The 57,101-nt window shown below is 68.3% G+C and carries 49 protein-coding genes and 7 pseudogenes (2 of these 56 only partly in view); 22 read left to right on the forward strand and 34 right to left on the reverse strand.

Features of this window, described 5'->3' with window-relative positions; genetic code table 11:
* On the forward strand, positions 1-334 hold the final stretch of the coding sequence (locus tag M6B22_RS18770; RefSeq protein WP_269443100.1) for a L,D-transpeptidase. It extends 1,013 nt beyond the left edge of the window; 334 of the gene's 1,347 nt are visible here — the last part of the coding sequence; its start codon lies off the left edge, out of view; it ends in the stop codon at positions 332-334.
* 115 nt (positions 335-449) lie between these two features.
* Complete coding sequence (gene glnA / locus M6B22_RS18775) at positions 450-1,808, forward strand: type I glutamate--ammonia ligase (RefSeq protein ID WP_269443101.1); 1,359 nt, start codon at positions 450-452, stop codon at positions 1,806-1,808.
* Between the two features lie 6 nt (positions 1,809-1,814).
* Here glnA (M6B22_RS18775) and M6B22_RS18780 read toward each other — a convergent pair whose 3' ends face one another.
* Genes M6B22_RS18780 through M6B22_RS18790 form a run of 3 tightly spaced genes read right to left on the reverse strand, consistent with a single transcriptional unit; the run spans position 1,815 to position 5,775 of the window.
* On the reverse strand, positions 1,815-4,427 hold the full coding sequence (locus M6B22_RS18780) for an FtsX-like permease family protein (protein ID WP_269443102.1): 2,613 nt from the start codon (positions 4,425-4,427) through the stop codon (positions 1,815-1,817).
* A complete protein-coding gene (locus M6B22_RS18785; RefSeq protein WP_269443103.1) occupies positions 4,424-5,089 on the reverse strand; it encodes an ABC transporter ATP-binding protein in 666 nt (221 codons plus the stop codon). Before M6B22_RS18785 ends, M6B22_RS18780 begins: the two co-directional genes overlap by 4 nt.
* Entirely contained in the window at positions 5,083-5,775 is a 693-nt protein-coding gene (locus M6B22_RS18790; RefSeq protein WP_269443104.1) for an ABC transporter ATP-binding protein, read from the reverse strand. Before M6B22_RS18790 ends, M6B22_RS18785 begins: the two co-directional genes overlap by 7 nt.
* A 79-nt stretch (positions 5,776-5,854) precedes the next feature.
* Here M6B22_RS18790 and M6B22_RS18795 point away from each other — a divergent pair, with 79 nt between their 5' ends.
* Complete coding sequence (locus M6B22_RS18795) at positions 5,855-6,721, forward strand: type 1 glutamine amidotransferase (protein WP_269443105.1); 867 nt, start codon at positions 5,855-5,857, stop codon at positions 6,719-6,721.
* A complete protein-coding gene (locus tag M6B22_RS18800) occupies positions 6,714-9,707 on the forward strand; it encodes a bifunctional [glutamine synthetase] adenylyltransferase/[glutamine synthetase]-adenylyl-L-tyrosine phosphorylase (RefSeq protein WP_269443106.1) in 2,994 nt (997 codons plus the stop codon). The genes M6B22_RS18795 and M6B22_RS18800 overlap by 8 nt, the downstream gene beginning before the upstream one ends.
* Positions 9,708-9,750: 43 nt before the next feature.
* Here the strand turns inward: M6B22_RS18800 and M6B22_RS18805 are convergent, their stop codons facing one another.
* The 7 genes from M6B22_RS18805 to M6B22_RS18835 form a co-directional block, all read right to left on the reverse strand.
* Positions 9,751-10,092, reverse strand: coding sequence for a hypothetical protein (locus tag M6B22_RS18805; RefSeq protein WP_269443107.1), 342 nt, complete (start codon positions 10,090-10,092; stop codon positions 9,751-9,753).
* Between the two features lie 24 nt (positions 10,093-10,116).
* A complete protein-coding gene (locus M6B22_RS18810) occupies positions 10,117-10,992 on the reverse strand; it encodes a phosphatase PAP2 family protein (RefSeq protein ID WP_269443108.1) in 876 nt (291 codons plus the stop codon).
* 54 nt (positions 10,993-11,046) lie between these two features.
* Positions 11,047-12,054 (reverse strand): glycerate kinase, encoded by a 1,008-nt coding sequence (locus M6B22_RS18815; protein WP_269443109.1) that lies wholly within the window; start codon positions 12,052-12,054, stop codon positions 11,047-11,049.
* A gap of 67 nt (positions 12,055-12,121) precedes the next feature.
* Complete coding sequence (gene phoA, locus M6B22_RS18820) at positions 12,122-13,498, reverse strand: alkaline phosphatase (RefSeq protein ID WP_269443110.1); 1,377 nt, start codon at positions 13,496-13,498, stop codon at positions 12,122-12,124.
* A gap of 225 nt (positions 13,499-13,723) precedes the next feature.
* A complete protein-coding gene (locus tag M6B22_RS18825; RefSeq protein ID WP_269443111.1) occupies positions 13,724-14,284 on the reverse strand; it encodes a Rossmann-fold NAD(P)-binding domain-containing protein in 561 nt (186 codons plus the stop codon).
* 17 nt (positions 14,285-14,301) lie between these two features.
* Positions 14,302-14,550, reverse strand: a complete 249-nt coding sequence (locus M6B22_RS18830; protein ID WP_269443112.1) for an SDR family NAD(P)-dependent oxidoreductase — start codon at positions 14,548-14,550, stop codon at positions 14,302-14,304.
* Positions 14,547-15,410, reverse strand: coding sequence for an SDR family NAD(P)-dependent oxidoreductase (locus M6B22_RS18835; RefSeq protein WP_269443113.1), 864 nt, complete (start codon positions 15,408-15,410; stop codon positions 14,547-14,549). Before M6B22_RS18835 ends, M6B22_RS18830 begins: the two co-directional genes overlap by 4 nt.
* A 119-nt stretch (positions 15,411-15,529) precedes the next feature.
* Here M6B22_RS18835 and M6B22_RS18840 point away from each other — a divergent pair, with 119 nt between their 5' ends.
* A complete protein-coding gene (locus tag M6B22_RS18840; protein WP_269443114.1) occupies positions 15,530-16,129 on the forward strand; it encodes a PadR family transcriptional regulator in 600 nt (199 codons plus the stop codon).
* A 1,241-nt stretch (positions 16,130-17,370) separates the two neighbouring features.
* Here M6B22_RS18840 and M6B22_RS18845 read toward each other — a convergent pair.
* From M6B22_RS18845 to M6B22_RS18875, 7 genes and pseudogenes are all read right to left on the reverse strand, one after another.
* A complete protein-coding gene (locus tag M6B22_RS18845; protein WP_331459746.1) occupies positions 17,371-17,601 on the reverse strand; it encodes an integrase core domain-containing protein in 231 nt (76 codons plus the stop codon).
* A gap of 194 nt (positions 17,602-17,795) precedes the next feature.
* Positions 17,796-18,839 (reverse strand): tyrosine-type recombinase/integrase, encoded by a 1,044-nt coding sequence (locus M6B22_RS18850; protein ID WP_269442920.1) that lies wholly within the window; start codon positions 18,837-18,839, stop codon positions 17,796-17,798.
* Positions 18,826-19,812 carry a tyrosine-type recombinase/integrase gene (locus tag M6B22_RS18855; RefSeq protein WP_269442921.1) on the reverse strand — a complete coding sequence of 329 codons (987 nt, stop codon included), beginning with the start codon at positions 19,810-19,812 and terminating at the stop codon, positions 18,826-18,828. Before M6B22_RS18855 ends, M6B22_RS18850 begins: the two co-directional genes overlap by 14 nt.
* Positions 19,809-21,014: a tyrosine-type recombinase/integrase gene (locus tag M6B22_RS18860; RefSeq protein ID WP_269442922.1), complete on the reverse strand. Its 1,206-nt coding sequence runs from the start codon at positions 21,012-21,014 to the stop codon at positions 19,809-19,811. Before M6B22_RS18860 ends, M6B22_RS18855 begins: the two co-directional genes overlap by 4 nt.
* Before the next feature lie 81 nt (positions 21,015-21,095).
* On the reverse strand, positions 21,096-21,755 hold the full coding sequence (locus tag M6B22_RS18865; protein WP_269443115.1) for a DDE-type integrase/transposase/recombinase: 660 nt from the start codon (positions 21,753-21,755) through the stop codon (positions 21,096-21,098).
* Positions 21,752-22,042, reverse strand: a complete 291-nt coding sequence (locus M6B22_RS18870; RefSeq protein WP_269443116.1) for a transposase — start codon at positions 22,040-22,042, stop codon at positions 21,752-21,754. The genes M6B22_RS18865 and M6B22_RS18870 overlap by 4 nt, the downstream gene beginning before the upstream one ends.
* 310 nt (positions 22,043-22,352) lie before the next feature.
* Positions 22,353-23,169: pseudogene (locus M6B22_RS18875) on the reverse strand (IS1634 family transposase); the annotation flags it as partial.
* A 70-nt stretch (positions 23,170-23,239) separates the two neighbouring features.
* On the opposite strand from M6B22_RS18875, the pseudogene M6B22_RS18880 reads away from it, so the two are divergent.
* Positions 23,240-24,509, forward strand: a pseudogene (locus tag M6B22_RS18880) (IS30 family transposase).
* 6 nt (positions 24,510-24,515) lie between these two features.
* Here M6B22_RS18880 and M6B22_RS22285 read toward each other — a convergent pair.
* The 5 genes and pseudogenes from M6B22_RS22285 to M6B22_RS18900 all read right to left on the reverse strand — a co-directional run.
* Positions 24,516-25,297 (reverse strand): annotated as a pseudogene (locus M6B22_RS22285) (IS1634 family transposase); the annotation flags it as partial.
* Between the two features lie 472 nt (positions 25,298-25,769).
* Positions 25,770-26,375: a hypothetical protein gene (locus M6B22_RS18885; protein WP_269443117.1), complete on the reverse strand. Its 606-nt coding sequence runs from the start codon at positions 26,373-26,375 to the stop codon at positions 25,770-25,772.
* 16 nt (positions 26,376-26,391) lie between these two features.
* The gene (locus M6B22_RS18890; RefSeq protein WP_269443118.1) at positions 26,392-27,036 is read right to left on the reverse strand and encodes a hypothetical protein; all 645 of its coding nucleotides are present in this window, start codon (positions 27,034-27,036) and stop codon (positions 26,392-26,394) included.
* 1,031 nt (positions 27,037-28,067) lie between these two features.
* The gene (locus tag M6B22_RS18895) at positions 28,068-28,742 is read right to left on the reverse strand and encodes a hypothetical protein (RefSeq protein ID WP_269443119.1); all 675 of its coding nucleotides are present in this window, start codon (positions 28,740-28,742) and stop codon (positions 28,068-28,070) included.
* Positions 28,743-28,757: 15 nt separating this feature from the next.
* A complete protein-coding gene (locus M6B22_RS18900) occupies positions 28,758-29,336 on the reverse strand; it encodes a hypothetical protein (protein ID WP_269443120.1) in 579 nt (192 codons plus the stop codon).
* Positions 29,337-29,928: 592 nt separating this feature from the next.
* Between M6B22_RS18900 and M6B22_RS22290 the strand changes: the two are divergent.
* Positions 29,929-30,063: pseudogene (locus tag M6B22_RS22290) on the forward strand (tyrosine-type recombinase/integrase); the annotation flags it as partial.
* 141 nt (positions 30,064-30,204) lie between these two features.
* On the opposite strand, the pseudogene M6B22_RS18910 reads toward M6B22_RS22290, so the two are convergent.
* Both M6B22_RS18910 and M6B22_RS18915 read right to left on the reverse strand, forming a co-directional pair.
* Positions 30,205-30,776, reverse strand: a pseudogene (locus M6B22_RS18910) (recombinase family protein); the annotation flags it as partial.
* A 139-nt stretch (positions 30,777-30,915) separates the two neighbouring features.
* Positions 30,916-31,506, reverse strand: a complete 591-nt coding sequence (locus M6B22_RS18915) for a DUF2510 domain-containing protein (protein ID WP_269443123.1) — start codon at positions 31,504-31,506, stop codon at positions 30,916-30,918.
* Between the two features lie 202 nt (positions 31,507-31,708).
* Between M6B22_RS18915 and M6B22_RS18920 the strand changes: the two genes are divergently transcribed.
* The gene (locus M6B22_RS18920) at positions 31,709-31,927 is read left to right on the forward strand and encodes a hypothetical protein (protein ID WP_269443124.1); all 219 of its coding nucleotides are present in this window, start codon (positions 31,709-31,711) and stop codon (positions 31,925-31,927) included.
* A 206-nt stretch (positions 31,928-32,133) separates the two neighbouring features.
* Here the strand turns inward: M6B22_RS18920 and M6B22_RS18925 are convergent, their stop codons facing one another.
* Positions 32,134-32,691 carry a Mu transposase domain-containing protein gene (locus tag M6B22_RS18925; protein ID WP_269443125.1) on the reverse strand — a complete coding sequence of 186 codons (558 nt, stop codon included), beginning with the start codon at positions 32,689-32,691 and terminating at the stop codon, positions 32,134-32,136.
* A 202-nt stretch (positions 32,692-32,893) separates the two neighbouring features.
* On the opposite strand from M6B22_RS18925, the gene mobF reads away from it, so the two are divergent.
* The 3 genes from mobF (at position 32,894) to M6B22_RS18940 (ending at position 37,844) form a co-directional block, all read left to right on the forward strand.
* Positions 32,894-36,541, forward strand: a complete 3,648-nt coding sequence (gene mobF / locus M6B22_RS18930; protein ID WP_269443126.1) for a MobF family relaxase — start codon at positions 32,894-32,896, stop codon at positions 36,539-36,541.
* Positions 36,542-36,963: 422 nt separating this feature from the next.
* Positions 36,964-37,200, forward strand: a complete 237-nt coding sequence (locus M6B22_RS18935) for a helix-turn-helix transcriptional regulator (protein ID WP_269443127.1) — start codon at positions 36,964-36,966, stop codon at positions 37,198-37,200.
* Between the two features lie 68 nt (positions 37,201-37,268).
* Complete coding sequence (locus tag M6B22_RS18940) at positions 37,269-37,844, forward strand: type IV toxin-antitoxin system AbiEi family antitoxin domain-containing protein (RefSeq protein ID WP_269443128.1); 576 nt, start codon at positions 37,269-37,271, stop codon at positions 37,842-37,844.
* 504 nt (positions 37,845-38,348) lie between these two features.
* Here M6B22_RS18940 and M6B22_RS18945 read toward each other — a convergent pair.
* A complete protein-coding gene (locus M6B22_RS18945; protein ID WP_407935646.1) occupies positions 38,349-39,710 on the reverse strand; it encodes an IS256 family transposase in 1,362 nt (453 codons plus the stop codon).
* A gap of 311 nt (positions 39,711-40,021) precedes the next feature.
* On the opposite strand from M6B22_RS18945, the gene M6B22_RS18950 reads away from it, so the two are divergent.
* The 8 genes and pseudogenes from M6B22_RS18950 (at position 40,022) to M6B22_RS18985 (ending at position 46,338) form a co-directional block, all read left to right on the forward strand.
* Complete coding sequence (locus tag M6B22_RS18950; protein WP_269443129.1) at positions 40,022-40,588, forward strand: hypothetical protein; 567 nt, start codon at positions 40,022-40,024, stop codon at positions 40,586-40,588.
* Positions 40,589-40,807: 219 nt separating this feature from the next.
* Positions 40,808-41,302 (forward strand): SigE family RNA polymerase sigma factor, encoded by a 495-nt coding sequence (locus M6B22_RS18955; RefSeq protein ID WP_407935550.1) that lies wholly within the window; start codon positions 40,808-40,810, stop codon positions 41,300-41,302.
* Between the two features lie 21 nt (positions 41,303-41,323).
* Complete coding sequence (locus tag M6B22_RS18960; RefSeq protein ID WP_269443131.1) at positions 41,324-42,412, forward strand: hypothetical protein; 1,089 nt, start codon at positions 41,324-41,326, stop codon at positions 42,410-42,412.
* 319 nt (positions 42,413-42,731) lie between these two features.
* A complete protein-coding gene (locus tag M6B22_RS18965) occupies positions 42,732-42,986 on the forward strand; it encodes a hypothetical protein (RefSeq protein ID WP_269443132.1) in 255 nt (84 codons plus the stop codon).
* A gap of 158 nt (positions 42,987-43,144) precedes the next feature.
* Positions 43,145-44,455, forward strand: a complete 1,311-nt coding sequence (locus M6B22_RS18970; RefSeq protein ID WP_407935551.1) for an IS256 family transposase — start codon at positions 43,145-43,147, stop codon at positions 44,453-44,455.
* Positions 44,456-44,507: 52 nt separating this feature from the next.
* Positions 44,508-44,904 (forward strand): annotated as a pseudogene (locus M6B22_RS22295) (L-rhamnose isomerase); the annotation flags it as partial.
* 13 nt (positions 44,905-44,917) lie between these two features.
* Positions 44,918-45,046 carry a hypothetical protein gene (locus M6B22_RS18980; protein ID WP_269443134.1) on the forward strand — a complete coding sequence of 43 codons (129 nt, stop codon included), beginning with the start codon at positions 44,918-44,920 and terminating at the stop codon, positions 45,044-45,046.
* Between the two features lie 113 nt (positions 45,047-45,159).
* Positions 45,160-46,338, forward strand: coding sequence for a site-specific integrase (locus tag M6B22_RS18985; RefSeq protein WP_269443135.1), 1,179 nt, complete (start codon positions 45,160-45,162; stop codon positions 46,336-46,338).
* Positions 46,339-46,382: 44 nt separating this feature from the next.
* On the opposite strand, the gene glnA (M6B22_RS18990) is transcribed toward M6B22_RS18985, so the two are convergent.
* The 3 genes from glnA (M6B22_RS18990) to M6B22_RS19000 all read right to left on the reverse strand — a co-directional run bounded on the left by glnA (M6B22_RS18990) (position 46,383) and on the right by M6B22_RS19000 (position 49,121).
* Entirely contained in the window at positions 46,383-47,807 is a 1,425-nt protein-coding gene (gene glnA, locus M6B22_RS18990) for a type I glutamate--ammonia ligase (RefSeq protein WP_269443136.1), read from the reverse strand.
* A gap of 103 nt (positions 47,808-47,910) precedes the next feature.
* On the reverse strand, positions 47,911-48,369 hold the full coding sequence (locus tag M6B22_RS18995) for an RDD family protein (RefSeq protein ID WP_269443137.1): 459 nt from the start codon (positions 48,367-48,369) through the stop codon (positions 47,911-47,913).
* Positions 48,369-49,121 carry a DUF4191 domain-containing protein gene (locus M6B22_RS19000; RefSeq protein WP_269443138.1) on the reverse strand — a complete coding sequence of 251 codons (753 nt, stop codon included), beginning with the start codon at positions 49,119-49,121 and terminating at the stop codon, positions 48,369-48,371. The genes M6B22_RS18995 and M6B22_RS19000 overlap by 1 nt, the downstream gene beginning before the upstream one ends.
* A gap of 152 nt (positions 49,122-49,273) precedes the next feature.
* Here M6B22_RS19000 and M6B22_RS19005 point away from each other — a divergent pair, with 152 nt between their 5' ends.
* Together M6B22_RS19005 and M6B22_RS19010 are read left to right on the forward strand one after the other, a co-directional pair.
* On the forward strand, positions 49,274-50,038 hold the full coding sequence (locus tag M6B22_RS19005; protein ID WP_269443139.1) for a C40 family peptidase: 765 nt from the start codon (positions 49,274-49,276) through the stop codon (positions 50,036-50,038).
* 54 nt (positions 50,039-50,092) lie between these two features.
* A pseudogene (locus tag M6B22_RS19010) lies at positions 50,093-51,107 on the forward strand (IS5 family transposase).
* A gap of 193 nt (positions 51,108-51,300) precedes the next feature.
* On the opposite strand, the gene M6B22_RS19015 reads toward M6B22_RS19010, so the two are convergent.
* From M6B22_RS19015 to lipB, 4 genes are read right to left on the reverse strand one after another with little or no spacing between them, the layout of a single operon-like run.
* Positions 51,301-52,515 (reverse strand): IS4 family transposase, encoded by a 1,215-nt coding sequence (locus M6B22_RS19015; protein ID WP_269441633.1) that lies wholly within the window; start codon positions 52,513-52,515, stop codon positions 51,301-51,303.
* A 58-nt stretch (positions 52,516-52,573) separates the two neighbouring features.
* The gene (gene lipA / locus M6B22_RS19020; protein ID WP_269443140.1) at positions 52,574-53,515 is read right to left on the reverse strand and encodes a lipoyl synthase; all 942 of its coding nucleotides are present in this window, start codon (positions 53,513-53,515) and stop codon (positions 52,574-52,576) included.
* A gap of 32 nt (positions 53,516-53,547) precedes the next feature.
* On the reverse strand, positions 53,548-53,889 hold the full coding sequence (locus M6B22_RS19025; protein WP_269443141.1) for a hypothetical protein: 342 nt from the start codon (positions 53,887-53,889) through the stop codon (positions 53,548-53,550).
* Positions 53,890-53,896: 7 nt separating this feature from the next.
* The gene (gene lipB / locus M6B22_RS19030) at positions 53,897-54,544 is read right to left on the reverse strand and encodes a lipoyl(octanoyl) transferase LipB (RefSeq protein WP_269443142.1); all 648 of its coding nucleotides are present in this window, start codon (positions 54,542-54,544) and stop codon (positions 53,897-53,899) included.
* A gap of 87 nt (positions 54,545-54,631) precedes the next feature.
* On the opposite strand from lipB, the gene M6B22_RS19035 reads away from it, so the two are divergent.
* Positions 54,632-56,848 (forward strand): MMPL family transporter, encoded by a 2,217-nt coding sequence (locus tag M6B22_RS19035; protein WP_269443143.1) that lies wholly within the window; start codon positions 54,632-54,634, stop codon positions 56,846-56,848.
* Positions 56,849-56,855: 7 nt separating this feature from the next.
* Here the strand turns inward: M6B22_RS19035 and M6B22_RS19040 are convergent, their stop codons facing one another.
* Positions 56,856-57,101: the 3' end of a Type 1 glutamine amidotransferase-like domain-containing protein gene (locus M6B22_RS19040; protein WP_269443144.1), read on the reverse strand. The gene runs 483 nt beyond the window's last position; only the last 246 of its 729 coding nucleotides appear in the window; its start codon lies beyond the right edge, outside the window; it ends in the stop codon at positions 56,856-56,858.

Here is a 57,101-nt window from a genome sequence, read left to right on the forward strand (position 1 = left end):
GAACCCGGCCACCATGTCGTCGGACAGCTACGGGCTGCCGGCGAACTCACCGTACGGCTACGCGCCGGAGAAGGTGCCGTTCGCGACCAAGATCAGCACCGACGGGATCTACCTGCACGAACTGGACAGCACGGTGGGGTATCAGGGGCACCAGAACGTCTCGCACGGCTGCCTGAACCTCAACTACAGCAACGCGAAGTGGTACTACAACACCTCCCGCGTCGGCGACCTGGTCAAGGTGGTGAACTCCGGCGGGCCGGCCATCAAGCTGTGGCAGGGCGGCGACTGGAGCGTGCCGTGGAGCAGCTGGCTCAAGGGCAGCGCGCTGCACTGAGCTCACCGGCAGCGCGCTGCACTGAGCTCACCGGCAGCGCGCTGCACTGAGTTCACCGGCAGCGCGGTCCGGTCTGTAACCTGCCGGTAACCGGACGAGAGCAGACTGGAGCGTCGTGGACCGTCAACAGGAGTTCGTGCTGCGCGCCCTCGAGGAGCGCCAGATCCGGTTCGTCCGGCTCTGGTTCACCGACGTGCTCGGAACGCTGAAGTCGGTGGCCGTGGCACCGGCCGAGCTGGACGGCGCGTTCGAGGAGGGCATCGGCTTCGACGGCTCGGCGATCGAGGGCTTCGCCCGCGCCAGCGAGAGCGACATGATCGCCCGTCCCGACCCGGCCACGTTCCAGATCCTGCCCGAACCGGACGGTTCGCCGGCCGACTCGGCGCGGATGTTCTGCGACATCCAGATGCCCGACGGCTCGCCGTCGTGGGCCGACCCGCGGTACGTGCTGCGGCGCCAACTGTCCAAGGCGGCCGAACTGGGCTTCACCTTCTACACGCACCCGGAGATCGAGTTCTTCCTGCTGAAGAACCGGCCCAGCGACGGCTCGGAGCCGCTGCCGATCGACAACGGCGGCTACTTCGACATGACCGCGCACGACACCGCCCACGACTTCCGCCGCGCAGCAGTCAGCGCGCTGGAGGGGTTGGGGATCTCGGTGGAGTTCAGCCACCACGAGGTCGCCCCCGGCCAGCAGGAGATCGACCTGCGCTACGCCGACGCGCTGTCGATGGCGGACAACATCATGACCTTCCGGCATGTGATCAAGGAGGTGGCGATCGCGCACGGTGCGCACGCCACCTTCATGCCCAAGCCGTTCCGGCTTCAGCCCGGCAGCGGTATGCACACCCACCTGTCGCTGTTCGAGGGCGACCGCAACGCCTTCCACGACGCCTCCGACGAGCTGTACCTGTCCAAGACCGCCAGGTCGTTCATCGCCGGCCTGCTCACCCATGCCCGCGAGATCACCGCCGTCACCAACCAGTGGGTCAACTCGTACAAGCGGCTCTGGGGCTTCGGCGGCCCGGGGCAGCTGGTCGAAGCGCCGACCTACGTGTGCTGGGGCCACGCCAACCGCTCGGCGCTGGTGCGAGTGCCCATGTACAAGCCGGGCAAGGCGAACTCGACCCGGGTCGAGCTGCGTTCGCTCGACTCGGCCTGCAACCCGTACCTCGCCTTCGCGCTGCTGCTCGCGGCGGGGATGAAGGGCATCGAGGCGGGTTACGAGCTACCGCCCGGGGCCGAGGACGACGTGTGGGCGCTGTCGGACACCGAACGCCGCGCGCTCGGCTACGACGAGTTGCCGCACAACCTCGCCGACGCGCTGCGGGCGATGGACTCCTCCGAGCTGGTCGCCGAGGCGCTGGGCGAGCACGTCTTCGACTTCTTCCTGCGCAACAAGCGCGAGGAGTGGACCGAGTACCGCGCCGAGGTCAGCCCGTTCGAGCTGCGCCGCTACCTGCCGACCCTCTGATTCGGGTTATTCCAGGCGGAGGATCTCGGCGGGCTTGGCGCGCTCGGCCAGCGCGTGCGTCGCCAACGACGCGGCCAGCACCACCGCGGCGGTGACCAGCGCCGTCAGAGCGAGGGTGGCGGCGGGCAGCACGAACGACATCGGCGGGGGAAGCGCCGGGTACACGTCCAGAGCCCGATAGATCACCCCGAACGCGGCGGCGCCCACGCCCGAACCGGCCAGCCAGCCGAAGCCGACCACCAGCACCAGCTCGAGCACGAGCGAGCGCACATGGGTCAGCTTCGACATGCCCATCCGGCGACTCAGCACGTACGAGACGGTGCGCCGGCGGGTTCGGGCGGCGAGGGCGAAGATGAGTCCGGCGATCGCGACAACCCCGATCAGCACCGCGAGCGCACGCAGGTAACCGAAGATCCAGGTCACCGGAAGCAGCCCGGTGGTCCCGATGACCACGTCCGAGGTGAGCTCGGTCAGCACGCTGAAGCCCTCCTGCTGCATCAGCGCGTACGCCGAGCCCAACTCCTTGTCCGACGTCCACCACTGGTTGAGCCGGTCGGCGTCCGGGTCGACGGACACCAGGGCGCTGGTCGGGACGACGATCATCGGCCGCGAGCCGTTGCGCAGCCCCGGGAACACCGCCGAGCGCGCCACGACGTCGAGCGGGATCGTGGTGCGGCGGATCGACACATTGCTCGCGTCCGTGCCGGCCGGGGCGTTCACCAGGATCGCGGGCACGTCGGCGCCGGCCGGCACCCCGTGCAGCTTGGCCACTGCCGCGCGCTGGCCGGAGTCGAGGAACGCGAAGTCGGCGAACGTCTTGGGGTCGATGCCCAGCACATACGCCTCGTGATTTCCGGGCAGGCGTGGCTCGGCCTGGAACACGGCCACCAGCGTGCCGCGTCCGCCGGTGGCGGGGTTGCTGTCGTGGACGCCGTAGACGGACAGCACGTGCTCGGCCCCGAGGTTGGTGCGGTACTTGGCGTCGACCTCGTGGCTGACCCCGTTGGTGACCGTGCTGCCGTAGGTGAGCAGGCAACACGGGAGCGCGGTGCCGACGATCAGGCCGACCACGACGGCGCGCGAGCCGGCCAGCCGGCGCAGCGCGAAGTAGCCGGCGACGCCGCGGCGGTGGGCGATGCGGCCGATCTTGGGCAAGAGCCAGGCGATGAGCCGGCCCGCCAACAGCAGCACCGCGGTGGAGCCCAGGATCGGGAACACGAACGCGAGGGGGCTGACCCGCACGATCGTGTGGTCGACGGTGACGCCCGAACCCGAGCGGATCAGGATGCCCATCCAGGCGGCGACCGCGAGCAGGCCCAGTTCCCATGGCACGAACCGCGGCCAACTGCGCGCCGAACCGATCGCCCTCTCGCGGCCGGACAGGCCGCCGATGACGCCGATCAGGGCCAGCCCGCCGACCAGCACCCCGACCGCGACGAGGAATCCGAGCAGCGGGGTGCCTGGCTCGAACACGGCCGCGGGGCCCACGGCACGAACCAGTCCCAGTGCCGCGAAGTAGCCGCCGGTGGTGCCGATCAGGGCGGGCAGCAGCGTCTCGAGCACCGCCTTGAAACCGAGCGCCACTGGGCCGACCCCGTGCGCCACCAGCAGCCGCACCTCGCGGGAGCGGTGCGTCGCCCAGAACACGCCCGCGCCGCCGATCAGCATCAGCGCGACCACGATGCCGGCGATGTCGATGGGCAGCACCGAGCCGCTGACGCCGTTGCGCGCGTGGTGCGCGATCTCGGTCTTGATCGGCAACTTGCTGCCGGCGTCGACAACGGCCCCGTACTGCGCCCCGATGAGGCCGGCGGCCTGCTGTGCCTCGGCTTGCGCCTTGTCATAGCCGCTGAGCGGAGTCACGGTCGTGGACAGGGGCGCGTACCACGACAGCAGCACCGGGCCGTCGCTCGCCGACGCCACGGTCGCTTCGTCGGCCAGCAGCATCGGCGCCTGCCGGTAGTTGATCGGTGTCGCCGCGATCGCCTGGTCCGACGCGGCTGTCGGCACGATCTGCGCCTTCCAGGTGCAGAAGAAGCGCGGCAGGTTGGCGAGCTTGAACGGGCTGGGTGCGAGGTCCTGGTAGATGCCGGCGACCCGGATCTTCGCTCCGCTGACGGTCGGCACCAGCTCTCCGGGCCGCGCGCCGATCTTGTTGGCGAACACGTCGGGGAACCAGGCTCCGGCGCCCGCACCCGCGACGGGCGTCAAGGTCCTGACGTGCTCGAGCGCGCCCTTGCGGTTCAGCAGGTGGACCGAGCTGTCCTGGATCCGCGACGAGCCCACCTCGGCGGTGTAGGGCGTGGGCAGGCCCTGGGACCGGAACCGGGCGGTACCGCCCGCCCGGACCCCGGCAAGTTGGCTGCCCGGGATGCTCGCGGTCGCGGACGGCAGGCTGGACTCCGGGCAGTCGGCCGCGGCCTGTGCCTGCAGGCTGGCAGTGCCGAGGGTGGACAGGAACAGCACGCCGGATGCCGCGGCGATCGCGAGCACCACAGCGGCGCCGACGATCGCGAGGAACACGCTCGGTCGCCTCAGCAGCAGCAGCGGCGCACGCGTCCACGGGCTGGTGCTCAGGACGCCGCCACGCGCCTGCGGACGCTCGTGCGTGCTCATCATGCCGGGACGCCGAGCACGCCGTCGGTCATCGCCAGCAGCCGGTCCGCGTGATCGAGCGCGTGCCGGTGGTGGCTGACCATGATGCAGGCGCCGCCGTCATCGGCGTATCCGCGGAACGAGGCGAGCACGACCTCGGCCCAACCGTGGTCTTGATGAGCGGTGGGCTCGTCGACCAGCAGCAGTCGCGGCCGTAGCAGCAGTGCCCGGGCGATCGACGTGCGCTGGCGTTCTCCCAACGACACCTGGTCCGGGAACCGTTGGGCCAGGTGGTCGATTCCAAGGCGCGTCATCAGCTCCGCGCCGCGCTCGGTGTACTCCTCGGTGCGCTTGATCAGTCGCGCCGGCAACAGCACGTTCTCCTTGATGGTGAGGTCCTCGAGCAGCCCGAGCGTCTGCGGAACCAGCGCGAGTTCGGACCACGGCAGGTCAATGGCCGCGCCGCCCACGTGCATGAGGTCGCCCGCTTCGGGGGTTTCCCAGCCGCAGAGCACCGCGAGCAGTGTGGACTTGCCGGACCCGGACGCGCCGGAGATGCCGAGGATCTCGCCGGGCGTGACCTCGACGTCCACGCCACGCAGCGCGTGCACCGTCTCGGCGTCGCGCCGGAACGACTTGTGCAGCGCGCTCGCGCGCACGACCGGACTCGGCTCGGCACTCACCATGACTCGACGATCCTCCCGTGGTCCAGCCGGAGCAGGTGATCGGCGCGGGCGATCACCCGCGGGTCGTGCGACGCGATCGCGATCGCGGCACCGGTGTCGCAGAGCACCCCGAAGCCGTCCAGCACCTGCTCGACCGCGACCGAATCCAGTTCTGCGGTCGGCTCGTCCGCCACGACGAACGGCGGCCGCGCGACCATGGCACACGCGATCGCCGTGCGCTGCTGCTCGCCGCCGGAGAGCCGGTGCGGGGTGTGGTCCAGGCGGTGGCCCAGGCCGAGCCGGCCGAGCATCTCGGCGACGTCGGCATCGCTCACCCGCTGCCCGCGCAGCCGCGCGTTCAGCCGCAACTGGTCCGCGGCGGTGAGGTATTCGACGAGGTTCTCGATCGGGTCGGCGAAGATGTAGGCGATCGAGTAGCGGCGCAGCCGGCGGCGCTCACGGGCGCCGGAGTTCGCGACCGACTGCCCGGCGATCTCCAGAGAGCCGGTGTCCGGACGGTCGACGCAGGCCAGGATCCGAAGCAGGGACGACTTGCCCGATCCGGACGGTCCGGCGATCACGGTCAGGCTGCCGCGCGGGAACTCCTTCTCGACGCGCTCGAGCGCCTGCACACGCTCGCGATCGACCCGGTACACCTTGCTGATGTTGTGGCAGAAGGCGCCCAGCTGAAGTGTCGTGATCGACATGACGCTCACTCTAAGGGAGCGTGCGCCCGCGATCGTGACCGCGCGAACCGACCGTTGCCGGATCGATAGGCTGGGGCGCATGAGCGGCGAGCGGTTGCTGATCCTGCAACTCGCCGCGTCCGATCCGCCCGGGCGGCTCGCCGACTGGCTCGCCGACGCCGGTCTGGACCCGGACATTCAGGACCTGTCGGCCGGTGGCGCGCTACCGGCCCACCTGACCGGTCATGCCGGTGTGCTGGTGCTCGGCGGGCCGATGGGTGCGGGTGACGACCAGCGGGCGCCGTACCTGCCGGCCGTGCGCGGGTTGCTGCGCGAGGCCGTCTCGCGGGAGGTGCCGGCGCTCGGGATCTGCCTCGGTGCGCAACTGCTCGCCGTCGCGCACGGCGGCCAGGTCGCCCGCAATCCGGACGGCCCCGAGCTGGGCGCGCAGCTCATCGCCAAACGGTCGGCGGCCGCGACCGACCCGCTGTTCGGCCCGATGCCGATCACGCCGGACGTCATCCAGTGGCACTACGACGCGATCACCAGGCTGCCGCCGGGCGCCGTTCAGCTCGCCGGCTCACCGACCTGCGAGAACCAGGCGTTCCGGCTCGGGCGCCTCGCCTGGGGCATCCAGTTCCACATCGAGACGACGCCGGACGTCGTCCGCGCCTGGGCGGCCGCGGACGCCGCCGAGCTGACCGGCTACGACCTCGAGCGGATCGTGCAGCGCGCCGCCGCCGTTCATGACGACGTCCTCGAGGTGTGGCGGCCGTTCGCCGCCGCGTTCGCGGAGGTGGTGCGCGCGCCGGAGCAGGTCGCGCCGCCGCGGGGGGTACGCACCTCGACCGCGGCACCGGTCACCGACCCGGCGGCGATCCGCGCGGCCCTGGCCGCCGAGGCGGCTGCGGCCAGCCGGCCCGGCGTGCTGCCGATGCCGGGCGTCCGTCCGCCCGACGATGAGTGAAGCGGCTGGCGGGCGCCGCGTCGGGCTGCGCCTGGCCCGGCTCTCGTTCACCGATCCAGCGGCGGCCGCGGACCTGCTGATCGCCGCACCGCTGTGCTGGTGGGACGCGGCGAGCAACGCGCCGACGGGCGAGGACGCTGCCGCCGTCGTCGCCGCGCTGGGCCGCACGGCAGATCCGGACGCTGCCCTGCGGGCGGTGGCCGCGATGGTGGGGGACCCGCGGGGGGAGCAGCTGCGGGACGCGTTGGGGCGAAGCGGCTCGTTGCGCGCCCGGCTGCTGAACCTGCTCGGTGCGTCCGCTGCGCTGGCCGAACATCTGATCGGGCACCCCGGGGACTGGCAGGCGCTGACGGGTGACTACGACGCCGCCGGTGTCCCCGGCCGGCTGACGACCGCAGCGACGGGTCCGGCCGCGGTCGACGTGTTGCGCGCCGCCTACCGGCGCGAGCTCGTCGCTATCGCCGGCCGGGATCTGGCGGGTGACCTCGATCTGCGCCAGGTCACCGCGGCGCTCGCCGACCTGGCCGGGCACACGCTTCAGGCCGCGCTCGACATCGCGTCGACCGGGCTGCCCGCGAGCGCCGAACCGTGCCGGCTGGCGATCATCGCGATGGGCAAGGCAGGCGGCCGCGAGCTGAACTACGTCTCGGACGTCGACGTCGTGTTCGTGGCCGAGCCGGGCGCGGACGAGGGCACCGCGGCCGACCCGGATCGTGCGCTGATCACCGCGGCCCACCTGGCGCGCGAGACCATGCGGATCTGCCACGCGGTCGCCTGGGAGGTCGACGCCGCGCTGCGTCCGGAGGGCAAGGACGGCCCGTTGGTGCGCACGCTGGCCAGCCACGAGAACTACTACCGGCGGTGGGCGAGCACCTGGGAGTTCCAGGCGCTGCTGAAGGCGCGCGCGGTGGCAGGTGACCGCGACCTGGGCGAGCGGTACGTGGCCACGATCGCGCCGTTCGTGTGGAGCGCCGCGGAGCGCGAGGATTTCGTCGCGGACGTGCGCGCCATGCGCACCAGGGTGGTGGAGCACCTGCCGCCGTCCATCGCACCGCGCGAGATCAAGCTCGGCCCCGGCGGGCTGCGGGACGTCGAGTTCGCGGTGCAGTTGCTGCAACTCGTGCACGGCCGCGGCGACGAGTCGCTGCGAGTGGGCGACACGCTCGGCGCCCTCGATGCGTTGCGCGACGGCGGTTACATCGGCCGCGACGACGCGCACAGCCTGATCGACGCCTACACCTTCCTGCGCGCCACCGAGCACCGGTTGCAGCTGCGCAAGCTGCGCCGCACCCACCTGATCCCGGAGCACGCGGCCGACCGCGCCTGGCTCGCCCTCGCGCTGGGCTACCGTGCCGACGCCCGCGGTGATGCCACCGCGGTGTGGGAGGCCGAGTGGGCGCTGCACGCACGCGAGGTGCGCCGGCTGCACGAAAAGCTGTTCTACCGGCCGTTGCTCGAAGCGGTCGCGCGGGTGCCGTCCGAAGCGCTGCGGCTGACGCCGCTGGAGGCCGGCCGCCGGCTCGCCGCGCTCGGCTTCGGCGATCCGTCCGGCGCGCTGAGGCACATCGAGGCGCTTACCGCCGGCCTCTCGCGGCGAGCCGTCCTGCAGCGCACCCTGCTGCCGGTGATGCTGTCCGAGTTCGCCGACGCGCCGGACCCGGACGGCGGCCTGCTCGCGTACCGGCGGATCTCCGAGGAACTCGGCAGCACGCACTGGTACCTGCGCCTGCTACGCGACGAAGGGGCGGTCGCTACCCGGCTCGCGCACCTGCTCGGCACCAGCCGGTACGTCGCGCGGCTGCTGACCCGCGCTCCCGAGGCGCTCACCCTGCTCGCGGATGACGAGGAGTTGCGCCCGCGCAGCCCCGCCGACGTGGCCCTCGAGATGAGCGAATCGGCCGCGCGTCAGGACGACGCCTCGGCATCCGTGGCGGTGGTCCGCGGGGTGCGCCGTCAGGAGCTGCTGCGCACCGCGTTCGCCGACCTGCTCGGCATGCTCGACGTGACGCAGGTGTGCTCGGCGGTCAGCGTGATCACCGACTCCACACTGGAGGCGGCGCTGCAGATCGCCACCCGCGCGGTCGCGGCCGAGCTCGGGCTCGACCGGCTGCCCGTCCGGTTCGCGGTGATCGCGATGGGACGCCTCGGTGGCGGGGAGGCCGGCTACGGGTCGGACGCCGACGTCATGTTCGTCTACGAAGACGTCGAGGAGCCGGCGACCGGTGACGGTGCCCGCGTGGCGCACGAGCTCGCCGGCCGGCTGCGGTCGCTGCTCGCCTCGCCGTCGTCCAGCGACCCGCCGATGGTGGTCGATGCCGACCTGCGCCCGGAGGGACGCAACGGTCCGCTGGTGCGCTCGCTGGCCTCGTACGAGCAGTACTACGCGCGCTGGTCCGAACCGTGGGAGGCCCAGGCCCTGCTGCGCGCCCGGCCCTTCGCCGGCGACATCGCGCTGAGGGAGCGCTTCACCGCGCTCATCGACCCGATCCGCTACCCGGCCGGCGGCCTGACCGCGCGGGAGCTGACCGAGATCCGGCGGGTGAAGGGCCGCATCGACAGCGAGCGGCTGCCCCGCGGCGCCGACCCGAACACGCATCTGAAGCTGGGGCGCGGCGGCCTGGCGGACGTGGAGTGGACGGTCCAGCTGCTGCAGTTGCAGCATGCGGGCGAGCTGCCCGCGCTGCGGACCGTGCGCACGGTCGACGCGCTCGGCGCAGCCGCCGGAGCCGGTTTGCTCGCCGCCGAGCAGGCCCGAGCGCTGCTGGACGCCTGGCGCGCGGCGACCCGGCTGCGCAACGCGATCGTGCTGGTCCGCGACAAGCCAGAGGACCAGCTGGCGCACCTGGGCGGCGCGCTGGCCGGCGTCGGCGCTGCGGCCGGTTACCCTGCCGGGTTCGACCCGGGGCAGGTGGTCGACGACTACCGGCGCGCGGCGCGGCGGGCCCGGGCCGTCGTGGAGCAGGTGTTCTACGGACCGCAGCGCTGAGCGGCGTCGCGGACCAGAGCAAGCCCGATCAGAGCAAGCCCGATCAGAGCGCGACGAGCAGCGTGCCGAGCGCGGCGAACGCCCAGCACCCGCCGGCCACGGTGAGCACGTTCCACAGCCGGTCGGCCGGCCGCGACGTGTGCCAGGCGAGACGGATCAGGACGACCGATGCCACCGCGACGCCGAGCACCGACAGCAGGTCGGCGACGGTGATGCCACGGTCCTGGCTGAGCACGAACAGCACGCTGCCCTCGAGCCGGTGGTCGGCCGACAGCCACGCGATGCTGAACAACAGCAGGCCGCAGGCGGGAACCGCGGAACGCCGGACGATGGTCGCGCCGAGGCAGAGCAGCAACCCGCAGAGAGTGATGAGCGCAGCAGCCATGGTGACGAGTGATCGATGCCGGGATCAGGGCTGCGGCGTGCTCGGGGTGGTGGGCCCGGTCGCGTGCTCGCGAGCGTCCTCGGTCAGCGAGAAGTCCGGCGCGTCCAGCGGCGGCGTGAACGCGCCGTGCCCCGACAGCAGCCATTGGATGGCGAAGCCGACGCCGAGCACGAGCGCGCCGCCGACCGCGTCGATCACGAAGTGGTTCGCGGTGCCGACGATGACCAGGAGCGTTCCTACCGGGTACAGCAGGCCGAGGACGCGCACCCAGCGCCGCCAGGCGCAGGCCCAGATCGCGATGCCGCACCACATCGCCCACGCGATGTGCAGGCTCGGCATCGCGGCGTACTGGTTGGAGTGCTGGGCGACCGACGGATCGGCCAGCGAACCCCAGGTGTGGAACTTGGCGAGCGTGTCGACGTAGTCGAAGTTGGGCAGCAGCCGCGGCGGTGCCAGCGGGTACAGGTAGAAGCCGAGCAGACCGAGCAGCGTGGACGCGACCAGCACCGAGCGCGCGCCGCGGTAGACGTGCGAGCGCTTGCGGAACAGCCACACCATCACCGCGATCGTCACGATGAAGTGCAGCGTCGCGTAGTAGTAGTCCATCACCTGCGCGAGCCACTCGGTGGCCGCGACGAAGTGGTTGAACGACAGCTCGAAGTTCAGGTGCAGGACGTCCTGCAGGTGCTGCACGGAATGCCCGTGCCGGAGGGCGATCTCCGCCTGTTCCGGCACCGCGTTGCGGCCGATCGTGTAGAGCCAGTAGCCGATGGCGATGATCGCCAACTCCTGCCACCACACCGGCCGCCGCCAGCGGAGCATCCGGTGGGGGAGGAGGCCGGTGAAACCGCGGCGGTTCTGTGCGGCGGCAGTGTCCGTGGACGGCTGCACTGCGACCATGCCGCAATCATCGCACCCGGTACCGTCGCATTTGCGGCACAGCACGGCGCGTCCTCAGTTACCGCCGGTGCCGCGTACGCGGGCCAGCAGGTCGGCGACCGCCTCGCGGACGCAGGCGGCGGTGTCGCGCTGTGCACGCTGGCCGAAGCGGGCGGTCAGGTCCACGACGTCCGCCCCGCCGACGCTCGTCCCGCGGGCCACCTGCCCGGCAACGACGGCGACCGGGCGGCCCACCTTGCGGCACAGCGCGACGACGCCGCCTACCGCCTTGCCGGACAGGCTGGTCGGGTCGAGCTTGCCCTCGCCGGTGACGACCAGGTCGGCGGCCGCGATCTTCGCCGCCAGGTCGAGGTGGTTGGCGACCAGGTCGAAACCGGGTACGACCGACGCCCCGAGTGCCGCGAGGCCGCCGGCAAGCCCGCCGGCCGCTCCGGATCCCGCGATCGCGCCGACGTCGATCCCGAACTCGTCGCGGTACCGCGCGGCCAACTCGTCCAAACGTTCGGTGAGCGCGGCGACCTGGCCGGGATCGGCGCCCTTCTGCGGCGCGAACACCTCGGCGGCGTCGCGGAACCGGGTGGTGACGTCGGTGGCGACGCGAACCGTGTAGCCGCGCGTGCCGTCGAGCGGGGCGTACTTGCGCAACACGTCCAGCGCACCGAGCCCGCCGTCCGTGGTGACCGACCCGCCCGCGCCGACGATGACGTCGGTGGCACCCGCCCGGATCGCGGCCGCGATCAACTCGCCGGTGCCGGTGGTGGTTGCCGTCGTCGGGTCGTGGTCGTCCCCGGCCACGGGCTGGCCGGACGCGAGCGCCATCTCGATCACCGCGCGGGCGCCGTCGAGCAGCCACTGTGCCGTCACCGGCGCGCCGGACGGGCCGGTGACCTCGGTGTCCCGGTTGGCGCCGCCGAAGCAGTCCAGCAGGCCCTCGCCGCCGTCGGCGATGGGGGCGCGGTCGCTGTCCCATCCCAGGTCGGCAGCCGCCGCGACGACGGCATCGGCGACCTCGGTGGCGGTTGCGGTGCCCCGGAACTTGTCCGGGAGGGCGAGCACGCGCATCCGCCGATTGTGCAGCACACCCCGCCCGGAGCGGAGTCCGGGCGGGGTGCCCGTCGCGCGGAGTGGATCAGGTCAGTCGCAGTGCCCGGCCCATGGTGGCGAACAGGTCGGTCTGATTGGTCACGCCGAGCACGTTGGCCGCCTGCGGTCCCTTCGCCGCGATGCGGACTTCGGTGCCGGTGTGCTGCTGCGAGCCGGTGATGTCGGCGGTCGCGTAGCTGACGGTCATGTCCGCACCGTCTTGGGTGCGCAGCGTTGCCGTGTAGCCCTTCGTGGTGCTACCGGTCTCGACGATCTGGCTGGTGTGGCCGTGATCGGCGGTGACGACGACGAGCGTGTCCGGGTGTGAGCGCTGGTAGTTCAGCGCCGCGCGCACGGCCTTGTCGAACTCGACCGTCTCACCGATCTGGCCGCACGGGTTCGCCGCGTGGTCCTGCTTGTCGATCGAGGCGCCCTCGATCTGCAGGAAGAAGCCCTTGCGCGAACCGGCCGAGGCCTTGTCGAGCAGCGAGATCGCCTTGCTCGCCATGTCCGACAGGTGCGGCTGCGATGCGGCGCGCGCGGTGTTCACGGTGCACCGGCTACTGGCGGTCCCGGTGCTGGTGGGCTTGGGGCCGGCCCACTCCAGGTCCATGTTGTTCTTCGCGAACGTGCCGAGAAGCGGCTTGCCCGGCCTGATCGACCTGATCTTCGCCAGCCCCGCGGCGTCGGTCGCGATCTGGTAGTCGTTCACCTGGGCCTGCTGCAGGACGCTCAACCCGCGGTACCGGCCGGCCTGGACGGTCTGGTCGAAGTACTGCTTGCCGCCGCCGAGCATGACGTCCGGGGCGAGCGCGACCATCTGCTCGGCGATGGATCCGGCGCCGCCGTTCTGCTTGGCGTTGACCGCGCACGCTGCCATCGACTGCGGGCCCTTGCAGTCGCGGCTCACGACGTGCGAGGCGAGCACGGCCGGTGTGGCGTCCTGCAACTCGGCGGTCGTGACGTCGCCGGTGCGGTAGCCGGCGCGCTTGGCCAGTTCCAGGATCGTGGTGACCGGTTTGCCGTTGGGCAACACGGAGATGGCGCCGTTGTACGTCTTGTGCCCGGTGGCCCACCCGGTGCCGGAGGCGGCGGAGTCGGTGACGTAGTCGGGCAAGCGCGGGTTGTCCTTCTGGACCGCGTAGGTGGTGTACTCGCCGGTCATCGGCAGCGTGTCCATCGCCAGGCGGCCGTTCGCGCCGACCTGGTAGTTGCGGGCGATGGTGATCTCACTGTCGCCCATGCCGTCGCCGATCAGCAGGATCACGTTGCGGGCCTTGCCGCCGATCACCTGCTTGCGCAACTCGCCGGTACGGTCACTCGCGTTGCTGCCTGCGTAGGCGAGCGCCGGGATCGCGACGGCTGCAGCCGCGATGGTCGCCGTGATCGCCAGCTTGGCCCGGCGGCGATGCGTGCTTGTCATGCAGACTCCCCTTGTTCAGTGGATGGTGAGGACGCTGCACACGCAATCAGTCGTGGACGTCGCCGGGCGGACGCCGACGTTTAGCGGTAGTGGCCGCTCGATGAACGTCGAGAGTGAACGACCGTCCTGCGATCGCGGGCCCAGGACCCCGCAATCGCATGTCGGAGCGGTAGATCAGGACGACCCGGTGGCGTGATCCGTGCTCTGATCGAATGTGACCCGCCGTCAGAGCCGAGCTGCGGATCGTTCGGTCTCCCGCCAGAGCCGGGCGGCGGTCGCCGTGTCGTAGGAGGCGTCGGAGGATCTGACGGGGCTGAACCGGTTGTAGTAAGCGCCGCCGTTGATGCCGGCGGCGGTCGCGAGGTGGACGAGCGGTTCTGCACCCTTGCGTGCGGAGAGGGAGATGGCGTGCATGGCGGCGACGCGGATCCGCGGGAAGTGGCGGCCAAGGTCGGTGCGGACCATGCCGGGGTGCACGGCGACGACGGTAAGTTCAGGATGCCGGCGCTGAAACTCGTAGCTGTCGAGCAGGTTGGCGAGCTTGCTGCGGCTGTAGGTCAGGAAGGGGTCGTAGCCGCGTTCGCAGTTCAGGTCGGTGAAGTCGATCTCGACCGGTGCCGTGCCGAACAGCGCCGCCCGGTGGCCTTCTGAGTTGACGTGCACGACCCGCCCGTCGCCTCGTCGCAGCAGCGGCAGCAGTTCGCGGGTGAGCCGGTGGGGCGCGAGGTGGTGCACGGCGCGATTGAGTTCGACGCCCTCGTCGCTGAGCTGCCGGTCGGGCAGCATCAGCCCGGCGTTGTTGATCAGCGTGTCGAGGTGGTCGGCGCTGGCCGTGATCGCGGCGACGCGCGGGACACGCCGGTCGCAGTAGCCACGTCGGCGGTGATGACGGTCGCGGAGGGGAGTTCGCCGCGCAGGTGCTCGGTGCGGCTCGGGTTGCGGCCGATGAGGACGAGACGGTGGCCCTCGGCGGCAAGCCGGCGGGCCGCCTGGTGCCCAAGGCCCGAGGTCGCGCCGACGACCACGATCGTCCGAGCCGGGCTGCCGCTCATCGGGCGCTGGCGGGAGTCGTGCGGCGCAGCCCGAACACGGTGGTGAGCAGGCGCTCCCGCAGTCCGGCCGGCAGGTGGGCGAGCACGCCGAACAATGCGACCCCCTTGCCCGCGGCGTAGTGGCGTTTCGGTCGGCGGGCACCGACGGCCTTGACGATGACCTTCGCGACCGGCTCGACCTGGCCGAGCTTCTGCTTGGCGGCGGCGGCGCCGAACGCCGCGAGTTGGTTGCGGTAGAGCGCGGCCCGGTCCGGGTCGGCGGCGGCCAGCCAGGTGCGCATGTCCGTCTCAGCCTTGGCGAAGATCTCGGTCTGCGTCCCGCCGGGTTCGACGACAACCACCGGGATGCTCCACGCGGCGAGCTCGAGGCGCAGCGCGTCTGACAGCGACGCCACCGCCGCCTTGCTCGCACCGATCGGCGCCATGAACGGCACCGCGACCCGGGCCGTCGGAGCGCTGATGTTGATCAACCGGCCTGACCCTGCCCGCAAGAGCGGCAAGAATGCCTGCGCCACGTAGGCCGGACCGAAGGTGTTCACCTCGAACTGGCGCCGCAGCTGCTCCGGCGGGATCAGTTCGAGCGGACCCTGCACGATCAGCCCGGCGTTATTGATCACAGCGGACAGGCCGGCGGCCCCGACGTGCGCGCTGACCTGCTCGGTCGCCGCGGCGACACTGTGCGGGTCGCTGACGTCGATCGGCACCAGCCGGACATCGGCAAGCTGCTCGAGCGTCCCGACGTCCTTGTGCACGCCGGCATACACCGTGTAGCCGGCGGCGACCAGCAGGCGGGTTGTCGCCGCGCCGACGCCGGCGGCAGCGCCAGTGATGAATACGTTGCCCAGGTGGGGCCGGGTCATGACCACTCCAAACGTTGATTGCGACATGTTGATTGACACATGTCAGCGTGCAGGAATGGATCTGACCTGTCAAGATGAACATGTCAGCCATCGAGAGTCGACCGGGCGGAGGTGCGACGGTGTCGCTGCGTCACGCGTTGCTCGGGCTGCTCGCCGAACACCCGGCCAGCGGATGGGACCTGAGCCGGCGCTTCGACGATGTGCTCGGATCCGTCTGGCCCGCCGGGCACCCGCAGATCTACGGCGAACTACGCAAGCTGCGCGACGACGGGCTCATCGCCGTCGATGACGAAGGGCCGCGCCGCCGCACCGCCTACCGCGTCACCGACGCCGGGCTCGCCGAGGTCCGCCGCTGGCTCACCGAGACCACCGTCGATCACACCTTGCGCCTGGAGCCGCTGTTGCGCTCGGTGTTCTTCTGGCTCATGACCCCCGGACAACTCGCCGCGCACCTCGACCGCGAAGCCAGCTACTACCACCGACTCGCCGCGACCTACCGCGACCTCGCGGCCGCCAAAGACCGCGGCGAGTACGGCGACAGCCCCCAAGCCCGGTCGCTGCGCATCGCCGCAGAAGCGGCCGCCCGGCTCAACGACACCCTCGGCGACTGGGCGGACTGGGTGAAGACGCACGAATCGGAGCAGACATCACGCCCGAGAACCCGACCGGCCAAGAAAGCCGCTCACCACGTCGACGACCGAGCTGACGATCCGCGCTGACAGCGATCCAGGCGCCCAGCACCCCCGGCCGGACCTGACCAGGAGCCACCACGGCCACTGAGCACGCCGATCAGTCCGCGCCAGGGTCAGCCCGCTCGAAAGTGAGTTGGCACGAAGCGGAATGTCTGCGTAGCGCCGCAGGCCGACCGGATGCTCACCAGGTGACCGGTAAAGCGCTGGAGGCCCGGCATTCGCGGCCTCCAGCGTCAGCCTGCTCAGCAGTCGTAGTAGAGCTCGAACTTCCCGGCGGTGATTGGCAGAGATCGGCAAGCGTTGGAGGCCCCAGTTTCTGAGGCCTCCAACGTTGGTCCGAGGTGGGCGCGTATGGCAGTTCGCGGTTCTCCTGCGTACCCGTTGCGTACCGGCCAAGATCGACTGCGAGCACCGGTTACGCGTAACGCGTAGTGTCTCGCTCAACGTTCCGGTGCGCGCCAGCGAAATCGGGCGGGTCTTGCGGGATTCTCTGCGCCCGCTGCGCGGGAGCACGTCGTCGGGTGTCGGGGCGGCTCTGTCGTGATCCCGGTGACCGTTCCCTTCGGGAATCGCGCAGTGGAGCAAACGGACCTGAGTGGTCACGGCCGGCCTGCGGATGGACTGCCCGGCAGCTGGGAACCTACTGCGTCGAGCATGGCGTGTGCTTCGTGCTCAAGGTCGGGGGATGAGGGCGAGTGTGGCGGCCTGTTCGAAGCGGGCGTCAATGCGATGCCAGGCTTCGGCCGCGGCGGCGAGTGTGTCGAGGTCTCGATTCAGGCGGCCGCTCGCGCGGAGGAGGCAGGCGGCGGCCCAGTCGTTTTCGGCCGCGGCAGGCATGGCGGCGGAGAGCCGTTCGGCAGCGTCGGGGGTATGGCTGACAACGGCGAGTTCGGCACCGGGGGCGCGGGCGAATGTCTCGTCCCGCGGTGTCGAAGGTCTCGAAGGCGGCGGCGATCTGCGCGGCGGCTTGACCGACTTGGTTGGTGTGGACGGCGATCCGGGCGACGATCGCTTCGAACGGTTTGCGGTACCGGGCGTAGGCGTTGGCTCGGGGCCCGCGATCGTGCGTGCTCGGTCGCGCCAGCGTTCGTAGTGACCGTCCCCGAGTAGTCCATGGGCGAGAGCGGCGGACACTACGCGGGATATCCAGGAGACGATCGGTGATCCGGCCGCCCGCCATTCCTGCCACAGCAGGTCGGCCTGCAGGCTTCCTCGAATCGGCCGCTGAGTGCGAGGGTGGGTTTCCCCCGAAATCGTGAAGGACTTCGTTATGCCGCTGCCGGTTGGTCAGCGGTGATCTTCTCGAACTCGGCTGGGGCTAGCAACGCGGCGCTGCTGTGCCGTCGTCGGGTGTTGTAGAACTTGTGGCACCAGGCGAGCACGACGGCGCGGGCCTGGGCCTTCGTCTCGAAGGTGTGCCGGGACAGGACCTCGTGTTCCAGGGTGGAGAAGAACGACTCGGCGGCGGCGTTGTCGAAGCACGAACCGACCCGGCCCATCGACTGCCGGATCCCGAGTTTGTCCTTGCACAGCTTGGTGAATTCGCCCGCGGTGTAGGTCGATCCTCGGTCGGCGCTAAGCCGAATTCGGCTTAGCAGCGATTATGCCGAGGTCTGCGTTATGCCGAAGGTCGGCGGGATCCCCTTTGCTGGCAGGGCTGCGTGACTGATTCCTCGGCTTAACGATCCGGCGGTTAGCGGAGGCTGTAGAGGGCCTGCAGTCGCTCCTTCGTGAGTCGGCGCGCCTGGGGTGTCGTGACGGCTGGGGTGGCGGCATCGACGGCTTTGCGCATCATGTCGACGGTGGCGAAGGCGTAGAACGCCGAGGTGGTCGACATGTTCTCGTGGCCGAGGAGTCGCATGATGATCGGCAGCGCGATGCCCTGCTGGTAGAGGTCCATCGCTTTGGTCTTGCGCAGCATGTGGCAGTGGATGTCTTCGGGAATCGAGGGACATCTTCGGCGTGCGGTTGTGGCGGCGCGTTTGAGCACTGCGGCGACGGTGTCGGTCGACAGCGCGGTCGGTGCCCCGTTGTGCAAGCTGTAGAACACCGGGCGGGTCGTTTCGGTTCGGGCGATGCCGGGGTGGAACTCGGCGAGGTAGACGTCCAGGTGTTCGATCGTCTTCGCGGTGAGCGGGACGACGCGGGTCTTGTCACCTTTGCCGGTGAGGACCACATGGCCGGGCCGGTGCAGGTGCAGGTCGGCCAGCGTCATGGCGGTGAGCTCACCGACGCGGGCGGCGGTGTCGTAGAGCAGGATCAGCAGCATCCGGTTCCGCCGCGATTTCGGGGTGCGGCCGGTGAATGCGGCGAGCACCGCGCTCGTCTCGGGTTCGGTGAGGTACTCGATCGGTTCCCTCGCCGCGGTGGGTGCGCGCAGCGTCTTGGCTTGCTGGCTGACCGTGACGAGGGTGAGGTCTTCGGCCGCGCAGTAGGCCAGGAACGCTTTGACGGCGGTGAGCCGCAGGCCGATCGTCCGTGGCGCGTAGTGCTGCTGCCCGCCCATCCAGGCGAGCCATCCTTTCAAGTGCTGCCGGTCGAGATGGTCGAAGCTGACGTGTGCGCGGGCGACGTGGTGCTGTTCGGCGAGGTAGCGCAGGAGGCATTCCAGGCTGATCCGGTAGGCCTCGACCGTGTTCGCCGAGCGGTGCGCCATCGTCGGCAGGTAGACGTGCAGGTAGTCGCGGGCGTAGCGGTAGAAGTCCGGTTCGCGGGTCGCTCGGTCATGCTTGGTCATCGAATCCGACCTCCGGCAGCAGCGACTGGCCTGCGGTGGTGAGTCCGTCGTAGGCGTGCAGGAACTCCGGCGAGGTGTGGATGTAGTAGAACGTCGACTCGATGCTGGCGTGGCCCATGTAGCGGGCCAGGTAGGGAAGCATCGCCATGACGTCCTTGCCCTGCGCCATCCAGCGATCGACGTTGGCGTAGGCGAAGTGATGCCGGAAGGCGTAGGGCGTGGGCTGCACCCCGCCGCTCGGCCGTGAAAGAGCGGCCTGGTGCCAGATACGCCGGAAGATCTCATCGATGGTCGCGCCTGTGACCTCGTTGCCGGTCCTCGAGATGAAGAAGGTGGCCCGTGACGGTCCGAAATGCGCACGCGTGATGCGGTCGCACTTGGCCAGAACCCTCGTGACGTCGGCAGTGAGCGGGAGCCTTCGCGACCGGTTGCCCTTGGAGTCGACCACGTCGAGGGTCCTGTCGCGCAGGTGCACGTGCTCGGGGCGTAGCCGCCGGGTCTCCCCGGTCCGCAGCCCGCAACAGTGCATCAACGTGAAGAACGCGACCGACTGCCACCGCCACGGCGACGCCGCCCGCACCGCCGCCGCAGTAGCGAAGAACGCCTCGATCTCCGCCTCGCCGAGCAAGTAGGGGTGCGTGGGCAGGCGTTGAGCCTTCCACCGGTCCGACAAGACGTAGGCGTCACACTGCCCGTGGGCCTGCAGCCAGCGGCCGACATCGCGGATGTAGGACATCCAGGACCGGTAGGGGCCCGTGCGGGCCAGACGCTCGCTGACCCATCCCTCGACCGTGTCGCGGTCGAACACCGTCCGGTCGTGAGAGGTGCAGTAGGCGTCGAACTGCCTCAGGTACCAGACCCTGGAGGCGCCGTAGAACCCCATCTGCTCCTTGAACGCGAGGTAGGCGGCAAGGTGCGGTGCGAACGCGCTGGTGAAGTCATGGCCGTTCGCGGCCAGCGCCTTCGTGCTCATGGCCGCGCGCCGGCGGGGACGTCGAGGACGCAGTCGAGCAGGCGCACGACATCGACGCTCAGATACAGGTCAGTCGATTTCGGCCGCGCGTGGCCGAGCACGGCCGCGATGGTCGGCAACGGCACCGACGCCCTCAGCAGCCGTGTCGCGGCGTTGTGCCGCAACAGACGCGTGCTGCCCAGCACGTCCGCGACGCCGGCCCGACGGAACACCGTGGTGATCACCCGGTGGACCGTGGCGTGGTCGGCCAGCCGCGTGTGCGGGGCCACCGAACGCACGAACAGATGCTCGTCCGGCGAGTCTGGCCGCTGGTCAAGGACGTACTCGGCAAGCCGGTCGACTACCAGATCGGTCAGCGGCACTGTCAGCGGGTTGTGGGTCTTCTGCTGCACGAGGCTCGCGGTCCGTGCCCGCCAGTCGATGTCGTCACGAAGCAGACTGATGATGTCGCATGCGCGCAGCCCCGTCGTGACCGCAAGCAGCGTGATGGCAGCATCCCGTGCCGGTATAGCCGGCGTTGCGCATGCCTGCACGATCAGGCGCTGCGCCTCGTCCGGCAGCGCCGGCACGATCCGGTGAGAGCGCTTGAGGCCAGCCAACCCGAGCGCGTCGACCAGGTCGCTGCGGCCGGTGAACTTCAAGAACGGGCGGAAGTTCGACACGACCCAGAACAGCGACGACGTCTTCCACGTAGCCGTCAACGAGTTCAGGTAGCTCAGCACGCTCGCCCCGTCGGCGTCACGGAGACGGCGGATCCCGCCTGCCTCCAGGAACACCAGGTAATCGCGAGCGACCCGGCCGTAGGCATCCCGGGTCGCGGACGCGAGAGCCCGGTCAGCCATGTCGGCCTCCCACGCGCCAACAAGCCGGACGAACTCCCGCGAGACAGGACGGGGCCCGCCCCCGCCACGGGTGCAGCAAGCCAACTCGACCCGGCCCGTGGTGACGTAGGAGTTGAACACGCGGACCAGCCGTCCGTAGTCGAACCGGCGCTGCACGCTGAACCTGCCCGTCCGCGGGCTGATCGTCATCGCCGCGAACTCCGCACCCAGCGCCGGTGTGTACTTGCCGCCCCGCCCGTCGGCGAGTTGCGTCAACGCCCTGATCGACTTCTCGTAGTTGCCGATCGTTGACTCCATATAGCCGGCCGCGCGCAGCTCCGCGACAACAACCGACCCGATCCCCGTGACCGTCATGTCCATGGCCGTCTCCTCCTCCGCATCGCGAATGGACACGGCGGACGCTGCCACCGAACAGGCCCAAACGTTAGCCCGAGGAATCAGTCACGCAGCCCTGCCAGCAAAGGGGATCCCGCCGATCCTCGGCATAACGCAGACCTCGGCATAATCGGTGTGGAAGATGACGCTCTCGATGTTCTCGCGGCCGCCCCGGGTGGCGGCGGCGATCTTGATCGCGTCCATCGCCAGCCACCGGTCCGGGTGCTCGGACATCGGGCAGGCCAGCAGTCGACGCGAGTACAGGTCGATCACCGTGGCCATGAACAGCTTGCCCTCGCCGGTCGGGATCTCGGTCATATCCCCGCACCACTTCACGTTCGGTGCCGGCGCGGAGAAGTCCCGCCGCAGCAGGTCAGCGAACTTCGGCGCTGCCTTGTCCTGCCTGGTCAGGCCCTTGCGCCGCTTGGGTTTGCGGCCGAACAGGCCCTGCCGGCGCATCGACTCGGCGACGGTGTTCTCGCCGACCTGCCAGCCGGCCTCGACCAGGTCCCGATGGATCCGCGGCGAGCCGTAGGTCCGTCCCGAGTTCTCGAACTGCTCAGCGACGGCAGCATCGAGCTCACGCCGCCGCGTGAGCTGCGCGGTGACCGGGGCCTTGACCCACTTGTAGAACCACGAGACGGACAGCCCGAAAATCGCGCAGCAGACCGCGACGGGAACGCGGTAGTTCGTCCTCTGGTCGGCGATGAAGCGTGCCACGCTCACTTCGTCGCCTCCTTCACCCACAGGACCACGGAGCGCTTGAGGACATCGCGCTCCATCCGCAGCTCGGCGTTCTCCGCACGCAGCCGCTTCAACTCATCAAGATCATCACGGGACAGGCCGTCTCGGCCCTCACGTGCTACGCGGTCACGAGCGACCCAGTTGCCCAGCGTGCCCTCGTTGACCCCCAGGTCACGAGCGATCTGCGCGATCGGCTTGCCGGTCTCGTGCACCAGCCGCACCGCGCCCTCGCGGAACTCCGCATCGAACTTCCTGCGCTTCTCTGGCATGACTACTCCTCATAGTGCATGCCTCCACGGTTTCGGGGGATTTCCAAGGGGGACGAGTACGCGGCTTGGCGATGTAGGAGCGCTGACCTACTGGATCCTGTTCGTGTGCTTGACGGGCGAGGTCGAGCGCCGCGTTCAGGTCGCCGGTGAACACGGCGTACGTGGATGCGGTGTAGAACGCGTCCGTGATCTCGACTGCGGCCTGGGTTGGTCGGGCGGCAACGTCGCGGCGAGGTCGGGGCGGCGGGTGGCGATCTGGCGGGCGCGCAGCCGGCCCGCGTTGGCGGCCACCCGAGTTGGGTCAATCGGCTTAGTGCCTTGAATCGGGTGTCGTCAGCTCGGTGAGGGTCTTGGCCAGTTCGGGTCTGATCTCGGGCGCGAAGGTTTGGGTGACGCCGTTGATCTCGATGTCGGCTGATCGCAGTGGCTTGAGGGTAAGCAGCACGCGTCGTAGCGATAGGCCGGTGCGGTTCTGCACGGTCCGGGAGACCGCGAGCGCGGTGAACACGATGGTCAGGTGCGCCTCGATGGCGTCGCGGGTGCGGGCGAACAGCGGCCGGGCGGCTAGGTCGGACCATCCGGAACGACTGCTCGACGCGCCACAGGTCGTGGTAGCTGGCGATCACCTCGCCGGCGGGCATGACGTCGGGTTCGATGTTGGTGACGTAGCCCTTGAGCCCAGCCAGGCGGCGGGCGCGCGCGAGCGCACGTTCATCGAGGGCGAGGTCGTCGTTTGCTGTCTTGACGAACCGGGGCTTGCGGGCCGTCTTCTCGCCCTCGACCACGGCGCGGGCACGGTTCTCTTGCGCGGTGAGGGTCTTGTTGTCCCGGACGGATCGCTTGGTGGAGTAGGCCCAGATCGCCCGCCACGAGCCTGAATGCTCGGTCGGGTTCCATACCGGTTCGGCCCGCTTGAGCACGTCGTTGTCGTCGTTGCGGCCGATCTTCGGGGTGATGGTGTCGATCACCTGACCGTCGGTGAACAGTTCGCCGTGCCAGCGGAGGTGAGACTCCAGGTCGATCGGCGCCTTCGTCTGTCGGGAGTCGACGATGAACTTGTAACCGGCCTCATCCAGGGCGGTGAGGTTCTTCGCGGACAGCATCCCGGCATCGGCGACCACCACCATGTGCTCGATCTGATGCCGCCCCGGATTCAAGGAGTCGTCGCAACACCCGAGTTGATTGGTGTTGTGACGGATGAGATCGAGTCGAGCACGCCGGTCGAAGCTGGGGTCGCTGGGTCCGCCGACGGTTCGGCAGGACGTGCGGCGGCGGTTCTGGAAGCTGATTGCCGAGGGTTGGCAGAATTCGGCGGCCGCGGCTGGAGTGGGCGTGTCGGAACCGACGGGCTGGAAGTGGTTCACCGAGGCTGGCGGCATGTGTCCGATCGATCTTGCCGAGCCGTCTGGTCGGTATCTGTCGTTCGCCGAGCGAGAAGAGATCGCGATGCTGTTCGCGCAGAAGCTGGGAGTGCGTGAGATCGCACGGCAGGTCGGCCGGAGTCCCTCGACGATCTCGCGGGAGTTGCAGCGCAACGCGGCCACCCGGGGCAACCGGTTTGACTACCGAGCCTCAACGGCGCAGTGGCATGCCGAGCGGCGCGCGCGCCGGCCGAAGCTAAGCAAGCTGGCCACCAACGACCGGTTGCGTGAGCACGTGCAGGCCAAGCTGAGCTGCCGCGAGCACTGGAGCCCGGAACAGATCGCTCGTCGGCTGGAGCTCGACTTCCCCGACGATAGCTCTATGCGGGTTTCCCACGAGGCGATCTACCAGGCGTTGTATGTGCAGGGCCGCGGCGCGTTACGCCGCGAGTTGACCGCGTGCCTGCGCACCGGGCGGGCGGTCCGTAAGCCCCAGCGGCGACCCGGGGTGCGCGGCAAACGGGCCATCCCGCCCGAGATCATGATCAGTGAACGGCCGGCCGAAGTCGAAGACCGCGCCGTGCCCGGCAACTGGGAAGGCGTTCTGATCATCGGCTCAGCGAGCTCGGCGATCGGCACGCTGGTCGAACGCAAGACCAGGTTCACCATGCTGGTGCACCTGCCGCGGCTGCCCGGACTCGCCCAAGGCGAGCGGGGCTGGAGCGGGCGGGGCGCCGAAACCGTGCGCGACGCGCTAGCCGCCACCATCGCCACGCTGCCTCGCGAACTGCGCCGCACGCTGACCTGGGACCAGGGCTCGGAGATGTATCAACACGCACAGCTGAAGATCGCCGCCGGCATCGAGATCCACTTCTGCGACCCACACAGTCCGTGGCAGCGCGGCGCGAACGAGAACAACGGCCTGCTGCGCCAGTACTTCCGAAAGGCACCAACCTGACAGCGCACACCGCTGACGATCTCGCCGAGGTCGCCGCCGCGCTCAACCGCCGACCCCGCAAGACACTCGGCTGGAAGACCCCCGCCGAAGTCTTCAACGAAGAACTACTATCGCTAGCGAACTGACCCGTGTTGCGACGACCACTTGAATCCGCCCGCGCCTGGAACTGTCTTATGATCGGCACGATGGTCAGCTGCTCGGCCTTGTTCCCTTCGAAACACCCGATCTCCAAAGGGAAACCGGCTCGGTCGACCAGCAGCCCGACCACGATCTGCGTGTCGACACGGCGTTCCTTGGAGAAGCCGACCTTACGCAGCTCGTCCTCGTTGTCGGCCTCGAAGTACAGCGTCGTCACGTCATATAACACAAGGCTGATGTCGCCGTGCGTGGCCGCGTGGGTGAAGCACAAGGCCGCGAGCTGGTCGCGATACTGCCCGTCGACGCACCGTCGCAGGGTGCGCTTGCGAGTGGACAGGCTCACCGAGACCCGGCCCATCTCGGCCAGCACCCGATCGACGTCGGACAGGCTGGTCGGCTCCACCACGCGGGCGATCACCAGGTCGCGGAACACCGGATCGCCGAGCGCGTCGAACCCGAGACTGGAGTAGACGCCGGCGAGCGCGTCGAACAACACCTGCGAATTGGTCCTGACGACCCGCGCCCGCGCCACCCGGTGCACCGGCGGCGAGTCCGGCGCGAACAGCGCGGCAGAGGCTGGCTGGCCGACCAGCGTGGCCCGGCTGACCGCAGGGGTGAGTCCGAGATCCAGAACGCCCTGACCGTCATCTTCGAGCAGTCGGTGCGCCTGCTCGATCAGCAGCCCCAGCTCGGCCTCGTCGCGGGCCGACCCGACATGACGCACGATCCGCCGACTGACTCGGCGATCTGCACCGCGGTCGCTCCCGAGGCCGTCGGCACCCGCCGAACCCACGCCACCAGCCGAGCCTACGGGCACGAATTAGTGCCTAGAACACGCACTACGAACAATCAAAATCCCCAGAAACACTGGGTTTCATACGCGAACCGGCTCTCACGTGACCCAACAGCGCGGCATCCATCGCCGGGCCGACCAGGGTGGGGGTGAGTCAGCCTTGCGGACGCGTTGTTTCCAAGGCCGAGCGCTCGCGAGCACCGCGAGCAGCGCAGGGTCGGGGATGTCGCAAAGCGTTCGGCTTCCGCGAGCATCGCGTCGGTCTGCCGGGCCGGGACCTAGTCGCTGAATCCGGCCGGGAGGCGGTCGGCGGCAAGCCCGGCGTGTCCGAGCGCGGTGGATGCCACGGCCGTACGCGCGAGTTCGGCCGCGCGCTCGCGCCGCCTTCGACGGCCGCGGCGGGGCTGGCCGTGTCACGGAGGTCAGCGACAGTGTCGTAGACACCCGCGGGGCGCGGCATGCGGCGGCAACGCTCGGCTACTGCTTGAGCGATTCGGTTTGCTCGCATTGAAGCCCAACGACCGCACTACCGGCAAAGGAAACGACGGCAAGCAAGCCGTACACCAGTGCCGCGTGTCGCGACGCTGCGTAGCTGGCTGCACAGATCTTCGGCCGGTCTGGGCTGTAGAGACCCTGCGGATCCACTCGGCTGAGTGTCGAACCGCACATCTCCGAGTTCTTTCCAATCAGCAGGTAGGCAGCAGCGATGCTTGCAAGTGCAACGGACAGCAGGCAGATTCCAGCGGCAATCGCGCTGGCAGCTGCTTGTCTGCGGCGAACCTCGTGTCTCTTTCGTCGAACGACGAGCGCAAGCCCAAGTAGGGCGATCGCCAGTATCGCGACGACGATGATCCAGTGCCAGCGTCGCGTCGTAACGACCGAACACCCATCACCAGCTGGTGGGTTCACTGCGGTTTGGCAATAAGTATCGGGCAGTTCCCACAGCGGCGTGAATATCAGGAGACATTCCAGAGCTGCGCAAAACACCACTACAGTGAGCAGCAGCGAGTAAACGATATGAGCCCAGCCCACTGGGCCGCGCAGGGCAAGACGATATCGATTTCTACTCGGCGCTCGCGCCACTCGCACAGCCTTTCGCTCAGGCCTTGAGTATCTCCGACGAGGTGCGATCGCTCATCGAAGAACCGTCGGGCAGATACATCGTATAGCAGTCGCCAGCTCCGTAGCCGCAGTCGATATACTTTCCGGCGCCGTATAGGCCATTGTTGTAGTTTGAATCAATGTAGTGGTAGAAGTGGTTGCAGCCACTGGAACTTAGAGCCGATGATACTTTGTCGTTCCAGCCAGGAGGCATGGTTGGCACGTAAAAGGCATAGGTGGACGAGCATCCTTGAGTTGCGTACCAGTAGTAGTAGTTTCCGCCGTAGTGCGTATCCCAATAGTCTGCACCCAGAAGGTATTGCGAGTCTGCTGACAGCCGCCCATTCGCAGCGATGGTGGCCGCAAATTCCTCCCTGACCTTGTCGTCCGACATCGACAAATAGTTTGTGTTTCCAGTCGCAGTTGCAAGCGCTTCCCCTTGCGTCGCGAAGCACTGGGCTATCGTTCGCGCCGCCTTGTCGTTGGGTATCAGCTCTTGTGCGCAGTAGGACCCCGTCAGGGCCCGTGTCGACAATTCCTGACTCGACAGTGCGACGGCGGGAAATGCGCGAACTGCGGGCGCAAGTGTCACCGCGAGAGCAGCAGTAACCAGAAACCCAATCAATGACCGTCGCATGATCATGCTCCTAACGTCTTCTTATGGACTGGATTGGTGGCACCTATTACGCCGTACTCCAGTGACCAATAAACATCCAACGACAAATGCGACAGCTAGTGTCGCCAATAGGATGTATTCTGTCGCCCAGCTACGGGCAGCGGCGACATCAAAGCGCACGAGTTTACCGTCGCGTGTCCGGTGTCCGTCGGTCAGCAGCTTAACGAGCATTCGCTGAGTTCCCTTAGCTGTCGTGCGGATTTCGAATTCGCCGGATCGCGAGCCAATCACTGCGGCGACCGGGATCAGGGGAGGGCCCGCAAGCGATAGCCCGGAATCCACGATTTCGATCGATAGCTTGATATTCGTTGCGGGCTTCGTGTCTGCGTTCTTCACAGTGTACCGAATTCTCACCAACTGTCCGACGCTGGGCGGACTGAGCGGAGGCGCAACTTCCAGGCTAAGGTCGTCGGGGCCGTCTGAGTTCCATATGAGGCCGCTGCCTGCCGAGAAGATCTCGACGCTGTCTAAACTGGACGAAATTGATTGCGACAGTGATTCTAAGTCGAACGATATAGTGCTTGGCCCGGGCCGGATTCCGGCTACTTGCACATAGTTGCTAAATGTAAAGTCGACCGCATGCGTCGCGGACTCATGATCCACTTGTCCATTAATGTCAACCGTATTCCATGCCATGCCGCCGTTTGGCCCTTGGTCCAGATCGAACATGACCGAGGCAGAAGCAGCTCCATTCACTTTGGCGGTGAGGTATGAAATCCCTCGGGCGTGCGGAAGGAACGAAACCCGTGCGTGGAGGAAGATCTGCCACCAGCGCGTCGGGCCTTGCTCAGCCCCCCGCGGCAGGGTGATTGCCACTGCCTGCTGTGGCGTCGAGCTCGTAATCTTGATGTCCTGGTAGCCGAGCCTCGCTAGGGACCACTGACCTGGCGTAAGGATGGCGTGATTCGACTGCGGTTCGGCCGCTGCCGGGGGTATGAGGACCAGTGTCATGAGACCCGCGGCGGCAGAAGCCAGCACGCGCCTTGCGCGCCCGAGAGTCACGGGATGACGCAGCGATGCAGGTTCCCGTCGTTCTGCCAGATATGGCTCCCGCCATCGTCGTACCGTATAGGCTCTGAGTTTCCGATGCCGACGGCGTTGGCCGCACAGGAGTATCCCTTGCCCACGAAAAAGGTACGGATATCGTTCGATACGCTCTCGCTGTACCCGTAATAGGTGCCGCATCCCGAAGATTCGTAGTAGTCGTAGTGGGTAGTTCCAACTACGTAGTAGCCATCGGTCGGGTTATATAACCGATCGTCGCCGTCTGCGTAAAGACGGATGTGTTTGTCGATGGTGTTGCATCCGTTTGGCGTCTTTCGACCCCCATCGGAATCCCATGCGTAGCCGGATCCATCATTGAGGTACATACGCATCGTGCTTCCGGTGTCTGGATACGTGCTACCCAGGACACCTTTCACCTTGTTGATGGTGGCATTGCTCTTGAAGAACATCGTTGTCGTCCAGTCGACGTTCGTCCGCTTGTTTGGATCAGAGGTATCGGTGTGGTCGTATGAACCGATGACGTCGCCTCCGGCGAAGCTGACGTATAGATTATTACCGGCACGGGCGGTCGCCGCGTTCGACGGCGCGGCGGCGGTCATCGCGAGTGCGCCGGTTACCGCCACAACGGCGAGCAGTGAGATTGTCCGACGCGTCGAGGACGTACGCATAGTGAGGCCCTTCGGCTAACTGTTCGCCGGCACGCCGGCTCCTGGGAGTAACGCGATGACGTCGCCGGTCGTTAGATTGACGAGGACGCCTATCGAACTCACTTCTTGTCCCGTGTCGCTGCTGAGTTCGGTGGCTTCGTCAATAGGCAGTTGCGTGCCGCCTTCTGGAACGAACTTAAGAACTGGGACGCCCGCCGGGAACACAACACTGTGGGAGAGATCAACTATCACGCCCGCGCCCACAAAGTCCTTTGGCCCATCTACGCCGGTCATGGGCCCGGTCTGCGTCGAGTCGACCGCTACGGACGCGCTACCAGCGACCCTCGTAACCAGTGGCGAGTTCAGTGCGATCTGCTCGGCGGCGGCGGCCTGTTCGGGTGTGAGCCCGCTTGGCGGTCCCGAGGGCGCGGGACTCGGCGGCGTCGTTGTGCCAATAGACTCGACGGTCGGCTGCTGTGCTCCATCGACTGAGCCGGAAAGCGCGGACGTCGTAGATAACACTGCAACCGCAGCTATAACCGATGCAACGATGAGACCGATGCCCGTCCGTCTGCGGAGCCTGTCGCCGCCTGCTGACGCGTATAGACGCTTCATGTAACACCCCATAGCTCATTGAGGTTATGTATGCAACAGGTATGCCCGAGATAGGAACTGGGTGAGAAGTAGATCATTTGATTGCTGTGAAGTCAACAGTCTGGTACACGGATCTGCACTCGTAGAACGAGTGCGGTCACGGTAGGACCGGATCAAGTCTCCAAAGCAGCCCAGGACGCCGGTGCGAACACATGCCGTGATCGGCTAAGGAGCGAGCAGTGCTGTCCCCGGCGCAAAAAAGTGGCGTCCCATCGTCGGTGCCGCTAGCGGAAGGCTGCGAGCTTGCACGGCGATTCAATGTCCACGGTCCCGCGAACGACGCCGAATGCTTCGACGTCCAGGGAATTGACCCCTCCACGCTGGGCAGCCGCGCTGCCCAAGCTGCCGTCATGCAATGCGAGGCGAGTGCGACCTCAGCCCTGGAGGCGATGATCGAGGCGTATGAGGGAGGATCGGGCTCTCCCTCCGCGCGTAACTCGGCTGAATTGCATGCCCTGCAGGCAAGGCGGCTCGGATCACAACGGGCGAATGAGATCACCGCGATCTGGTGTCGCTAGCCACCGTCATGGGACCGGCTTGAGTCGAGTTGTCGCGCACGCACCGGGATCGGGCGATGGTGTTGGCGATGGTGCTGGGCGCGCTGCACCGCTGCGAGGTCTTGGGCTTGCGACCGGCTGATCTGAGGATCGGCGAACGACGCGTGTTCATCGGCGAAGGCAAGGGCGGACAAGATGTCGGCGCGGGCCGGCGCGACGACGTTGACCAGCAACACACGGGCGATCGCGGCGGAGTTGGCAGGCTGCGTCTTCGTCTGAGTCCGTGTTGATGTGCGTGACGCTGACGTCGCGGGCGTGCTGAGCGAGACACGGCGGTTACTGCGTTGTAGCGCGCGGTAGACAGTAGAGCGGGCGACACCGAACAGGTCCCCGACCTCGCCGGTCGTCTACTCACCCGACCCGATCAGTTCACCAAGTGCGCTTCCTGTCTCGGGCTGGGCTTGGGCTGCGTGCCGCGCAGGTGGCCTTTGGCCCTCGCGACCTTCATAGCCTCCCTCGTGCGCATCCTGATCAAGTCAGACTCGAACTCGGCGACCATCGCCAGCGCGTTGAACAACAGTCGGCCCACGGGGTCAGTTGGGTCGTAGACCGAACCGCCCAGGCTGAGCTTCACCTTGCGGCGGGTGAGGTCTTCAGCGATCGCCCGCGCGTCGGGCATCGACCGGGCAAGCCGGTCGAGCTTGGTGAAGACGAGCGTGTCGCCGGCCCGGCACGCGGCCAGGGCCTCGCGCAAGCCGGGCCGTTCCCGGTTGGTGCCGGTCAAGCCGTGGTCGACATAGGTGCGCGACGGTTCCACACCCAACTGGGCCAGGCCATCACGTTGCGCGGTGAGGTCCTGTTCCTTGGTCGACACTCTGGCGTAGCCGACGAGCAATCCGCCCATGGCTGCCTCCTTCAGACGACCGCGCCAGCGCGCACCGCGTCGGCTCCGGCGACGGCATTTGCCGCTCCCACCAGTGGACCGCTCGTGCGCATCAACGATGGGCGCTTCAGCGTCGCGGTCAGGCACGCTGCCGAACGGCTCAGCCGCAGTGGACGGCGTGCCAGGCGTTGATCTGTCCGAGTTGCACGTCGACATCGTCGGCCGCGTTCAGATCCTCCCGGCCGGCCAGATTCGCGTCCAGGCCTCGCGCCAAGCCCCGCAGGTAGCTCCTGGGCGGATCGGGTGCCTCCTTCGCCAGCGTGTTCGCCGAGGAGACGGCCGCTCGCATGCTTGCGGTCTCCTCGGCGGTGTACGGATCGCTGCTCCCGCCCTGGACCACCTTGAGGATGTTGCCCGCGTACAGGCCGGACAACGCGCCGCCGAGGTCGGAGCAGAACGTCTGCCGGCTCGCCGTGCCGCCGGAACCGCCACCACCCGCCGCGACGGCGATCACCACCACCACGACACCGGCGGTGACCAGGGCGCCCAGGGCCCACCAGAGCCGGCGCGGACGTCGCGGACCGGCGCTCGGACCGGGCGGACCCGATGGCTCGTTCGAGGCGCGAAGCGCAGCCGGGTCCACCCACTGCGTGCCGTTCCAGACCTGCTGGGCCGTCCACGCCGACCCGGTCCAGAACCGCTGTACCCGCGGATCGGCCGGATCCGCGTACCACCCTGTCGGAGCGCTCATCGTGACCGTCCCCCGAACTGCGGCCAGCTTGGACCGCGCCATTCGAGCAGCACCGGATCCGCGCGCGCAATAGTCGTGGCGTGCATTCGCCGCTAAGTGCGCGCAGACCGCGGATCCCTGCCAACGACCGCCAGCAGGCGGTCCTGCGGGTCGGCCGACCTGAGCTCGATCCGGGACGGCGTTCGACGACGCGATCGCGACGGTGACGCGCTGGCTGTCCTTCCTCGCAGCTGAGGCGCGCGCCGCCCGCCCGGACCTGTCGAAGGTTGCTGCGCGTGATCTGGCCACGGTGCTCAACGGGATCGCGATGTCCGTCAACCAGGAGATCCAACTGCTTGCCGATCCTTCGGCCGGTCGGCGTGCGCGCCGCCTGATGCGCGCCGCCGTCGACACGTTCGCGTCGCGACCGCGGGAGAGCTGACGCCGATCATGCGGTCACTCTTCCCCGAGCGGACGGGTCCACCGAATCGGCTCTGTCCGCGGTGCGGGACTTCGCGGTGTTCCTGACCATCCAGCGCGGCAAGCAGGACTGGGCGTTGGTCGAGTCGGCGATGTCGAACCGTTCCTCGCCGCGCACCCCAGGATGCGTGGACGGCACCTCAGCGTGCTCGGTCAGGTTCTTCCGCTTCAGCCGGCGGTGCCGGGTTGCAGGCCGTGTGTCTCGCTCGCCCGCGTGGTGGGGCCGGTGGGCCCAGGTTGCTGGTGGGCCAGGATCGAGGCGAGATCGCGGTCGGCGAAGCGGCCGGCCAGCGCAGCGGTGCCCAGCGCCTGATCAACTGCGGCGGACCCGTGCAGCTTGGCGAAGGTGACGGCCTCGGCCATCTTCGACCGGACCCTGCTCGCGCCGGTGGCGGCGGCCTCGATCAACCATGCCCCGTCGCCGATGGCCAGAAACGCTTCCTCGGCCGGGTTCGCGGCCCGCGGTGTCCGGTCACCGGGCACCGCCCGGCGCCCGGGGTGATCGGGCGGGTAGCGCGCGTCGATGACGCTCGGCCGCCCGCGCGAGTGCCGGGCGATCTCGCGAGCTCCGGCCGGCTCGTTGATGGTGACCACGAGTTCATCGCCGGCCCACCGGACCCAGACCCACTCATCGACATGCTGGTGCGGCACCGAGTAATGCGCGCCGTCGACGCTGATCGTGGCGTCCCACCCGACCCGGCGGGTCTGCCCGAACGCGACCGTCACCGGCTGGACCGGCAGCGAACGCGCATGACCCCTGCCCTCCCGCCATCCCAAACCTTCACCCGGACCTGCATGGCGCATTCCGTTCACCTATTCGGCATTTCCAACGCGTATTCACTATTATCAAGCCTTTCGCAAGAACGGCACGCATGCTACCAATAATGGTAGGAAGGTCACCCCTTCCGGGGTGACATGAAATGCATTGTTGGTTGTTATTGAATGGTGTTGGTTAATGCACGGCGGGATGAAGACGTACCGGGGTTCACCGGCTGCTGCACGCAACTATGTGGAGGCCGGTCGGGGCCGCGCGGACGACTACTACCTGACCGAGGGCGCCGGGATCGCGGAGCGTTTTGCGGTCTCCCCAGATACCGGGGTGCGCCGGTTGGAGCCGTTGACCGGTGCGGCATACGAGAGCTGGGTGGCCGGGGTGGATCCGGACACTGGCGTACCGAAGGGCCGGCTGCGCCATGACGAGAAGGCGGTTCGGTTCGTCGAGGTCGTCGTGAACGGACCCAAGTCCTGGTCCCTGGCCGCAGAATTACATCCCGATATCTCGGAGGCCTATGACGCGGCGCAAGAGCGCGCCGCGACGCAGATTATCGCGTGGTTGGCGCAGCACGCGACCACCCGGGTGGGTCCACGGGGCGCGCAGGTGCAGGTGCCGGTGCAGCAGCTGGAGGCGGTGACGGTGCGGCACCACACGTCCCGGGCCGGGGATCCGCATCGGCATCTGCATCTGCAGATCAACGCCCGGGTGTTCGCCGCGGGACGCTGGCGCGGTCTGCACACGGTCGGGGTGCGTGACTCGTTGGATGCGATCAACGGTATCGGGCACGCCGCGGTCATGACCGATCCGCAATTTCGCCAGGCGCTCGCCCGCAACGGTCTGACCGTCAATCCCGACTCGGGCGAGGTCACCGAGCTGGCCGAATTCGTCGGTCCGTTCAGTGCCCGGGCGGCACAGATCGGCCGCAACATCGAGCGCTACGAAGCCGACTGGCGCGCCGCACACCCCGGACACGAACCCGGCCCCGCGCTGCGCCGCGGCTGGGATACGCGGGCCTGGGCAGAGGACCGTCCGGACAAGATCGTGCCGCGCGACGGGGCCGAGTTGACGGGGCGGTGGGTCGAGGAACTGCGTGCGCTCGGGTATCGGGACAGCCACGTGAGGGGGCGTGTGGATGCGGCTGCGGTCGGTGAGCTGGACCGCGACCGCGCAGTCAGCGAGGTGTTGGCACGGCTCGCGGCGCGCCGCTCGGGATGGAACGCCGCCGACATCCGCGGCGAGGTCGAGCAGCTGCTCGCGCGCCGCAACATCGTCACCGAACCCGGCGTGCGCAGCGAGTTGGCCGAGGATCTGACCGCCCGGGCGCTGGCCGAGTGCGTGCCGCTGCTCGACCGCCTTGAGGTTCCCGAGCACATCCGGGCACTCAGCTCCCGGCAGGTGCTCGAGGTCGAAGCCGACCTCACCGCTCGCCTTGCCGCACGCGCCAACACCACGCAGACCACTGTGCGGGAGGGCCGCGAAGACGCTCTTGAGGACGGTTTCGAGGGCCTTGACGGGGCACAGCGTGAGGTCGTCGCCGCGCTCAGCGGTGACCGCCGGCTGGTGGTCGTGGAGGGCGCCGCCGGAGCCGGGAAGACCACCACCCTGGCCGCCGCCCGCACCGCCATCGACGCGCAGGGCGCCCGGCTGATGGTGGTGACCCCGACGTTGAAAGCCGCCAACGTCGCCGCCCGGCAGGTCGGCTCGCGGGCGTCGTCGGCGGCGTGGCTGGCCTATCAGCATGGTTTCCGGTGGGACGAGCACGGTAACTGGACCCGCCTCGCCGTCGGCGAGATTGACCCGCACACCGGTCTCGCCCACGCTGGCCCGCGCCTGGACGCGAGGCTGCGTGCGGGCGATCTGCTGCTGGTGGACGAGGCCGGCATGCTCGATCAGGACACCGCCCGCGCGCTGCTGATCATCGCCGACGAGCACCAGGCGCGGCTCACCTTCCTGGGTGACCGGCACCAACTGCCGGCAGTCGGACGCGGTGGTGTGCTCGATCTCGCGGCCCGCTGGAGCGACCCCGCCGGCTGCCTCACGCTGGACACGGTGCACCGGTTCACCTGCACCGGTCCGGACGGCGCCCGGGTGAGCGTTCCGGACGAGCAGTACGCGCAGCTGAGTCTGGCGATGCGCACCGGCGAGGACCCGGGCGCGGTGTTCGACGCACTGCTGGCCCGCGATCAGATCCGGGTCCATGCCGGCGACCCGGATCGCGTCGCTGCGCTCGCCGACACCGCCGTCCAAGCCCTCGATGCCGGGTCGCCGGCAGCTGTCGTGGCCGACACCCGCGAACAGGTCACCGGGCTGAATGCGGCGATCCGTGAACGCCTGATCGCCCTCGGGCTCGTCGACGACCGGCGCACGGTTACGACTCGGGCGGGGGAGCGGATCGGGGTCGGGGACCTCATCGCGACCCGCCGCAACAACACCGAGCTGGGTGTCGCGAACCGCGACACCTGGACCCTCACCCAGCTCGCAGCGGACGGGCAGGTCACCGTTACCGGACAGCACGGCGACCGGACGCTGCCTGCGTCTTATGTGCGTGAGCATGTCGAGCTCGCCTACGCCAGCACGGTGCACGGCGCGCAGGGCGAGACCATCGACAGCGCGCACCTGCTGCTCGGTGAGCACACCAGCGCCGCGTCGGCCTACGTCGCGATGACCCGCGGCCGGCACACCAACACCGCCCACCTCGTCGCCGACAGCACCCAGGACGCGCGGGAGCAGTGGCTCGCGGCCTTCGGCCGCGACCGCGCCGACCTCGGTCCGGCCCACGCCGCACAGCTCGCCGCGCAGCAAGCGAGCCGGTACGCGACCGGCCGCCCTGTCGAACAAGTGCTGGTCGAGCTACGGAAGGAATGGGACACCGAGGCCCGCTGCCGTGAACGGCTCGACCGGGCCGTGCCGATCCGCGACCAGCTGAGCGAGATCGTGGTACTGCGCCGCGACCACAGCAGCCAACTCGCACCACTCGCGGCGCAGTACGAGGAGGCCAAACACGCCGCCGCCGACGCGGCCGCCCGCGCAGCGCACGCCGCGGCCGCCATCGCGGCCCAGGCCGATCACCTGCGCGGACGCCTTCAGGCCCAATGGGACGCCCAACGCGATGCGGCCCGCAGCCAGGCGCGGATCGTCTTGGCCGGTCCCGGCCGCCTTGGACTGCGGCTGGTCGCGGTGAACCGGGCCACCGAGCAGCTGGCCCGCTGGTCCCTGAGCTGGCAACCGATCCTGCCCGACATGCCCACCAGCACCCGCCAGATCGCCTACTACGCCAACCGCTACGACAACCCGGCCAGCCTGCACGCCGCCTTCGAGCGGTACGCCCACGAACAAGCCGAACAGGCCCACCCCGACGACGGGCAGCTGCTCGCCGCCGTCGAGGCGACCATTCGCGAGCGCGAGCACGCCTGGCGCCAGCTCCACGACACCCGCCGCGCGCACGCCGCGCAGCTCGGCCGGTACGGACGGCTGGCCCACACCGAGAACCCGGGCGAGCGGATCGAGCAACTCGACCACGACATCAATCACGACCGCTCCCACCTGGCTACCGCTCGGGCGCGCATCGCCCAGCTCACCGCCGAGCCCGCGATCCACAGCCGGCCACCGGAGTTCCTCACCACCGAACACCAGAGCTGGAAGACCGACCGCGACAGCGAACGCGAAGCCGCGCAACTCATCCGCGCGGCCCGCGCCGCCGCCGAATCCGAAGCAGCCGCCCGCGAGCGGATCCGCTACACCGCCAACCAGGACCGGTACCAGAGCCCAGCGCCGCACCACGGGCCCAGCATCGGCCGCTGACCCTCACACGCAGCCGCTGACACTGCCGTCGGCCGCGCCGTGCAGCAATCGGCGTACCGATTGCACCGATCGCGCGCCCCACCTGACCAGCGACGACAACCAGCCACCGCAGCGACCCACGTCCTTTCCCCGACGCCAAACCCTTGTCAGTAGCAACAGCACCCCAGCACCAACAGGTAACGATTTCACGATCGGAGAATTCGCAGCTGCCGCATCCAAGCGTGCTGGAGGCACGTGACCCGCATACAGCGATCGACCACTACCCCGACGCGTCAACGTCGACGACGGCGCGCACTCGATGACACTCGATGATCACGATCCGCTAACAGTGGGGCGCCGGGTGGCGCCAATCGGCCCGATTTTGCACCTGTCCCTAGTGATAGCCCCACCGCTGATGAACCACCCACCACGAGGAGGAACCGATGAACCCGCAATCGCACGACGAGCGTCCCCACGACCCGCGCGGACAGAACGACCAACTGCTCACCATCACCGAAGCCGCCGAACTGCTGCGCGCACCCGTCGCGACCCTGCGCTACTGGCGCCACCTCGGCACCGGACCACGAAGCTTCCGAGTCGGCCGCGGCGTGCGCTACTGGCGCCACGACATCCTCGACTGGCTGCACCACCAAAGCGACGACGGACCCCACGCCGCCTGACGTAGACGCGACCCGCCGCCATGGCAATTAGCCAAATATGTGCGATACCGTGCTGTTCTTGTACGGTAATGCACATGACGGCGTATGACGACGTACTCGAGGTTGCGGTCGACAACCATGGCTACGTGACCACGCGCGATGCCGTCACCGCGGGTATCGATCCGGTCGTGCTGCGCAAACTGGCCGCAGCTGGCCGCCTGGAACGTACCGCGCAGGGCGTTTACCGGGTCCCGATCCTCGCCGGCGGCGCGCACTCCGCGTACGCGGAGGCCGTTGCCTGGACACGGGGGCGCGGAGTCATCTCGCACGAGTCGGCACTCGATCTGGTCGATCTGTGCGATGTGAACCCGCCACTGATCCACCTGACCGTGCCGAGCAACTACGCCCCACGTCGCCGAGGCGGCGATCAGTATCGCGTATGGCGGCGCACCCTGGACCCGGCGTCGATCATCATCTATGACGGGCTGCCGGTGGTGCGCCCGGCCGACTCGATCCGGGAATGTCTTGCCTACGGCACCGACGCGCAGTTGCTGCGACAAGCATCCGAGGCCGCGGTGCGCGAGGGATTCCTGACGCGAGGCGAGCGGGCGTCACTCGACGCAGAGATCGACTCGCGACGACAGGCAGGAGGTCGGCGACGATGACCGAGTCAACGCCGGGAACGCCGATCGAGCCGCCTTCGAGCCTGACCTCGCTGCGCGCTCGGCTGCGCAACCACGCCCGAGGGTTGCATCAGCTCGAGACGCGCGTGCAGCGTCGATTGGCTGCGGCGAGGATGCACGCCTGAGACGACGAGGTTCGAGGAGTATGCCCGGGCGAGCTCGCCTGGGTTGCTCCGGATGGGATCGAACGATCGCCGGCTCGCGCCACCGGTTGAGGCGCTGGTTGACCAATTGATCTTTCTCGGAGTAAACCGTGTGTTACCTCCATCCTGACGGTTGCAGAGCAGCCCCATCTGGAGCGGGTTGTCTCCGTTACGCGCGGCCAGCCTGTCGTGCCTGTCGTGTACGCATCGGCGTCGTCACCAGAGGGGGATGCGGTCATGGACGAAGGTCCCGAGGCACGCTCTTTATACGAAGCGCGGCGTGGTTCTATGCAGCATTGCAGAGCCTGTCAAGTCTTCTGTGTAAGTGGTCAAGATCGTTGGGTTAGAGGCCGGCGGGGAGCCGGCCGGGGTAGGCCAGGTCGAGGGCGTTGATGGCGGCGCGCCAGCCGGTGGTGGTGGCGCCTTCGATCAGGCGGGGCGGGGCGGTGCGCTTGTTCGCCGGCTTGCCTTTGTCCTTCTCTCGCAGAGCGGCGCGCTTGTCTTCGATGTCGAGGATGGCCAGCCAGATGAGCTTGATGATGGCGTCGTCATTGGGGAACTGGCCACGGTTCTTGATGATCTTGCGGAGCTGGTAGTTCAACGACTCGATCGAGTTGGTGGTGTAGATGACCTTGCGAACCTCCAGTGGGAAGGCCAGGAACGGCACGAACCGGTCCCAGGCTCGTTCCCACGCTGCGACGGTGGCGCCGTACTTCTTGCCGAGTTCGGAGTCGGCGAACGTGGTGAGCTCGTCGAAGGCGGCGTCGGCGTTGACCGCGGTGTAGATCGGCTTGAGCGCCGCAGCGACGGCCTTGCGGTCGTTGTAGGACACGTAACGCAGCGAGGCGCGAATCAGGTGGACCACGCAGGTCTGCACCACTGTCTGCGGCCAGGTCGACTCGACCGCCTCTGGCAGCCCGACCAGGCCGTCGCAGCAGGCGATCAGCACGTCGCGCACTCCGCGGTTGCGCAGCTCGCCGAGCACCTGGTTCCAGAACCGAGCGCCTTCTTGCTGCTGAACCCACAAGCCCAGCACGTGCTTCACGCCGTCGGTATCGACGCCGATCACCACGTGACAGGCCTTGTTGCGCACTACGTTCTGGTCGCGGACCTTCACCACCAGGGCGTCGATGAAGATCACCGGATAGACCGCGTCCAGGGGACGGGTCTGCCAGGCCTTGACCTCTTCGAGGACCTCGTCGGTGATCTTGGAGATCGTGTCATGGGACAGCTCGGTGCCATAGACCCGCTGCAGGTGGTGGCCGATGTCGCGCACCGTCATCCCACCGGCATAGAGGCTGATGATCATGTCCGACAGGCCGCCGAGGCGGCGGGTCCCCTTCGGTACCAGCCGGGGCGTGAAGCTGCCGACCCGATCCCGCGGCGTGTCCAGATCGACCGGCCCGACCTCGGTCAACAACGTCTTCGGCGTCGACCCGTTACGGGAGTTGCCAGACCCGGCCCCGGCCGGGTCACCACGCTCGTAGCCCAAGTGATCGGTGAGCTCGGCCTCGAGTCCACGCTCGAGCACCGCCTTGATCATCTCCGGCAGGAACCCGCCGTCGCCGGTCAACGCGACACCGTCGTCACCGACCTTCGACATCAGATCGTCCAGCCAGCCCTGCCCGGCCATCTCGGCCACCAGCTTGCGCGCCGCCACCCGCGCCGGTGGCACCGGCTCGTCCTTGCGGCTGCGCTTGGCCATGTCCTCCAGTGTCGCCGACACCAGCTGATCGGCCACCGCCGACGGCACCTCGTTCACCGCAGCGGCCCGGCCGCCCGGCATCATCGTGATCGTCATGATCGTGTTCTCCGATCTGTGCGACAGCTCCCGCAGGAGCCTCCCGCACGGGGTTAGCTCAACCCCTCACACAGACCATCTGACACGCCCGCATTGCATGCGCTTCAGACCATCTGCACGCGGTGGCAGGGCTCCACCGAATGTGCATTCTCGCCTCATGACGATAGATGGCCAAACATTGGCGCCAACGCGCCGCATAGATCGAAAGGTTTAGCATGAAGAAGTTCTCCGCTTTACCCGGCGCGGTTCTTGCGCTGGGCGTCCTTGCGGCCGGTCTGCTCATAGCGACCGTGCCGGCCTCGGCAACACCCAGCGCGTCAACAAGCCAGCCCGACCCGGTGAGTTTCCGGAAGGTTATTACGATCGCTCACGGCCCAGACTCCGAGGCGGTCGTTGAAGTTCCTGTCGATGCGACGGGCGCTGCATCGACGATGGTGACTACTGATGTCGACACCGGCTGCCCATCGGGCTATGCCTGCCTATATACCGACAACACGGATATCCTGGGCCCTACGCATCCGCATACCAATTACTACTACTACGGATACGACAACTTCAGCAATGTCACGGGGAACCACTATATTGTCAATAACCAAACCGGTGGCGCTCGCGTTTACCTGTGCACAGGCTACAACGGTACGAATTGCACGACACCGAATCCTCCGTTCTACACCCCTGGATATGGGAATCTCAACTACATCAAGGCGGGCTACTTCACCAACTACAACTTTACCCCTATCAATTCGATGGTCCTGTGCGCAGGCGCAGGCAGTTGCCCCTGATCTCGCTACCCCAATGTCGGTGTAACAGCTGAGCGGTGGGGACCGGCGCCGCGCGACCCACGCCGCCGGTCCCCACCAACAGTCCATCCGGCTGCGCGCCTCGTGGGTGTCGGCGGGTACGGGCAGGGCCTGGCTCGCCGCCGATCGTGCATCTCGGGATGTAAACATTTCGCGCGTCCGGGCGCGTTAGATGGAGAGACACCGGATCCGAATCGAGGTGTGGGCTTGGACTTCGAGACCTATGTAGCGCAGTCGCGAACTGGCTTGCTGCGTCTGGCGATCGTCGTTACGGACGATCGTGAACTCGCCCAGGATGTGGTCCAAGAAGTGCTGATGAAGGCCGGCCAACGATGGGCCAAGATTGGCCGTCTCGACCACCCGCATGCGTACGTGCGGCGGATGCTGAGCAACGAGATCATTTCCTGGCACCGCAAATGGGGACGCGTGGAGAGCCGTCCTGCACTGGAACTCGATCGCGCAATTCCCGACCCGGCCGGGGCGGTGGATCGCCGAGAAGCGCTCCTGCGGGAGGTGGCACGGCTTCCCGTCCAGCAGCGAAGTGCGATCGCCCTACGCTATTTCGAAGATCTCTCTGATGAACAGATCGGCGTGGTGCTCGGCTGCCGTCCCGCGACGGTCCGGGCGCACCTTCATCGAGCGCTTAAGACTCTGCGCGTCGAATCCACGCTCGAAGCACTGAACCCGATTCGCTGACAGAGTACGCAGGAGGTACCGATGTACACCGAAGCCGAACTGCGCGATGCGCTACAGCATTCGGCAGCGCGCGTTGACGATCTGATTGCTGCCGCGGTCGACGGCCACGTGAGCTCCCACGCTATCCAGCCGGGCGACCTGGCCCTTTCTGCGCACATCTTCGCTGCCGCCGGTCGGCACCGCAGGTGGCGCGCCGCGTCGGCTGCGGCGATCGGGGTCGCTGCCATCGGCGTCGGAACGTTCGTCGCCATCGGCATTGGTAGCTCCGATTCACCAAGTGCCGGTCCGCCGCCTGCAGCGTCGACTGCCGCCGCATCACACGTGCTGCACCCGCCTGCCCGAGGCGGTGCGACATCTCGCCCATCGAGTGCGAAGATCGCGCTCAACAACTTGATCACCCTCGGCGGGAGGACTAGCACCGATTACAGCTTCGGCCCAATTGGCAAAGCTCAAATCATCATGGTGGGCGGCAAGAACGCGGTGAACGTGATTGCCCTGCCTGCGTCTGCGCCCTTTGACCCAGCCACCCAGATCCACTCAGCACAGCGAGTCCAGGTAGCAGGAACAACGGGCTATTACGGCGCCGTTGCCGCGGGCGTTTCCGGCGCAAGCATGAAGTACGGACCGTCGAAGGCCACCCTTGCCTGGCAAGCGCCAAACGGCACATGGCTCTTCATACAAGGAATGAACGAGGGCGTAAACCTGCCTGCCGCGACTCTCGTGAGCCGCGCCCAGGAATTGAACGTCGTGGCGGCACCAGCCCCCCTGCCCCGGATCCCGTTCCGCGTCGGATGGCTCCCAGCGGGGCTGACCGTGACCTCCGTCGAAGCACAGCCTGGCGCTGCGGGCACCGTCGTGGGGCTCACTTCGGGAAGCAACACCGTCACGATCAATGTCGCCGCCGGTACGGTCGGTGCCGAAGCGGGCCGGCTTGACGGCACATCTGATGACACCAGCGCCCAACGCAGTGTCGGGAACGTCGCCATAACGATCCACGCCCACGGCTACACCCAGTCCGACACCCAGAAGATCCTCAACAATCTCGATCTCAGCAAGCTCCCCGGCGCCCCGTCGACCTGGTGGAGCCTGACCGAAGCCTTCAACGACTAAACTCACCGGCTGATGTTCATACGCGCCAACGGGCAACGCACAGGATCGTGCGGGAAGTCGATCTCACGTACCACCGCTCGGAACGTCGAACGACGGTATGGCGCCGCAGAACGCTTATCCGCGCTTACGGCCGTTCGACGTATCCGCGAACCCAGACCTTCCCGGTTCGAATCGCATCGACCGCTACACTCGGTCCGGCGTGGGCCTGACCTACCTGGAATGGTTTGCTTCGCCAAGCGGCCAGGTCTGCGCCTCGCCGAGTGCCCATGGTGTTGCCCGGTGATGTCGGCGGGAATCTACCCAGGCGGCCACCGGCCGATTGTCAGTTATCGACATCACCGTGCCGTGCGCTTTGGCGACGTCGCTGATGGCAGCGGGCTCGTTGCAGTGCGGGCCAGTTGCCTCCAGCGTCGACATCGCAGGAGCACCCAGCCGCGCCCCCAGGCCGTCGCACCGGCCGAACTCGCCGGCAGAACTGCCAGAGCAACAAGGTCATCACCTGTTCGATCGCGGCGCGGCTCGTGAATTCGTCGATGTCGACGCCGCCGAGGACCAGTGGCTGGCCCTGGAGTAGAAGCTGTTCCTGACGGCGTCCGACACGATGGAAGTGCCAGACTGCGGCAGAGGTTGTCCCGGGTCTCGTAGAAGTTGAGGTGGCGGTCCCCCGCTCGATGCCTGCCGCGTGGTAGGTGTCGGGCTTCCGCCAAGAAGTTCGACAAGAAGGGGACCGCCGTGACCAAGAACTACCAGAAGAAGACGCCGATGACGAGCGCCGAGCTGCGGCTCGCGTTGCCGGAGACGGTGAGTGTGGCGATGGCCGAGATCGCCGAGAACGTGCAGGATGGGCTGCTCGCGCTTGCGGTTGGTGCTGGCCTGCAGGTGATGGCGACGATGATGGCCGAGGACGTGAGTGCGGTGTGCGGGCCGAAGGGCAAGCACGACCCGGCGCGCACCGCGGTGCGCCACGGCACCGAGGCCGGCTCGGTCACCTTGGGCGGGCGGCGGGTGCCGATCGAGCGGCCGAGAGTGCGCGCGAGCGACGGGAGCGGGGAGCTGCCGGTGCCGGCGTATGAGCTGTTCTCCTCCACCGAGGTGCTGGGCCGGATGGCGATGGAACGGATGCTCGGCGGCTTGTCGTCGCGTCGTTACCCGGTCGGGCTGGAACCGGTCGGGCAGCGGGTCGAACGCTCTGCTCGTTCGACGAGCAAGTCCGCGGTCAGCCGCCGGTTCGTCGCCGCGACCGAGACCGCGCTGGGCGAGCTGTTGTCCGCGGACCTGTCCGGCCTGGACCTCGTCGCGTTGATGATCGACGGCGTGCACGTCGGCGAGCACTTGTGCGTGGTCGCGCTCGGGATCGGCATCGACGGCGTCAAGCATCCACTCGGACTGGCCGAGGGCTCCACGGAGAACACCAGCGTGGTCACCGATCTGCTGACCGGACTGCGCGATCGCGGCCTGGACACCACCCGCCCGATCCTGGTGGGCATCGACGGCGGCAAGGCCCTGCGCGCCGCAGTCATCCGAGTCTTCGACCACCCGGTGATCCAGAGATGCCAACTGCACAAGTTGAGGAACGTGGCCGACAAGCTGTCCGATCACCTCGCCTCGACGGTGACCAAGCGGATGCGCGCGGCCTACCACGCCGAGTCCGCGATCGTCGCCGAGGCGCAGCTCGAGGCGCTGGCGAAGGAGCTGGAGCGAACCCACCCCGGCGCTGCGGCGTCGCTGCGCGAGGGCCTGGCCGAGACGTTGACCGTGCTGCGGCTGGGCGTGTCGCCGACGCTGGCTCGCACGCTGCGTTCGACCAACAGCATCGAGTCGATGATCTCGATCGCCCGCAACCACTCGATGAACGTGAAGAACTGGCAGAACGGCACCATGGCGCTGCGCTGGTGCGCCGCCGGGATGAACGAGGCGAGCAAGCAGTTCCGCCGCGTCAACGGCCACCTGCACCTGCCCGCACTACGCGCCGCACTCGACGCGCACGTCGCCGCGCAAACTGTCGGTGCCCTGCGTCATGATGAACCCGTGATCGCCGCCTGACGATCATGCCGACCGCCACCGAAATTCAACGGAGCGCGGGACAACCTGCTGCGGCACGTCGTACGCGCACTGCCCTGCGCCTGGGCGAGCGGCCAAGGTGTGCGTCGACACCGGGCATCACGCGCCAGGAACGAACATCGAGTTCATCGTCGCGTTCTTGCTGCGCGAGCAGAAAGCTCGGCGCGTACGACTTCAGTTGCCGGCTCTACACGGCACACGACACGATCGTCGGCGCCGCCGACCGGTCCAGCTGTTCCGGATCCTGTTCGAGGCGCGGGTTCGCGGCGGATTCGAGCCGGGCGCAGGCATTGCGTTCATGCTCGACCAATGCCAGAACACCAATGCCACAACATAGAGCCCAAAAACCCGCGGTCAGATCCGGTCGGTGCTGAACGTGCAGGAGGCGACGGAGAAGGTGCTGATCGTTTGACCTGGACGCGCTCGCGGCGCGGGGGCCTAAGCGTGCCGTCGCTCTACGACGAGGCGATCACCACTCCGGGCGGCGACGTTCTGACCGACGTCGACGAAGCCGCCGAGCGGCTCCGCGAAATCCTGCGCGCGATCGAGGCGTCGGCGGATGATGCAAGATGAGGCCGAACCTGCACCGGTTCGGCGGCGAAGGAGGCCTGCAGCGCGCGCGCACGGCTTGCACGGCGAGCGCTAGGTACGGGACAAGAGACATACCTCAGTGTTAGGACTTGGCCATGGACACGGTTGATCAGGAGCATGGCGGTCTTCGGCCCCGCCGCCGACGAGCTGCTGTCGAGGATTTGTGGCGCAAGCGCGACGGCAGCCCGTCCGCTCGCGCGGGCCGCGGGCTGCGCTGGCGCGCCCGGTACGTCGACGACACGGGAACCGAGCGCAGTCAGGCATTCGAGCGCAAGGTCGACGCACAGCGCTGGCTCGATGCCGTCACCGCGTCCCTGATCCGCGGCGACCACGTCACGCCGAGGTCGGCCAGGATGACGGTGGGGGAGTGGGCCGATACCTGGCTCGCCGGGTACAGCCGCCGGGCCTCGACCATTCGGCAGGCCGAGGTACACATCAAGGTCATCAAGGCCACGTTCGGCAGGGTGCCGCTGTCCGCGGTGAAGCCGTCCGACGTGAAGCACTGGACGAAAACACTCAAGGTCGCGGGCCGCTCGGACTCCTACGTCTACGCGTTGCACTCCCGGCTCTCACAGCTGTTCAGCGATGCCGTGCATGACGGGATTATGCCGCGTAACCCGTGCTCACGGCGCACGTCACCGGGCACCGGGAAGCCGCGTCCCTACGTCGCGACGACGGCGCAGGTGTGGGCGCTGTACTACGCCGTACCGGACGGGATCCGGCCGGCCATCCTGCTCGGCGCGCACGCTGGCCTGCGGCTGGCCGAAGCGGCCGCGCTGCGGCCCGAGGACATCGACTTCATGCGCGGCATCGTCTCGCCAGTGATCCAGTGGCCGGCCGAGCCGCTGAAGTCCGACGCCAGTAGGACGCCAATCCCGATCCCCAACGAACTGGCACTGGAGTTGTCCGCCGCTGTAGCAGCGGGAGAGGGTCTGACGATCGTGACTAACGAACTGGGCCGTCCAGCAGGACCATGGGCAATCGAGCGGGCCATGCGTGAGGCGCGCGTCGAGATCGAGGGCCTGCCTGCCGGCTTCCGATTCCACGATCTGCGGCATTACTTCGCCAGCCTGCTGATCGCCTCCGGACTCGATGTCAAAACCGTCCAGGCCCGAGTGCGGCACGCCTCGGCCAAGACCACCCTGGACACCTACGGGCACCTGTGGCCGGACAGGGACGAGTCGTCGCGCGCGGCTGTCGCGGCCGTCTACGCAGCGAGGAGCGACTCTCCTGCGTACCCACTGCGTACCGGCGACGCTGAAGGCGGCCAATAAAGCGCTAGAGGCCCCGGAATTCGGGGCCTCTAGCGTCAACATCCTCAGCAGTCGTAGTAGAGCTCGAACTCGTGCGGGTGTGGGCGCAGCCGGATCGGGTCGATCTCGTTGGCGCGCTTGAAGTCGATCCAGGCACCGATGATGTCCTCGGTGAACACGCCACCCTCCTGCAGGTACTCGTTGTCCTGCTCCAGGGCGGTGAGCACCTCGGGCAGCGAGCCGGGCACCTGCTCGATCGCGGCGGCCTCGTCCGGCGGCAGCTCGTACAGATCCTTGTCGATCGGCGCAGCGGGCTCGATCTTGTTGCGGATGCCGTCGACCCCGGCCATCAGCATCGCCGCGAACGCGAGGTACGGGTTCGCCGACGGGTCGGGGATGCGGAACTCGATGCGCTTGGCCTTCGGGTTCGATCCGGTGATCGGCACCCGGATGCACGCCGAGCGGTTGCCGGAGCTGTACACCAGGTTGACCGGCGCCTCGTAGCCCGGCACGAGACGGTGGTAGCTGTTCACCGTCGGGTTCGTGAACGCCAGCAGCGACGGCGCGTGGTGCAGCAGACCGCCGATGTAGTAGCGCGCCGTGTCGGACAGGCCGGCGTAGCCCAGCTCGTCGTAGAACAGCGGCGAACCGTCCTTCCACAGCGACTGGTGACAGTGCATGCCGGACCCGTTGTCGCCGAACAGCGGCTTGGGCATGAACGTGGCGGTCTTGCCGTGCTCCCACGCGACGTTCTTGACGATGTACTTGAATTTCTGCACGTCATCGCCCGCGTGCGTCAACGTGTTGAACTTGTAGTTGATCTCGGCCTGCCCGGCCGTGCCCACCTCGTGGTGCGCCCGCTCGAGTTCGAGCCCCGACGCGATCAGAGCGCGGCTCATCGCATCGCGCAGGTCGGCGTAGTGGTCCACCGGCGGCACCGGGAAGTACCCACCCTTGTAGCGCGTCTTGTAGCCGCGGTTTCCGCCCTCCTCGACCCGGCCGGTGTTCCAAGCGCCCTCGATCGAGTCGATGTGGTAGAAGCCCTGGTTCTGTGCAGTCTGGAAGCGGACGTCGTCGAAGACGTAGAACTCCGCCTCGGGCCCGAAGTAGGCGGTGTCGGCGATGCCGGTCGAGCGCAGGTACTCCTCGGCCTTCGCGGCGACCTGGCGCGGGTCGCGTCCGTACGGCTCCCCGGTGCGCGGCTCGACGATCGAGAAGCTCAGGTTCAGCGTCTTGGCCGCGCGGAACGGGTCGAGGAACGCGGTGGCCGGGTCGGGGATCAGCTTCATGTCCGACTTGTGGATCGCGGCGAAGCCCCGGATCGAGGAGCCGTCGAACATCACGCCCTCGGTGAAGAAGTCGGCCGGCAGCGTCGCGGCCGGCACGTTGAAGTGCTGCTGCTGACCGGGCAGGTCGGTGAACCGGACGTCGACGAACTCGATGCCCTCTTCCGCGATGTACCTGGTGACCTCGTCCGGGCTGGTGAACATGCATCCTCTTCTCGTGCCGGGTGGTTGCTGCCGAAGCACTGTGAAAGCTACGTAGTGAGGGTTGCCGGGCGTTTTCCCGGATGTTTCGGCGATGTTTCGCGGGTCATCGCCCGTCCCGGATGACGGCCGTGGTGCTCAGCCGGTCGTGCAGCCCACGCCCGTCCCGGTCCCAGACCAGCGCCGGGATCAACAGGAACAGCAGCGCCGTGCGGATCACGATCTGCATCGGGTTGACCGGGACGTCGCGATCGACCCGGATCACGCGCAGCCCGAACAGGTACATGCCCAGCGTGCGGCCGGCGAACAGCACGCCGGCCACGTAGTCCAGCGCCAGCGGGATCAGGCTCCACGAGCCGGGCAGGTGCCCGGCCACGCCGGCACCGCCACCGGCTTGCACGAACAGCGCAGCGACCAGCGAGGAGGCCAGCGCGTCGACGATGAATGCGCCGAGCCGGATGCCAGTGGTGCTCAGCGAGCCCGGACCGGACTCCGGCAGCCCCAACCGCTCGCCGCGGTAGCGCTGCGGGACGTTCCGGTTGTCCGCGCTGGTGGGGGTGCTCATCAGGAGCGGCGTCGCACCGTGCGCTGCATGTTGCGCATCTTCGCGCCCGGCGGCATCGGGCCCTGGGGGAGTGGCGCACGGCCGGCGTTCAGAGCCGACAGCCGCTTCTCCAACGCCTTCACCTGCTCCTTGGACAGGTTCGCCGGCAGCTTGACCAGGTACCGGGTCAGCTTGCCCAGCCGGACGTCGCTCTCGTTGGTCCCCACCACGACGTCGTAGATCGGCGTGTCGCCGGCGATGCGTGCGACCTTCTTCTTCTCCTGCGCGATCAGGCCGCGCACCCGGTGCGGCGCGCCCTCGCCCACCAGGACCACGCCGGGGCGGCCGATGAGCCGGTGGACCGCGTCCAGCTGGGTCGTGCCCGCCACCGCCTGGCTGATCCGCCAGTCGCCCTTGAGTTGCTGCTGCAGCATCCAGCCGGCGGCGCCGGGCTGGCCCTCCGCCTGGCTGAACATGCTCTTCTGAGCGCGGCGGCTGAAGACGAACATCGCCGCCAACAGCCCGCCGAGGACCGCGACCGGGATCGGCAGGTACAGCGAGCCGGTGATCAGCATCGTCACGACGTACAGCACGGCCGCACCGAGGACGCCGAACAGGATCAGGTACGGAATCAGCCGGGCGTCGCTCTGCCGGGTGAGCTTGAAGGCCTGGATCAGGTTGCGCCACGTGTCGCGCCGGGACTGCCGCTTCGCCGCCCGCGCGGCCTTCTTGTCCGCGCGGGTGGGTTTCGGTGCTCTGGCGCTCTTCGGCATGGCGCCAATCCTATTCTGCCCGGACCGACAGCTCATGCGGGCGCTGCGGCGGCCGATTGCAGGGACGCTGATTTGGCCTTTGCTGCCCCGGTATGAATACTCGTCCGGGATGCCCGCACGGGCACACATCCGACCAGGACGGAATCCTCTTTGTGAGCAAGCGAGCAGCTCTCGCCCTAGGTGCCGCCCTCGCCACTCTCGCCAGCATGCTGGTGTTCGCGTCCAGCGCCTCCGCTGCGGCTGCGCCACGCGGGGCGTTGGCGTCGGCGACGCAATACGGGACGACGATCACGATCACCGGCTGGGCGTATGACCCGGCGCGACGCTCGTCGTCGGTCCGGATGGCCGTCTACCTGGACGGCAAGTACGCCGCCAAGCGCGTGACGACCCGGTTCAACCGGAACGTCAACCGCGCACTGCACGTCAGCGGCAGGCACAGCTTCCGCTCGGTACTGCACGTGTCGCGCAGCGCCCACACCGTGCTCATCCGGGTGAGGTCCAAGACCACCGACCGCTGGGTGTCCGTGGCCACAGCACAGGTGCGCCACCCGGCCGCCACCGGAACCCGGATCATCACCGCGGCGCGCAAGTACTATCGCGCCCGCGTCCCGTACGTCGAGGGCGGTTCGACGCCGCGCGGCTTCGACTGCTCGGGCTACACGCAGTACGTCTACCGCGAGGCGCGCGTGTCGAAGTTGCCGCGCACCGCGGAGCAGCAGCGGCGCAGCGTGCGTCACATCTCACGCGCGAACGCCCGCCCGGGCGATCTGGTGTTCTACCTCAGCGGTGGCAGCGCCTTCCACGTCGCGATCTACGCCGGGCACGGCATGCAGTACGCCGAAGCCACCGTGCAGGACGGGTTGCGCTACCAGCCGGTGTGGTCCTCTGCCGTGCAGTACGGCACGACGTGGCACTAGTGCACTAGGGCGTGTCCCGCGAATAGTTGGGACCGGGTGCGTTAAGCATGGTTCATGCATGATCGGCATGACTTGACCGATGAGGAGTGGTCGCGGCTGGAACCGCTGCTGCCCGGCCAGATCCGCAGCCGTGGTGGTCAATGGGTCGATCACCGCACCGTGATCGACGGCGTGATGTGGCGGACCCGGACCGGGTCGCCGTGGCGTGATCTTCCCGCCTGTTACGGCAACTGGAAGACCGTCTACAACCGGCACCGGCGTTGGTCCGGTGACGGCACCTGGTCGATGGTGCTGACCGGGTTGCGTGCGGACTGCGACAGTGATGTCGATGCGGCCGGTGAGTGGGTGCTGGGCACCGACGGCACGGTGATCCGCGCGCACCATCACTCGGCCGGTGCCCGGCACGCGCCACCGAAAGACATCGCGCCCGAGGTGCTGGCCCCGGCCGTGTTGGAGGTTTCGCTGCGGCCGGGCAAGGACACGGGGGGCTCGGTCGAACTACAAGAAATCGGCCACCGCCGATCGCGCACGCCCGCTGGTGACGCCGGATCGAGAGGGCCTGGGGCGTAGCCGCGGCGGGGTGACGACGAAGATCCACCTGGCTGCTGATGCCCGGTGTCGGCCGGTCGGTCGGGTCACCAGCGCCGGGCAGCGCCACGACTCGATCGCGTTCACCGCGCTGATGGCCGAGATCCGCATCACCCGCCGCGGCAGTGGCCGACCGCGCACCCGTCCGGACCGGGTCCTGGCCGACAAGGCGTACTCCAGCGTGAAGATCCGCACCTACCTACGGGGCCGGGGCATCAAGGCCACCATCCCCGAACCGGTCAACCAGGTGAACGCGCGGATCGCGAGAGGCTCGGCCGGCGGTCGTCCGCCTGCATTCGACAAGCAGAAGTACCGCGACCGCAACACCGTAGAGCGAGCCATCAACCTGCTGCGTGGATACCGTGCCGTCGCCACCCGATACGACAAACGCGAGTTCGTCTACAAGGGAACCGTCGACATCGCCAGCATCAAAATCTGGCTCCGCCACCCCGTGCAACAAGATTCACGGGACACGGCCTAGCCCAAATACCGTTCAGTTAGTGGGTAGGAGGATGACGGTTGGTGGTGCGGCCGGTTGCGGCCAGCTCGCGTGGTGGGCGCGTTTGACGTGCCACTTGGTGTACTTGCGCTTGATCACGCGCGGGTTGGATCGCCGTCGGCGCCCGGGGTTGAGCCTGTTCAGGAGTTGGCGGATCGCCTCGCGCCACAGGCCGTCACGGCGTCGAGGGGGAAAAGGCGCCGCCCTGGGCGAGGGAGCGGCGGCTGACGCGTAGGGCGGCGACGAAGGAGACCCGGTCTGGGTCTCGACCGCCGGTGGTGGCGGTGTCGGCCATCAGCGCCCGGATCGCGTAGTGGCAGCACAGGTATCCCCAGATCTCCTGGAGCACCAGGTCCGGCGATTTGGACCGAAGCACGATGCGGGGCCCGCGCTGGTGCGTCTTGAGTTCGTCGAAGGTCGACTCGATCTCCCAGCGCTCGGCGTAGGCCAGCGCGAGCTGCTCGCCGGGCGCCTCGTCGGGATCGGTCAAGGTGGTGAGCAACCGGTAGGTGGTGGTGTTCTCGCGGCCGTCGTCGAGGGTGTAGTCGATGACCCGTACCGGCATCGGCTCACCATGGCGGTCGGTGGACCTGCGCAACTGGCCCAGCCAGGACCCGTCGGCAAGATCACGCACGTGTGTCGGGTTCGGCCCGAACCTGTCCGTGCGGACGCGCCACAGCAGATCGGCGTTCGTGTCGGTCGCCTTGCGCCACAGCGCGTAGGAGAAGAACCCACGGTCGGCCAGCACCACCATCCCCGGCCCGAACGCCGGCAGCAGTTTCTCGGTCAGCGTCGCTTCCGAGTCCCGGTATGCACCTACCCGCGCGGCCAGTATCGCGTGCGTGCCGCACTCGGCCAGCGCCACCACCCGGGCCTGCGGGAACGCGGACTTCTCGCCCTTGTTCACCCCGGGCCGGCCGAAGAACTCATCGTTGACCGGTACATCGGCAACGTCCAGGCAGGTGCCGTCGATCGCGACCATCCGCCGCCCGGCCAGCCATACCCCCGGCGTGTCCGGGCCGCCCAAGGGCGCAGCGACCCGCTCGAACAATGCCCGCACCGGCTCGGCACCCAGCCGGGCCCGAGCCTGGAAGATCGCCGACTTTCCCGGAAGCACGAACTCCGAACGCCAGCGATCCGACCATGCCAGCCCATCGGTCAGCTGCGCCAGCACGTCCTCGTACGACCCGTCGGCGTACAGCGCCATCCCCACCGCGAAGTAGGCCATCACCCGAGCCGGCAACAACCGGGACCGCTGCTGCGTGCGCCCGACCCGCTCGATCACCTCATCGACCAGATCCGGCGGGAACACCCGCGTCAGCACACCCACCGACACCAGATCCGACAGTCGGCGATCCGACGTCGGCTTCTTCCATCCCGCACGAGGCATGCAACCAAACTACACCGGTGTAAGCTTAACTGAACGGTATTGGGCCTAGCCCCGTGCACTAGCCCCGGCGGGCCGCGATCGCTTCCTGGTACAGCCGGCCCGCGCGGTAGGACGAGCGTACGAGCGGGCCGCTCATCACCCCGGCGAAGCCGATCTCGAGAGCCTCCTCGCGCAGCTCGACGAACTCCTCCGGCTTGACCCAGCGGGTGACCGGATGGTGCTTCGGCGAGGGCCGCAGGTACTGGGTGATGGTGATCAGCTCGCAGCCCGAGTCGTGCAGGTCCTGCAACGCCTGGCTGATCTCGGCGCGCTCCTCGCCCATGCCCAGGATGAGGTTCGACTTGGTGACCAGAGCGTCGTCGCGCGCGGCGCGCAGCACGCCCAGCGACCGGTCGTAACGGAAACCCGGACGGATCGACTTGAAGATCCGGGGCACCGTCTCGACGTTGTGCGCGAACACCTCCGGCCGGCTGTCGAACACCTGCTGCAGCAGCTCCGGTACGGCGTCGAAGTCAGGCGCGAGCAGTTCCACGCCGGTCCCCGGGTTCACCCGGTGGATCTGCCGCACCGTCTCGGCGTAGAGCCACGCGCCACCGTCCGGCAGGTCGTCACGGGTCACCCCGGTCACCGTCGCGTAGCGCAGTTGCATCGCCTGCACCGATTCGGCCACCCGGCGTGGCTCGTCGCGATCGAGCGGGCCCGGCTTGCCGGTGTCGATCTGGCAGAAGTCGCACCGCCGGGTGCACTGGTTCCCCCCGATGAGGAAGGTCGCCTCGCGGTCCTCCCAGCACTCGTAGATGTTGGGGCAGCCGGCCTCCTGGCACACCGTGTGCAGGCCCTCGCGCCTGACCAGTGCCTGCAGCTGCGTGTACTCCGGCCCCATCCTCGCCCGCGTCTTGATCCACTCGGGTTTGCGCTCGATCGGGACGGCGGTGTTGCGTGCCTCGATGCGGAGCAGGCGACGGCCTTCGGGTGCGGTTTCAGGACGAACTGCGGTCACCCGTCGAGCCTACGCCGACGGCCGGATCCGGCTCAGACGGTGGCGAGCAACGCGCGCGAGGCGAAGAACAGGCCCACCAGCACGAGGACTGCCACCAGCCCGATCGTCAGGACGCCACGCCGGGCGCGCCCGTAGCTGAGCACGGTCGCGGCGGTGACGATCGCGATGACGCACACCACGAGCACCACGCCGAGGGACGTGCCGGTGCTCCGGCAGGCCAACGAGGTGGCGCGCGACGAGCAGGTCGTGAAGCGCGCGGCGGCACCGAGCAGTGCGAACAGCCCGGCGGCGAGCCCGGCCAGCCAGACCAGCAGCAGCGTGGGCAGCCGGAGCGACCGCGGCCGGTCGCCGGCCGACGTGGAGTGCCTGCCCACCCGGCGGTCAGGCCGCCAGGACGACGTCGAACAGGCTCGGCAGGTGCCGTTCGACCACCGGCAGGACCTGCTCGACCGTGACGTCCCGGCCGAGCTCGTTCGCCAGCGAGGTGACACCCGCATCGGCGATGCCGCAGGGGACGATGCGGTCGAACCAGCTCAGGTCCGGGTCGCAGTTGAGGGCGAAGCCGTGCAGCGTCACACCCTGGGCCACGCGGATGCCGATCGCGGCGATCTTGCGCGCCGGGCGGTTCGCGTCGGCGGCGAGCCACACACCGCTGCGCCCCTCGACGCGCCCGGCGGCGACGTCGAACTCGGCGCAGACGGCGATCAGCATCGCCTCCATCCGGCGCACGTACGCGACCACGTCGATCGGGTCGGGCAGCCGGACGATCGGGTACCCGACGAGCTGGCCGGGCCCGTGCCAGGTGATCTTGCCGCCGCGGTCGACGTCGATCACCGGCGCGCCCGCGCTGCCGAAGGGCCGCTCGTGCGGCTCGGTGCGTTTGCCTGCGGTGTAGACGGGCGGGTGCTCCAGGAGCAGGACCGTGTCCGGCCTGGTGCCGCCGACGACCTCCGCGTGCAGGGCGCGCTGGCGCTCCCAGGCCTGCTCGTACGGCACCGTCCCGGCCCGAATGACCTCAACCTCGCTCACGCGAGCAAGATTACGCGCGAGGTGTCCGGTGTCAGCGGTCAGCACTACCCTCGACCGGTCCGCTCTGCCCGAGCCCAGGAGGACGTGATGACCGGCGCCGCAGTCACCCGACAGGCCGACCCGCCGCGGCGGCGAAGCGTTCCGCGGGGCGCCTGGCTGGTCGCCGCGCTCGGCGTCCTGTGGTTCCTGCTCGGTGCCGCCGGCGGCCCGTACCAGGGCAAGCTCGGCGACGTCCAGAAGAACGACAACTCGGCGTACCTGCCCGGCTCGGCCGAATCGACCAAGGTGGCCGACGCGGTCGGCGAGTTCAACCCGGTGCAGACCATCCCGGGCTTCATCGTCTACGAACGTCGAGGTGGCCTCACCGCCGCCGACAAGGCGCGCATCGCGGCCGACCGGACGAAGATCCTCGCGGTCGACGGCGTCGCGGCCGACCAGGCCGGCCCGGTCGTCTACTCGAGCAAGCGGCCCGCCGCCTACGTGTCGGCACCGCTGATCGCCAAGCAGAACGGCAAGGAGGTCGACGGCAAGAAGCTGGCCGATGTCGAGAACGAGGTGACCGACATCGCGCAGGCGAACGTGCCGGACGGCTTGCAGGTGTTGCCGGCCGGCCCGGGCGGCTTGCTGGTCGCGTTCATCGACTCCTTCAACGGGATCGACGGCGCGCTGCTGGTCGCCGCCGGCGCGGTGGTGATCGTCATCTTGCTGGTCGTCTACCGCAGCCCGGTGCTCTGGTTCTTCCCGCTGTTCAGCGCCGTGCTCGCGCTCGGCGCGGCCGCGTTGATCATCTACCCGCTGGCCAAGCACGACGTCATCACGCTCAACGGGCAGAGCCAGGGCATCCTGTCGGTGCTGGTGATCGGGGCGGGGACGGACTACGCGCTGCTGCTGATCAGCCGATATCGCGAGGAGTTGCACACCCATGCCAGCCGCGTCGAGGCGATGGTGCGTGCCTGGCGCGGGGCGGCTCCGGCGATCGGGGCGTCGGCGGCAACCGTCATCATCGGCCTGCTGTGCCTGACGCTCGGCGAGCTGAACTCGGACAAGAGCCTCGGGCCGGTGTGTGCGATCGGCATCGCGTGCACGGTGGCCGTCATGCTCACGTTCCTGCCCGCCTTCCTGGTGCTCTTCGGCCGCTGGGTGTTCTGGCCGCGAGTCCCGCACGTCGACAACCAGAGCGATATCGCCACGCACGGCGCGTGGGGCCGGTTCGCGGCCGCGCTCAGCCGGCACCCGCGCCGCGGCTGGGTGGCGACCGGCGTGTTCCTGCTGATCTGCGCCAGCGGCGTCGCCGGCCTCAAGACCGGCGGCCTGACCGTCACCCAGAGCTTCACCAACAAGCCGGACGCGGTGCACGGTCAGGCGCTGTTCGACGCGGCGTTCGACAGCGGCGCAGGGGCGCCGGCGCAGATCGTCGCCGCGGCCGACCGGGCCGACGCGGTGATGGCCGCGGCCGCCAAGGTGCCTGGTGTGGACCCGTCCGCAGGTGGCGTGTGCATCGCGACGGACTGGGCCAAGGTCGCGGCGCTGACCAAGGGCGCCGGCATTCCCGCGGGCGCGCAGACCGACCGGTGTGCGCCGCCCGTTGCGCAGGTGTCCGCGGTGGGCGGCCGGATCCTGATCGATGCCAACCTCACCAGCCGCTACGACACGTCGGCGGCGCGGGACACCGTGATCGCGCTCCGCGAGGCCGTTCACGGCATCGCGGGGGCGAACGCGCAGGTCGGCGGTCAGACCGCCATCAACTACGACACCCAGCAGGCGTCGAGGCATGACCGCAACCTGATCATCCCGATCGTCCTCGTGGTGATCCTGCTCGTGCTCGCGGTCGTGCTGCGCGCCGTGCTCGCCCCGGTGCTGCTGATCCTCACCGTCGTGCTGTCCTTCTCCGCGACGCTGGGCGTGAGCGCGTTCGTGTTCAACCACGTGTTCCACTTCGCGAACGCCGATCCGGCGTTCCCGCTGTTCGCGTTCGTGTTCCTGGTGGCGCTCGGGATCGACTACAACATCTTCTTGATGACCCGGGTACGCGAGGAGACGCTCCGGTACGGCACCCGGATGGGGATCCAGCGCGGGCTGGCGGTCACCGGCGGGGTGATCACCTCGGCGGGCGTGGTGCTGGCCGCGACGTTCGTGGTGCTCGGTGTGCTGCCGCTGGTGTTCCTGGCCGAACTGGGATTCGCGGTCGCGTTCGGCGTGCTGCTGGACACGATCCTGGTGCGTTCGGTGCTCGTGCCCGCCCTCAGCCACGACATCGGCAGACGGATCTGGTGGCCGTCCCGGCTCGCGACCGGAGCGCAGTAGCGGCGGCTCAGAGCCGGCGCGGGTCGATCCTCGTCTCGACGGCGGTGCCGCCGGCTCCACGCTCGACCAGGTAGGCACCCTTGCCGTCCTGTTCGCCGACCGCCTCGACGAACTCGGTGCCGCGATACAGCAGGCCGACACCGTCGTCGGTCGCGTAGCCGGCCGGCAGCGTCCCGTCCGCGACGAGTGAGTGGAACAGCGGGCGGCGCTGCTGCTCGCTGTCGTAGTGGACGCCGTTGCCGAACGGGACCAG

Source organism: Jatrophihabitans cynanchi (genome assembly GCF_027247405.1).
In the GTDB taxonomy this organism is placed as follows: Bacteria; Actinomycetota; Actinomycetes; order Mycobacteriales; family Jatrophihabitantaceae; genus Jatrophihabitans_B; species Jatrophihabitans_B cynanchi.

Excerpts from the sequence above, each read along its gene's own strand:
- M6B22_RS18780 (WP_269443102.1), bottom strand. The coding sequence starts at position 4,427 with ATGATGAGCACGCACGAGCGTCCGCAGGCGCGTGGCGGCGTCCTGAGC.
- M6B22_RS18785 (WP_269443103.1), bottom strand. The coding sequence starts at position 5,089 with ATGGTGAGTGCCGAGCCGAGTCCGGTCGTGCGCGCGAGCGCGCTGCAC.
- M6B22_RS18790 (WP_269443104.1), bottom strand. The coding sequence starts at position 5,775 with ATGTCGATCACGACACTTCAGCTGGGCGCCTTCTGCCACAACATCAGC.
- M6B22_RS18795 (WP_269443105.1), top strand. The coding sequence starts at position 5,855 with ATGAGCGGCGAGCGGTTGCTGATCCTGCAACTCGCCGCGTCCGATCCG.
- M6B22_RS18800 (WP_269443106.1), top strand. The coding sequence starts at position 6,714 with ATGAGTGAAGCGGCTGGCGGGCGCCGCGTCGGGCTGCGCCTGGCCCGG.
- M6B22_RS18805 (WP_269443107.1), bottom strand. The coding sequence starts at position 10,092 with ATGGCTGCTGCGCTCATCACTCTCTGCGGGTTGCTGCTCTGCCTCGGC.
- M6B22_RS18810 (WP_269443108.1), bottom strand. The coding sequence starts at position 10,992 with ATGGTCGCAGTGCAGCCGTCCACGGACACTGCCGCCGCACAGAACCGC.
- M6B22_RS18815 (WP_269443109.1), bottom strand. The coding sequence starts at position 12,054 with ATGCGCGTGCTCGCCCTCCCGGACAAGTTCCGGGGCACCGCAACCGCC.
- phoA (WP_269443110.1), bottom strand. The coding sequence starts at position 13,498 with ATGACAAGCACGCATCGCCGCCGGGCCAAGCTGGCGATCACGGCGACC.
- M6B22_RS18825 (WP_269443111.1), bottom strand. The coding sequence starts at position 14,284 with ATGCTGCCCGACCGGCAGCTCAGCGACGAGGGCGTCGAACTCAATCGC.
- M6B22_RS18830 (WP_269443112.1), bottom strand. The coding sequence starts at position 14,550 with ATGAGCGGCAGCCCGGCTCGGACGATCGTGGTCGTCGGCGCGACCTCG.
- M6B22_RS18835 (WP_269443113.1), bottom strand. The coding sequence starts at position 15,410 with ATGACCCGGCCCCACCTGGGCAACGTATTCATCACTGGCGCTGCCGCC.
- M6B22_RS18845 (WP_331459746.1), bottom strand. The coding sequence starts at position 17,601 with ATGGGCCGGGTCGGTTCGTGCTTCGACAACGCCGCCGCCGAGTCGTTC.
- M6B22_RS18850 (WP_269442920.1), bottom strand. The coding sequence starts at position 18,839 with ATGACCAAGCATGACCGAGCGACCCGCGAACCGGACTTCTACCGCTAC.
- M6B22_RS18855 (WP_269442921.1), bottom strand. The coding sequence starts at position 19,812 with ATGAGCACGAAGGCGCTGGCCGCGAACGGCCATGACTTCACCAGCGCG.
- M6B22_RS18860 (WP_269442922.1), bottom strand. The coding sequence starts at position 21,014 with ATGGACATGACGGTCACGGGGATCGGGTCGGTTGTTGTCGCGGAGCTG.
- M6B22_RS18870 (WP_269443116.1), bottom strand. The coding sequence starts at position 22,042 with ATGCCAGAGAAGCGCAGGAAGTTCGATGCGGAGTTCCGCGAGGGCGCG.
- M6B22_RS18890 (WP_269443118.1), bottom strand. The coding sequence starts at position 27,036 with ATGATCATGCGACGGTCATTGATTGGGTTTCTGGTTACTGCTGCTCTC.
- M6B22_RS18895 (WP_269443119.1), bottom strand. The coding sequence starts at position 28,742 with ATGCGTACGTCCTCGACGCGTCGGACAATCTCACTGCTCGCCGTTGTG.
- M6B22_RS18900 (WP_269443120.1), bottom strand. The coding sequence starts at position 29,336 with ATGAAGCGTCTATACGCGTCAGCAGGCGGCGACAGGCTCCGCAGACGG.
- M6B22_RS18915 (WP_269443123.1), bottom strand. The coding sequence starts at position 31,506 with ATGAGCGCTCCGACAGGGTGGTACGCGGATCCGGCCGATCCGCGGGTA.
- M6B22_RS18935 (WP_269443127.1), top strand. The coding sequence starts at position 36,964 with ATGAACCCGCAATCGCACGACGAGCGTCCCCACGACCCGCGCGGACAG.
- M6B22_RS18940 (WP_269443128.1), top strand. The coding sequence starts at position 37,269 with ATGCACATGACGGCGTATGACGACGTACTCGAGGTTGCGGTCGACAAC.
- M6B22_RS18945 (WP_407935646.1), bottom strand. The coding sequence starts at position 39,710 with ATGGCCAAGCGCAGCCGCAAGGACGAGCCGGTGCCACCGGCGCGGGTG.
- M6B22_RS18950 (WP_269443129.1), top strand. The coding sequence starts at position 40,022 with ATGAAGAAGTTCTCCGCTTTACCCGGCGCGGTTCTTGCGCTGGGCGTC.
- M6B22_RS18960 (WP_269443131.1), top strand. The coding sequence starts at position 41,324 with ATGTACACCGAAGCCGAACTGCGCGATGCGCTACAGCATTCGGCAGCG.
- M6B22_RS18985 (WP_269443135.1), top strand. The coding sequence starts at position 45,160 with ATGGACACGGTTGATCAGGAGCATGGCGGTCTTCGGCCCCGCCGCCGA.
- glnA (WP_269443136.1), bottom strand. The coding sequence starts at position 47,807 with ATGTTCACCAGCCCGGACGAGGTCACCAGGTACATCGCGGAAGAGGGC.
- M6B22_RS18995 (WP_269443137.1), bottom strand. The coding sequence starts at position 48,369 with ATGAGCACCCCCACCAGCGCGGACAACCGGAACGTCCCGCAGCGCTAC.
- M6B22_RS19000 (WP_269443138.1), bottom strand. The coding sequence starts at position 49,121 with ATGCCGAAGAGCGCCAGAGCACCGAAACCCACCCGCGCGGACAAGAAG.
- M6B22_RS19015 (WP_269441633.1), bottom strand. The coding sequence starts at position 52,515 with ATGCCTCGTGCGGGATGGAAGAAGCCGACGTCGGATCGCCGACTGTCG.
- M6B22_RS19035 (WP_269443143.1), top strand. The coding sequence starts at position 54,632 with ATGACCGGCGCCGCAGTCACCCGACAGGCCGACCCGCCGCGGCGGCGA.